Origin of the sequence: Halorubrum sp. GN12_10-3_MGM, from assembly GCF_005435235.1 — an archaeon.
Lineage (GTDB): Archaea > Halobacteriota > Halobacteria > Halobacteriales > Haloferacaceae > Halorubrum > Halorubrum ezzemoulense.
In genome coordinates this window covers 1-56,717 of record NZ_SGUB01000008.1, presented here as the reverse complement: position 1 = coordinate 56,717, position 56,717 = coordinate 1, and the positions used below count along the sequence as shown (strand labels likewise).

The following is a 56,717-nucleotide window of genomic DNA, read 5'->3' as shown; positions in this document are numbered from 1 at the left end:
TGAACCCCTTGCCCTGGACCATCGTCTCGCCGGAGCCGACGAACTGCCCGATGGACAGCGCCAGCGCCGAGCCGCCCACTCCGGAGAGGACGCCCGAGAGCAGCACCCCGGCGTAGCGCACCTTCGAGACGGAGACGCCGACCGTGTCGAGCGCCTTCGGGTTCTCGCCCGCCGCGCGGAGGTGTTTGCCGAACGCGGTCTTGTTCAACAGCCACCACGAGCCGGCGGTCGCGAAAACCACCATCGTCGCCGAGTACTGCCAGCCGACGCTCACGCCGAGGTTCGGCGTGTTGACGCCGCCGAAGAACACGGTCGACAGGAACGGCGCGAGCCCCAACGCGATGAGCCAGACGGCCAGCCCGGCGATGATCTGGTCGGCCTTGAACTCGATACAGACCACCGCGAACACCGCCGACAGGAACGTCGACGCCGCGATGCCGGCGAGGAACGCGATCGCGAGCGCCGGGACGCCGAGGACGGCGTTGCCCACGCCGACGACCGACGCGGCGTACACCGACACGAACGCCGAGATGATGAGGAGCCCCTCTAGGCCAATGTTGATGACGCCGGACTTCTCGGCGAAGATGCCGCCGAGTCCGGCGAGCACGATGGGCGCCGCGAGCCGCGCCGTCGACGTGGCGGTACTCGTCGAGAAGACGATGCCCGCGAGGTCGCCCGCCACGGAGTCGGGGAACGCGAGCCCGGACACGCCGAGCAGCGCGAGCACTCCGACGGTGCCGGCCATAAGCGAACGGACGTACCCCGACTCGCTCGCGCCTTCGAGGAGCGACGCCGGCGAGAGCGGGTTACGCATCGGCTTCACCCCCGTCGCCGCCGGCGGAGGCATCTGACTCCGCCGACGCCGCGCCGCCCGGGCCGCCGGCAGTCCCCCCGACGCCGGTGTATCGACCGATCATCCGGAAGAACTCCGGCATCGCGACGAACAGGATGATGAGCCCGCGCAGCACGGCGACGAGCTCCGTGGGAACGTCGGTCCGGAAGCCGATCTCCAAGGCGCCGCCCTTCAGGACCCCGAAGAGGAACGCCGCCGGCAGCACGCCGATCGGGTTGTTCCCGGCCAGGATCGAGACGGTGATCCCGTCGAAGCCGAGGTCCGGGATCGAGGCCATCCACCGCCCCTCGGACATCAGCACCCACACCGCGCCGCCGATACCGCCGAGCGCGCCGGACAACGTCATCGCCCGCACGGTCGTGAGCTTCGCGTTCACACCGCCGTACTCGGCCGCGGCCGCCTGGACGCCACTCGTCCGGAGGTCGTACCCGAGCGACGTGTGCTCGACGAAGTAGTAGAGCGCGCCGATGAAGGCGATGCCCCCTGCCAGCGCGAGCAGCGCGAAGTCGGTGGACGGGGGGAATAGCACCGACGGGAACTGCGCGTATTCTGGGACGTAGCGGGTGGCGACCACCGAGGAGCCCTCGGCGCGGAACACCTCCAACACGAGCACGTACGCGACGTTCGCGGCGACGAAGTTGAGCATGATCGTCGTGATCACCTCGTTGGCGTCGGCGTACGCCTTGAGCGCGCCGGGTATCGCGCCCCAGAGTCCGCCGCCGACCGCGCCCGCCGCGGTCCCGACGACGATCAGCACGGCACCGGCGACCGGGCCGGCCGGGAGCAGGGGCGCGAGCGCGAGGACCGAGAGGGCGGTCGAGAGCGCCCCGACGACGAGCTGCCCCTGCGTGCCGATGTTGAACAGGCCGGCGCGGAAGGCGACGGCGACGGAGAGCCCGGTGAAGATCAGGAGCGTCGTCTCCGAGAGCGTCAGACCGAACGAGAGGTTGAACGGCGTCCACGCGGGGTTGAACAGCCCGGGGTCGCCGACGGCGAACGGGTACCCGAGCGCGCCGTTGAACAGCACGACGTACACCTCGATCGGGTCGTAACAGAAGCCGATCCCGGTGAGCGGCATCGTCCACGCCGCGGTCGAACACTGCGCGATCCGGCCGGAGACGAGCACGAGCGCGAAGCCGACGACGATCGAGAGGAGGATCGCGGCGACGCTGATGACGAGCCGCTCGGCGACGCTCCGGTCGACGAACGGGGCGACCACGCGGGCGAGGAGGGACTCCGTACGGTCCCCGTCGGGCGCCGAATCGCTCACGCGTCCACCCCCTCGTCGTCGGCCGCCCCGCCGTCGACCTCGTCCGGCGCGCCGCCGGCGTCGTGGATCGCCGCCCGTTCGACCGAGTCGTCGTCGAGCGACTCGCCCGCCATCAGCAGCCCGATCTCCTCTTCGGTCACGCTCGCGGGGTCGACGACTCCGGTGAACTCTCCTTCGTGAATCACCGCGAGCCGGTCGGAGAGCCCCTGTACCTCGTCGAGCTTCGAGGAGACGAGCAGGACCGCCTTCCCCTCGGCGCGCAGTTCGAGCAGCCGGTCGTGGAGGAACTCCGTGGAGCCGATGTCGACGCCGCGGGTGGGGTGGGCGGCGACGACCAGCTCAGGGTCGCGCTCGAACTCCCGCCCGACGATGAACTTCTGCTGGTTCCCTCCCGACAGCGACTCGGCCTCCGCGTCGGCGTCCGGCGGCCGGACGTCGTACTGCTCGATGACGGACTCGGCGTGGTCCTGCGCCGCGCCCCAGTCGAGCCGTCCGCCGCGCGCGAACGGCGGGTCGTGTTGGCTCCCCAGGACCCCGTTTTCGGTGAGGTCGTATGACATCACCAGGCCGCGCTCCTGTCGGTCTTCGGGGATGAACGCCATCCCGCGGTCGATCCGGTCGCGGCGGGTCTGCCCGACCATCGACTCGCCGCGGTAGCGGATCTCCCCGGACGCCGTCTCGCGCAGACCCGTGATCGCCTCGGCGAGCTGTGACTGTCCGTTGCCGTCGACGCCCGCGATCCCCAGGATCTCCCCGCCCCGGAGCTCGAAGGACAGGTCCGAGACCGCCTCGACGCCCCGATCGTCCTCGACGCACAGGTCGGTCACCTCCAGCACGCGCTCGCCCGTCTCTCGGGGCGACGTGGCGGGGTCCATCAGCACCTCCCGGCCGACCATCATCTCCGCGAGCTCCTCGCGCGTCACGTCGGCCGCGGCGACGGTGCCCACGTTGACCCCGTCGCGGAGGACGGTGATGTCGTCGGCCGCCGACAGCGCCTCGCCGAGCTTGTGCGAGATGAAGATGATCGTCTTCCCCTGTTCGGTGAGCTCTTCGAAGACGCCGTACAGCTCCTCGACCTCCTGCGGCGTCAGCACCGCGGTCGGCTCGTCCATGATGAGCACCTCGGCGCCGCGGTACAGCGCCTTCAGGATCTCGACGCGCTGCTGCTCTCCGACCGAGATGTCCGCGATCGTCGCGTCCGGGTCCACGTCGAAGCCGTACCGCTCGCTCAGTTCGACGACGGCCTCCCGCGCCGCCTCCCTGTCGACGCGGAGTCCGCCCCAAGTCGTCGGCTCGTTGCCTAAGACGACGTTCTCCCACACCGTCATCGGGTCGACGAGCATGAAGTGTTGGTGGATCATGCCGACGCCCGCGTCGATCGCGTCCCGCGGCGAGTCGAACGACCGCGGCTCGCCGTCGAGCCGGACGGTCCCCTCGGTCGGCCGGTAGAGACCGTACAGGACGTTCATCAGCGTGGTCTTGCCGGCCCCGTTCTCGCCGAGGAGGGCGTGGACGCTCCCGCGCTCCACCGCGAGATCGACGTCGTCGTTCGCGACGACCCCGGGGAATCGCTTCGTGATACCGTCCAAGTGGACCGCCGGGTTCATTCACCCGTAACTCCGCGCCGGAGCCTAAAAGCGCCCGGATTCCGAGCTACTGCGCCCGGTCCTGTTCGTCGTCCGACCGGAACGAGGGACACTCCGTCGCCCGACCGGAGCAAAAAAATTCCGCCAGCGGGGTTCGGCTTCGAGTCGGCGGCGCCGCGTTCAGTTGCTCGTCGTCTCCGGGACCTCGATGTTCCCGGCGATGATCTCGTCGCGCGCGTCGGCCACGGCGGTCGCGATCTCGTCTGGGACCTGGTCGCCGATCTCCTGCCCGTAGACGCACTCGACGCCGTTGGACTCCAAGCCGAGCGCGGTGGTCGACCCGCCCTGGTGATTGTCGTCGATGACGTTCGAGATCGACTCGTACACCGCGGTGTCGACGCGTTTCACCATCGACGCCAGGATGACGTCCGAGAACGACTCGTTGGAGACCGACTGGTCCTGGTCGACGCCGAAGGCGAACCGCCCCTCCTCCTGTGCGGCTTGGAACACGCCGACGCCCGTCGCGCCCGAGGCGTGGTAGACGACGTCCGCGCCGCTCTGGTACATCGACAGCGCCGCCTCCTGCCCGCCGGTGGGGTCGGCGTAGCTGCCGACGTAGCTCGTGGTGACGTCGACGTCGTCGGTCGCGTAGTCGACGCCGGCCTCGAACCCGGCCTGGAACCGGCGGATGACGGGGCTGTCGACGCCGCCGACGAACCCGACGGTCGTCGAGTCCGGGTCCGTCTCGCCGGCGCCGGCCGAGAACTCGGTCTCGGTCAGGCGGCCGGCGAGCACGCCCATCAGGAACGAGCCCTCGTGCTCGCGGAACAGGTAGTTCGCGACGTTCGGTTCGTCGACGACGGTGTCGACGATCATGAAGTCCTGGTCGGGGTACTCGGGCGCGGTCTGCGAGAGCGAGTCGCCCTGATTGAACCCGATCGTACAGACCAGGTCGTAGGCCGGGTCGGTCGAGCCGGCGTACTGCTGCTGGAACTGCTCGAACTCGCCGGCGCCGTCGGGCTCCGACTCGTCGTACGCGATGCCGAACTCCTCTTCCGCCTGGAAGATCCCCTGCTGGGCCGCGTCGTTGAACGAGTTGTCCCCCAGTCCGCCGTCGGAATAGACGATGCCGATCCGCGCCGGCACGTCGCCGTCGCCCCCGTCGCCCCCGTCACCGCTCGGGCCGCCGCTACACCCGGCGAGGCCGACGAGGCCCGCTGCGCTTGCCGCCTTGATGAACCGCCGCCGATCGAAGTCGGATGCCATCTCACTCGTACCCCCGTCGGAACGCGGCATAAATTCGTCGTTCTCGCGGTGTCGAGGTGGCACGTTCGTGGAGAGAAGCGGCCCGATTCCGGGGTATCAGTCGCCCGATCGCCGCCGTCTGATCCACGAACCCGAATCTCTCACGGTTCCGAACGGGGTGACGCGGGGTCGCCGACGCGTCCGCGACGGGGCGTCGGCGGTCGGACCGGCCGGCCCTACGCGTCCGCGACGGGGCGTCGGCGGTCGGACCGGCCGGCCCTACGCGTCCGCGACCGCGTCCTCGACCACGGCTTCGACCTCGGCGACGAGGGCGTCGACATCGTCGCTCTCGGCGTACACGCGGACGTACGGCTCGGTGCCGGAGGGCCGAACCAGCGTCCACGAGGCGTCGTCGAACTCCAGGCGGACGCCGTGGTCGGTGTCCACCGCGGCGTCGGGGAATGCGTCCGGCAACGCCGTCGCCAACCGGTCCATCGCCGGCTCCTTCGCGTCGTCGGGACAGGCCACGCTCACCTTTCGGTACGGGCGCTCGGTCACCGGGCCGCGGAGCGCGTCGAGCCCCTCGTCGGCGACGAGGCGCGCGAGCACCGCCGCGGAGGTCACGCCGTCGATCCAGCCGCCGAACGCGACGTGGATGTGCTTCCACGGTTCGGCCGCGAAGACGACGCGCGTGTCAGCGCCCACCTCTCCCGCGGCGCCCGCCTCGCCGACCGTGCCGGCCTCGCCGAGGGCGCCGGCCGCGCTGGCGTCCTCCCGGACCGCGGCGATCCCCTCGTGGAGCGCGCCGAGCCGGACGCGCTCGACGCGCCCGCCGGCGTCGCGGACGCGTTCGTCGATCCGACCGGAGGCGTTCGGCGTCGTCACGACGACGGGGTCAGCGGCGTCGCTCGCGCGGGTGTACCGCTCCGCGAGCACCGCGAGCACCGTGTCCTCGTGGACGACCTCGCCGTCCGCGTCGACGATCACGATCCGGTCGGCGTCGCCGTCGTGACCGATACCGAAGGCGAACCCCTCGGTCTCGTCCGCGTCGCCGTCGCCTCCCGCTCCCCTCCCGTCGTCGGCCGGCCGTCCGGGGTCCTCGACGCCCTCGTTGGCGTCGGCGACGAACGCGCGCAGGTCGGCGAGCGTCTCCGGGGTCGGCTTGCTCCCGCGGCCGGGGAAGTGCCCGTCGACGTTCCCGTTGAGCGTGACCACGTCGGCGCCGAGTTCGCGGAGGACGGTCGGCGTCGCGGGCGCGCTCATCCCGTTTCCGCAGTCGACCGCGACCCGGAGCCCGTCGAGGGGCGCGCCGAACCCCGCAGCGTACTCGCGGACGGCGGCGAGGTAGTCGCCGAGCGGGTCGGTTCGAGTCGGCTCGGTCCACTCGTCCCACGGAGCGACCGGCTCCTCGTCGGCGACCCGCGACTCGACGGCGCGCTCAGCGTCGCGGTCGAACTCCGTCCCGTCGCGGAACAGCTTGATCCCGTTGTCCGTCGGCGGATTGTGGGACGCGGTGAGCATCACGCCGTAGCGCCCCCGCGAGGCGTACGCGAGCGCCGGGGTCGGGAGCTGCCCGGCGCGGCGGACGGCGACGCCGCCGGCGGAGAGACCGGCCTCCATCGCGGCCGCGAGCGCCGGGCCGGTCACCCGCCCGTCGCGGGCGAGGACGACCGTCGGCTCGGGCGTCGACGCGGCGGTCGAATCGTCGGTACGCGATCGGATCTCGGCGCCCACGGCCCGCCCGACGGCGAGCGCGAGCGACGGGGTGACGCGGTCCTCGACGCCGCCGCGGATCCCGGCGGTTCCGAACAGGTCCATGTCGCCCACGTCGGCGCGCGGGAGTTAGTAGGCGTCGGTTGCGGGCGCGGGTCGGTCGGCGGCCGGTCGGTCGCGGGCGGGTCGTTTAACAGGCAGCGCGCCGCACCACCGACCGATGACCGACCGCGTTCGAGCGCACGTGTTCGTCTCGGGCCGCGTCCAAGGCGTCTACTACCGGGCGAGCACCCGCGACGCCGCCCGCGAGAAGGGCGTCGACGGCTGGGTGCGGAACCTCGACGACGGCCGGGTCGAGGCCGTCTTCGAGGGTCCGGAGGGAGCCGTTCGCGACATGGTGGCGTGGTGTGAGACCGGGAGCCGGGCCGCCGAGGTCGACGACGTGGACGCCGAGTACGGCGCGCCGGAGGGGGAAGACGGGTTCGAGGTCAGGCGGTGAGCGGGCGTCGGCGCCGCCCGACCGTCTCAGTCGTCGCGCGCCAGCGCGGCGGCGTCGCCGGGGGGCTCCCGGACGCCGAGCTCCTCTAACGCGCGCAACACCACGATCGCCTCGACCACGTCGCGCTCCTCTGTGTAGGGATCGTCGACCGCGTCGAGCGTCGCCTCGGCCTCGGATGCCAGTCGCGTCTCCAGTTCCGTCTGGTCCGTCTCGGCCTTCGTCGCCGACAGCAGCGCCTCGTGGTCCTCGCGGAGGTCGAGGGAGACGTGCGCCGCGTTACACCGCGAGAGCGGGTGCGCGTCCATCTCGACGGCGAGGTCGCTCACGAGGTCCCAGTCGTCGGCGCAGAAGCGGAGCGTCACGGTCCCGACCACGTCGCGCCACGCGATCGGCTCGCCGTTCTCCATGAGCCGGAGCGCCCGCGGCGGCACGGCGATCCGGGTGTGGGTGTCGTCCCGGCCGCACAGGCAACAGGGAGTGTTCTTCAGTCCGGCGTACACGGCGTCACGTACGCGCCGGAGTATGGTGTGCGTTTCGGCGGGCAAGCACCTTTCGCCCGCGCCGGGAGCGCCGTCGCCGAATCGAGGTCACACAAAACACATACGCCGTCGGAGGATCGGAACAGGTGATGAATCGCCCGTCACCCGAACTCCTCGCGGCCCTCTGCCTGTTCGTCGTCGGAGTCGGGGTCGTCACCGGCGCTGTCGCGGGCGCGACGGACCCGGCCCCGGTTACGTACTCGGTGGATCGAACGGACAGCGAAGTCCACCGCTACGCGGACCTCTCCGGGGCGGCGCGGGACGTCGTCGACGCCGGCTCTGATCGCGGTGAAGCCTCCGTCAAGGCTGCCGGCGATCGCGACGAGGTCGCTGTCGACGACCTCCCGTCCGAGTTCCGGTCGGGGGCTTGGAACTTCGTCAGGGACGGCGGCGAACTGGCGTGTTTCTTCCCGACGGACGACGCCGACTCCGGAGACGTCAGCGTCGCGTTCGCCGACTGCGAGGGGTTCGCCTTCGAATACGAGGACCTCTCCGAACGGGGACAGCGCTTCTTCACGGTGGCGGCGGACTCCGACGACGGCAGCGTCTCGATCTCGAAACCGGTTCCCTCGGGATTGGACGTCGCTCCGGGAGACACCGGGATCGACATCGAGGAGGCTCCCGAGGAGGGAGGCCTGTACTACGTGTTCGCGGACGAGCGCGTCTACGAGTTCACGCTCTACGGACCGGGTCCGCTCGGCGGGTTCGGCGCGCTCATCTACGCCGCCTTCGTGATCGCTCTCGGCCTCGCCCTCATCGCCGGCAGCGCCTACGGCTACCGGGTCTCGGCGGTCCACGCGCCGGCGGCCGCGGCGGTCGGTGCGAGCGTGTACCTCGTGCCGCCGCTCGTGGAGGCCGCCGGGCTGCTCAGGTGGTCGATACGACTCGACGGGTACACCCCATGGGGGGTCCCGCTCGTGATCGCTCTCGCGGTGGGCGGGGTAGCGTACATCATCCCGGACCTGTACGCGTTCGCGCGAAAGTACGTGTGAGAGCGACGCAGCGGCTGCGCGACGCGGCGGCACGATTTACAGACCGATGTGCCTGCCAGCGCCGCTCATCGATTTGTGAGGCGGTGGCGCGTGCCTCCGAGCGTCCAACGGACGCGAGGAGCACGCGCGAGGGAGTCGGCGGGCCGGAGCGAAGCGGAGGCCGGCCGACGAGGCTGGGGAGGTGTGAGGCTGCGGTGCTGTACGGGGCGGGACTCAAAGGGGCAGTCGCGAGGGCGGCGCACGCTCGCTGCGCTCCTCGGTCGCTCGCGCTGCTCGCTCCCTGCGGTGCTTGCGTCGCCTGCGCCGCCCTCGCGGCTGGGGCTTTGGAGGCCTTCATCGACGATTCGCTGTTGGTAGTTTATAAACAAACAGCCTGGGAACGGATGTCTGTTTATAAACGAAATCCACTCCTGCTAACGCACGCTTACGCGTCGCACTCGGCGAGCCACTCCTGGGCCCACTCGTCGATCTCCTCGAAGACGGGGGCGAGCGACTCGCCTTTCGCGGTCAGGCTGTAGTACGTCGCCACCGGCGCGTCCTCCTCTAACCGGCGGTCGACGAAGCCCGTCTCTTGGAGGTCGTCGAGCACGCGCGAGAGCGTCCGGGCGTTCGCGTCGGTCTCGCGCTTGAGCTCGTTGAACCGCGCCTCGCCGTTCAACAGCTCGTGGAGGACGACGAGCCGCCACTGCGAGCCGATCTGTTCGATGGAGTCGATGACGGGGCATGGGGTCTCGGGCGCCGTCGCCTCGCCAGCCGCTTCAGCCCCCGAATCCGCCGTCTCCGCCGACTCCGCCGCGGAAAGGTCCTGTGATGACATCGGTGTTACCTACTAACTCTATTGTCCGGGAAGCGATAAATAGGTTACGTCCGTATAGCAGGTTACACGATGTTAGCTGAAACCGCGACGTTACCGCTCCAGTTCGACACACCCCTCGCGGGCGAACTCTTCCTGCTCGGCCGGATCCTGTTCGGCGCGACGCTCGCGTTCATGGGGCTCAACCACTTCATGGACCTCGAGACGATGGCCGGCTACGCCGAGTTCAAGGGCCTCCCCGCGCCGCAGTTCTCGGTGATCGCCTCGGGCGCCGTCCTCGTCCTCGGCGGACTCGCCGTCGCCGCGGGCGCGTTCCCGGTCCTCGCCGGGGGCTCGCTCGCGTTCTTCCTCCTCGTCTCCGCCGTGACGATGCACGACTTCTGGTCGGTGGACGACCCCGAAGAGCGGCAGAACGAGATGACGAGCTTCCTGAAGAACGTCTACGGCGCCGGCGCCGCGCTGGCGTTGCTCGCCGTCGGCGGGGCCGCGTGGCCGTACGCGGTCGGCGTCGGGCTGTTCTGAGCGCCGTTCGAACCGACTGACCGAGCCGACCCCCAACCGAATCGTCCGGCGACTGGCGTATCCGCGTTTCGAACCCCCAGTACGACTAACTACTCTCCCGACGACCGATCACGCGGACCATGACCGACGCGCCGCCGACGACGGGACTCCACCACGTCACGAACATCTGTACCGACATCGAGGAGACCGCGGCGTTCTACGAGGACGTGCTCGGCTGGCACACGGTCAAGCGGACGCAGAACTACGACGACCCCGGGACGCCGCACTACTACTTCTCGTCGACTCCGGAGGGCGAGCCGGGCACCAACGTCACCTACTTCGAGTACCCGAACTCGCAGGGGACGCCCGGCCCGGGCGCAAGCCACCACTTCGCGTTCGGCGTCGAGGACGAGGCGACGCTCCGCGAGTGGAGGGAACACCTCGAGGCCCACGATGTCCGCGTCTCCGAGGTGAAAGACCGGACCTACTTCAAGAGCGTCTACTTCACCGACCCCGACGGGCTCGTCTTCGAACTCGCGACGCGAGGGCCGGGAGTCACCCGCGACGAGGACGAGCCCGGCGGCGAGGTCATCGACCCCTTCGAAGCGGGTTACGAGAACTGAGGCACGGGCGCCGCCCGGATCACCCTCCCTCGACGAGCGCCGCGAACTTGTCGAGCGCGCGTCGGCAGACGGGGACGTACGGGGCCGCGACGAGCGGGACTTCGATCACCGCTCGACACCGACCCGGATCCTCCGGATAGCGGTCGACCCGGTGGCCCGTGGCCGGAACCCCGGCGACCCGCCAGTCCCAGCGGAGGCGCGTCGCGGCCGTCACCCGGAACGGAACCCAAGCGTCCGCGACCCGGACCCGTCCGGTCGTCCCGCTCTCGACGTACCGATCGGTGCTCTCCACGCCCCCCACGGACGGGCTCCAGTCGGGCCACCGTCGCGTGTCGCGGAGCGCCGTCGCGGTCCGCTCAGGCGGGGCGTCGATGTCGCGGCCGACCGCGAGCGTCGTCCCCTCTCGGACCACCGCGGTTTCGCTGTCGCGATCGGAATCTCCCAACACGTCGCGTCCTCCGGCGGCGGCGTCCCTCATCGCTGTGATCCTCCGCTCAGATCCGAACGCACATCCGATACCTGGGGCATAAAACAGAGGCAATACGCAATTCGTCCACTTTTTGCGCTATCGTGGCACAGAGCCATATTAATACCTTATATGGTATGAGGACTCATTATCTCTTTCCACGAAGGGTTAATACAGAGGTCCGGGGTATTGGGAGTCAATATGGCAAGCGATCGCGACACCATGAAAGACGTCTCGCACACAGCACCGAACGACACCTCCGCGGACGCGGTCTGGGAACGAGGGCGAGGACCGGTCGAGGAAGAGGAAGAAGAGTAGCGCGAGTCGACCGTTTTCTCTCGTCGGGCCGGCCCGCCCCGGCCTTCGTCGCCGATCCGACTCGTCGAGCGCGTCCTCTCGCCGCTCAGTACGCTGTTCGACGGGATCACCCGTCGGATGAACGCGTACATCAGCGGCGACGGGAACGTCGAGAAACCTTACACGGAGTGACGGACTACCGGACGGAGCGATCGGCTACCGAACGGAGTCGGGGGCTCGGCCGACCGTCGTTCGTCGCGCTCGCTCGCCCTCCGGTGTCCTCGCCGTCGCCGCGTTCTCGGGGCCGATAACCGCGGGCGTGGCTTTAACCCACGCGCCGGCGGAGGCGCAGGCATGATCGAGGTGTCGGGGCTGCGGAAGACCTACGGTGACTTCGCGGCCGTCGTCGACAGCGACTTCTCCGTCGACGACGGCGAGGTGTTCGGGATCGTCGGCCCGAACGGGGCCGGCAAGACGACGACGCTGAAGGTGATCGCCGGTCTCGTCGAACCGACCGACGGCGAGGTGACCGTCGCCGGGTTCGACGCCTCGGACCCCGAGATGCGTCGCCACCTCGGGTTCCTGCCCGAGGATTCGCCGCTGTACGAGGAGATGACCGCGCGGTCGTACCTCCGCTTCTTCGCCGACCTCTACGACGTGCCCCGAGAGGTCGCCGACGAGCGGATCGAGGCCGCGCTCGACCGGCTGGAACTCGACCACCGGGAGCGTCGCCTCGGCGACGTCTCGAAGGGAATGAAACGCAAGGTCGCAATCGCGCGCTCGCTGGTCAACGACCCGGACGTGCTGGTGTACGACGAGCCCGCGTCCGGGCTCGACCCGGTGACGACCAACTCCGTGCTGGCGTTCACCCGCGAACTCCGCGAGACGGGGAAGACCGTCGTCTTCTCCGCGCACAACCTCTACCACGTCGAGTCGGTCTGCGACCGCGTCGTGGTGATGAACGAGGGGCGGATCGTCGCCCGCGGGAGCGTCGACGGGATCCGCGAGCGACACGGCGAGACGACCTACCGCGTGTTCACTGACGTCGAGCCGACCGCGACGCCGCCCCTCGACGACCTCGACGCGACGCCCGAGGAGGTCGGCGACCGGTACCGCACGGCGGTCCCGAGCATGGACGCGGTCGCGGCCGTCCGCGAGGCCGCCGCCGACGCCGGCGGCGAGGTCGTCGACATCCGGAGCCGCGAGCCGAGCTTGGAGGACGTGTTCCTCGACATCGTCGGCCGGCCGATGCCCGGCCGCTACACCGGCGACGGGCTCGACGACGGCGAGGTCGACGGGCAAGAGCCTGACGGGCCGGAAAACGACCGATCGACCGACGGAACAGAGCGGGAGACGGCGGCGACCGCGACGGAGGCCACCGAGTGACCGACCGGCTGCGTCGCCTCGGTCGACGGCTCGCCGTCGCCGGCCGCCGAGTGCTTCGCGTCGCCAAGTGGGAGTCGGCGCGGGCGTCCGGCGGCGTCGACCGCCGGACGCTCGCCGCGGGCGTCGCCCTGCTTCTCGTCGCCGGCGGCGTCGTCGGGGTCGGCGTGGCCACCGGCGTCGCCGGCCTCGACGTCGACCAAGACGTGTACCGGGTCGGCGTCGACGCCGGCTCGCCGTACGCGGAGGCGATCGAGGAGGAAGCGTCGCTGCGACCGGTCCCGGCCGAGACCGCGTCGCTCGGCGACTCCGCCGACGCGGTGGTGGTGACCGTGGTGCGGCCCGGTTCCGTCGACGACGGGGCGATCGATCCGGCGGACGTCGACTCGGTCGTCGTCCGCGCGACCGACACGCGGAAGGGCGAGGCGGCCGCCGCGTCGGTTCGCGAGGCGGTCGAGGCGCACAACGAGCGGCTGCTGCGCGCCGAGCCGAACCGGACCGCGGCGTTCCCGGTCACCGTTACGCTCCGGTACGTCGGCAGGACGACCGGGTTCGACGACGGCGCGACGCTCGGCGGGAGCGACGGCAGTCGGACGGGCGATCCGGGCGGCGGCAGCGCGAGCGACGGGGACGACGGCGGCACCGCGGCCGACGGCGGAACGGAGGGCGACGGCACGGAGACGAGCGGTTCCGGGTCGGACGCGGACTCCGCCGGCGACTCCGGTGGGGCCGACTCGGGCGACGGTTCCTCCGGAGACGCGTCGACCGACGGGGAGTCCGGCGGCGGGTCCGCTCCCGACTCGGGAGCGGGCGGAACCGCCGACCCGGGCTCTGATGGCGGCGAGACGGGATCGGACGGGGAGGGCGGCTTCGCGATCCCGTCGATCGGCGGCGGGGCGTTCGGCGCGGACACGACCGGTTCGCCCGCCTCGATCACGCCGCCGTTCCCGTTCACCTCGCTGCTCTTGGCGTTCGCCTTCCTCGTACCGATGAACTTCCTGATACAGGCGTACGGCTCCTCTATCCTCGACGAGCGGACGAACCGTCGCGGAGAACCACTGCTCGTCACGCCGCTCGCGCCGGCGGAGATCGTCGCGGGCAAGACGCTTCCGTACGCGGCGGCCGCCGCGGTCGTCACGACCCTCATCGCGCTCGTGATCGGCGGCGGACCGCTCTCCGTGGTGGCGGTGGCGCCCGTCGCGGCGACGTTCCTCGGGGCCACCTTCGTCGGCGCGATGTTCGCGCGGTCGTTCAAGGAACTCACCTTCGTCACGGTTGGCGTGAGCGTCCTCCTGACGACCTACGCGTTCGTCCCGGCCATCTTCACGAACGTGACGCCCGTCGCGCTCGTCTCGCCACTGACCCTCGTTGTCTTCGACCTTCAGGGCGAGGCGGTGTCGGCGGGCCAAGTTCTCTTTTCGACCGCGCCGATGGCGGTCGGGGCGACTCTGCTTTTCGGCCTCGGGCTCGGCGTCTACCGCGAGGAGGACATGTTCTCCCAGAAGCCCGTGACGCGGAAGTTCCTCGACGCGCTCGCGGTCCGGCTCTCGGCGGTGCGGACCGGCGGCGGACCCGGCGGCGTCGGGGGCGCGCTCTTCGACCGCGAGCGGCTCCGCGCGCTCGGTTCGGTCGCGTTCCTCACCGCCTGTACGATTCCCTTCGTGTTCGTCGCGGAGCTTCTGGCCGTCGCGGTGCTGTTCGCGCTGCCGGTCACCGTGTCGATCCCGGTGTTGCTCGTGACGATCGCGTTCATCGAGGAGGTCGCGAAGAGCGTCGCCCTGTACGCCGGGTTCGAGCGCGGCGTCTTCGAGCGGAGCGACCGCGTCGCGCTCGCGGTCGGCGTCGCGTCCGGGACCGGCTTCTTCCTCGCGGAGAAGGCCACGGCGGTCGTCCAAGCGGTCGGGCTCACCGAGCTCTTCCTCGGCCGCGCCGCGTTCGCCGACGTGGCCGGGCTCTCCGGGCTGCCGCCGCTCGCGCTCGTGGCGCTGTTCTTCGCCCCGCTCGTCCTCCACGTGACCGCGACGAGTGCGGCCAGCCTCGGCGCGAGGAGGGGCCGGACCGCCTACGCCCTGGCGCTGACGCTGGCCACGCTGGGGCACGCCGCGTACAACGTCGGGGTGGTGAGCCTTGGATAGCCGCCTGACGATCGCCGGCCAGGAGCTCGCGGGGCTCCGCGCCGAGAAGACGATCCTGTTGGCGATCGGGATCCAGCTGTTCATCGCCGCGTTCTCGTCGTTCCTCGTCGTCGGGCTCGTCTCGATGTACGACCCGGGCGCGCTCGACGGCGCGCAGATCGAAGTCGCGGCCGCGGGCGACGCGGTCGACGACCTAGAGCGCGCCGCGAGCGAGGTCCCCGGCGCCTCGGTCACGCCCTACGACGACGCTGACGCCGCGCGAAGCGCCTTCGAGCGGAACGCGGCCGACGCGGTGGTCGCGACTCGCACGGAGTCGGGACGGGTGTCCGCCGCCGTCACCGCCCCGGACGCCACCGTTGAGACGACCGTGATCGTGGTACAGCTGCGCGAGCTGCTGCGAACCTACGAGCTGAACGAGCGTGAGCGCCGCGCCTCGTACCTAGAGGAGTCGCCGCTGCCCCTGCCCGACCGGAGCGACACTAGCCCGTACTTCACATTCACTTACACCGTGTTGATCCCGCTCTTAGTCTTCCTCCCGGTGTTCATCTCGGGCTCGCTCGTCGTCGACTCGATCACCGAGGAGTTGGATCAAGGGACCATGGAGCTGCTCCGGGTCGCGCCCGTGACGCTCGCCGAGATCGTCGACGGGAAGGCGGCCGCGGCGATCGGGATCGCCCCCGCGCAGGCGCTGCTGTGGCTCCTGCTGTTGGAGGCGAACGGCACCGCGGTCGCGAACGTCGGCCCGATCTTGGCGCTGATGACCGCGCTGACGACGCTGGTCGTCGCCGTCGCGGTGGGCATCGCGGCGGTCGCGCCCGACCGGCGGGCGGCGCAGCTGCTCTACTCGGTCGCGGTCCTCGTGCTGTTCGGCGGCGCGACGGCGATGGCGGGCGGCCCCGCGAACGCGGTCGCCAGATTGGCGATCGACAGCGCGGGCGCGACGACGGGCGTCCTCGTGGTTGCGTACGCCGCCATCGCCGCGGCGGCGTACCTCGGCGTCCGCCGCGTCGTCTCGGTCGACGGGCTCGGACGCTGAGGGGGCGGATCGCTTCGGGCTCGGCCCGTTGTGCGGCCCGCCCCCCGAATCGATCAGTCGGCGAAGCGATCGCCGAACCGCTTCGCTGTCGGGAGCCGCCAGCCGCGGGCGACGGCGACGAGTCGGAGGCCGACCGTCACCGCCGCGCACGCCGCAGCGGCCAGTCCCGCGGGCCCGCCGAGCGTGCCGACGGCCCAGTACGTCGCGCCGCCCAACACGGCGCAGCTCGCGTAGAAGTCTTCGAAGAGGATGAACGGCGAGCGGTCGAGGAGGATGTCGGCGAGCGCGCCGCCGCCGACGGCGTTTATCGTCGCGACGGCGACGACGCCGAACGCGGACACCCCGGCGTCCGTCGCGACGATGGCGCCGGCGGTGGCGAACGCGGCGAGCCCGACCGCGTCCGCGACGACCGTCACCGGGTGCTCGTCGGGCGAGGCGAGCCACGCGCTCAGCCCGACGGCGAGGGCGACGCCGATCAGCCCTAGGAGTATCTCCGTCGGCGAGCGCAGCGCGAGGGGGACGCGCGCGACGAGGAGGTCGCGGGTGACGCCGCCGGCGAACGCCATCGCCAGCCCGACGACGGCGACGCCGAAGAGGTCGAACTCCTCGCGGACCGCCTTGCTCGCGCCGACCAGCGCGAACGCGACGAGCCCGACCGTGTTCATCACCGCGAACGGGTCGCCGAAGAGGACCGCGAGAGCGCCGCCCGTCATCCGCCGAACGCCCCGAGGCTGGACTGGAGTTCGCGCTCCGGGACGGCGTCGGTCAGCTCGTAGCCGACGAGGTCGCGCGCGTCGACGGCGTACGTGGAGCCGCCGCGGTCGAGTACGATCACCCGCCCCTTCCAGCCGCGGACGGTCCCCGCCGCCATCGTCTCGGCGACGGGCCGGTCGTCGAGGCCGAGCCCGTAGTCGAAGTCGAACCGCGCGATCGGATCGAACCGGTCGAGGAGCGCCTCCCACGCCGCCTCGTCGACCGCGCGCCCGAACCCGTCGAGCTTCGTCGGGACGCGGACGCGGTCGACGAGGTTGTCCCCGGCGGCCAGTTCCGCCTCGACCTCGCGCGCGATCCGGCCGTTCGGGAACGTCCGGATGTGGGCCGCGCGGTCCGCGCCCTGCTCCCGGAGGCGGGTCCCGAGCCGCCACTCGCGGGTGACGCCGACCTTCAGTACGTCCGGCGCGAACGCCGCGAGGTACATCGCGTGCGTCTCGTGGCAGTCCATCTCGTCTTTCAGACACGTCCCGGTACACCGGGCACACACCCAGACCCCCGAGTGGTCGTCGCAGTACGGCACGTCCGCGGCGTCGCAGGCGACGTGGTCGCCATCGTGGACCGTTCCCGCGCAGCGGCGCTCGCCGAGCCCGAACGCGAGTTCGGTGCCCGGGCTCGCGTCCACGTACTCGACGCTCCCGCCGCTCGCGACGTAGAGTCCGCCGCCGATCGGGCCGCTCGTCTCGACCGTCTGAGCGCCGTCCGCCCCCGACTCGGCCGAGTCGCGCGCGACGTCCGTCTCGTAGCCGACGACCTGCACGCCGAGCGGTACGCGAAGCCGAGGCTTATGAGCTTCGTCGGGCCCGATACCCCCTCGAATCGGATTTTATAAGTGAACTCGGCGTCGCCTCTCGGGCATGCGCACGGCAGCCCTCCCCCCCGTCGTCGCCGCGGTCGTCGCGCTCGCGGTCAGCGGCATCAGGCGCCTCGCGCCGATACTGCTCGAGTCGTCGGTCTCGCTGCCGTCGACCGAGGCGCTCTCGACGTACCTCCTGAGCGCCCGGTTCACGGCGTTTTTGCTGGTGTACGGGCTCCTGTTCGGCGTCGCTTTCCTCGCGGGACTGCGCGACGCGGACGCCTCCGCGGCGTCGACCGCGCTGGCGACGGGCGCGAGCGCGACCGCCGCGTTCCTGCTCGGCTCGGCCGCCGTCCTCTGGTACCTCGGTCCGGAGCGCGGCCCGGTCGCCACCGCCGTCTTCGCCCTCGGCGCGAGCCTCGGCGTCGGGATCCAGTTCGCGGTCGTCGCGTACGCCGGGGTCGCGCTCGGCGAGAGCCGCGGCGACGGGCCGATCTCGACGCGCCCCTGACCCTACTCGTCCGCCTCGCCGCCGTGGACCGCGGCGTCGACCGCGGCCGCCAAGCGCTCGCGCGTCCGGTGGCTGGCCTCCGCGTCCGTGTCGACCTCGATCAGGTGCGAGCCCGTCGCCTCGTGGGCCCGGCTGACGGCGGCGGCGAGGTCCTCACCGACGACATCCGCGCGCTCCGCAGGGGTGTCGCCGCGGTCGGCGTGCGCGTCGGGCCGGGCATCGATCCGGACGTGTTCGAGGCCGTGGAGCTCCGCAAGCGACCCGAAGTCGAGCCCGTGCGGCGTCTTGAACGACTCGGTGAACGGCGGCTCGAACTCCTCGATCGGGAGCTTGTGGAAGATGCCGCCGCCGTCGTTGTTGACCGCGACGACCGTGACGTCGACGTCGCACCGGTCGACCGCGAGCAGCCCGTTCGAGTCGTGGTAGAGGGCGAGGTCGCCGACGACGAGCGTGAGGTCGTCGGTCGTCCCGCTCCCCGCGCCGAGCGCGCTGGAGACGATCCCGTCGATGCCGGAGACGCCGCGGTTACCGAGCGCGGTGACGTTCGCGGTCGTCGGCCCGACGAACCGGTCAAGGTCGCGGACGGGCATCGAGTTGGAGACGAACAGCGTCGCCGGATCGGGGAGCGCCCCGGCGACCGCGCGGAGCGCGTCCCCTTCGTGGAACCCGGCGTCACCCTCGTCGGCAGCGGGCTCCGCGTCTTCCTCGCCGCCCCCCTCGCCGTCAAGCGCGTCGGCCTCGCGGGCGTGAACCGCTTCCGCGACCCGGTCGGCCTCCTCCCACTGCGCGCGCCAGCCTTGGTCTCCGCTCCCGCCGCCGACGAGCCGCGAGAGTCGGGCGCAGAGCCGGCTCGGCTCGGCGACGACGAGGTCGGTCGCGGCGAACTCGGCCTCGCGCCAGCGGCCGGCGGGGTCGACCTGGTACTGGTCGGCGCCGGTCGCGGCGAGGTACTTCCGGAGCCGCTTGGAGGTCGGCGAGGCACCCAACCGAAGGACGAGGTCGGGGTCGGCCCACGCGTCGCCCGCCGCGGCGGCGTCGCCCGCGTCGCTTCCGCCGTCCGCGAGGTCGGCCGAGAGGTACGCGTCGTAGGCGCCGATCACGGGCGCGACGCGCGTGTGACCGCCGTACCGGAGTCCGGAAAGTGGGTCGGCCAGCACGGGGAACCCGGTGGCGTGCGCGAGCGCCGTGACCGACTCCGGGTCGATCCCCGGCGGGTCGGCGGGGCCGGCGACGATCAGGCCGCGGTCCGCCTCCCCGAGCGCGGTCGCGAGCGCCCGGAGTTTGTCGTCGCCCGGTTCGGGGGCCCCGTGAGTCACGTCGACGTAGGGGCCGTCGCGCCCGCGCTCGGCCGCCTCCGGCAGGTCGTCGGGCACGTCGCCCGGGACCGGCGTCGGCTCCAGCGGCTTCTTAAACGGGACGTTGAGGTGGACCGGGCCCGGGTCGGCCCTTTCGGCCGTCGCGACGGCGCGGGCGACCGTCGTGCGCAGCGACCGGAGGGCCCGGTCGTTTGCGGCCGGCTCCGGGAGGTCTTTATAAAATCGAACCGCGTCGCCGTACAGCTTCTCTTGATCTGCGGTCTGGTTCGCGCCGGAGTCGCGCAGTTCGGGCGGCCGGTCGGCGGTGAGCGCGAGCAGCGGGACGCGGGCCTCGCTCGCCTCCATCACAGCCGGGTGGTAGTTGGCGGCGGCGGTGCCGGAGGTACAGATCAGCGGCGTCACGCGGCCGGTCCGACGGGCGCGCCCGAGCGCGAAGTACGCGGCGGAGCGCTCGTCGAGCTGCGAGAACACGCGGAGATCCTCGTGGCCCGCGGCGGCGACGGTCAGCGGCGTCGAGCGGCTGCCCGGCGAGGCGACGACGGCGTCGACGCCCGCGGCGACGAGCTCGTCGACGAGCGCGTTCGCCCACAGGGCGTTCCGGTTCGGCGCGGTCATTACCGTCGCTTCGGGCGCGGACGTAAATACTCCGGCGAGTTCGGTCGACGCTCGGGCGGCGGGAGAGCGCGGTGGACGCTCGACCGGCCGGAGGCCGCTCTCGGCGCCGCCCTCACGCCGCGTCCGACGCCGACTCCGACTCTCGGCCCGTAACCTTGCGGACGCACGAGGAGCCGAACGGGCCGAGTTCGCCCGCGTCAAGTTCGACGAAGTGGCCCGTCGAGACCGAGGCGCCGCAGCGCCGACACTCGAAGTCGCCCTCGCGCGCGACGACCTGGCGCTCGTACTCGACGTAGGCGCCGCCGGTGTTGACCCGGAGCCGAGCGCCCTCGCGGTCGATGACGCCGCGCTTCTCCGCGGCGTCGAGGATGTCGCGGGTGAGCGCCGGGCTCGTCGTGATCGTCTCGATCCGGTCGACCGCCGCGGCGAGGTCGAGCTCCTCGCGTTCGAGGTGCGCCAGCAGCTCGACGCCGAGCTCCAGCTTCTCGTCGCGGGTCGACGGCCCCGTCACGGCCGCCGAGACGGCGCGATCCCTATTAAGTCGGCCGGACGCCGGTCGGTCTCCGTCCGCAAAGCGCGCGCCGGCCCCAGCGGATCGGCACATTCACGTTCGCCGCCCGACAGTTTCGCCCGTGGTTCGATCCCGCGATCGGTCTCGGCGTCGCCTCGCCTACCGCCGGCGCCCCAACGAGTTCTACTGGCTGTGGATCGCGGCGACGGCGACGTACGGCGTCGGCGACATCGTGTCGACCGTCGCCTTCCTCCGGTACGTCCCGACGATCGAGGAGGCGAACCCGGTCGTGCGGTTCGCCCTGGAGTCGTTCGGGCTCTCCGGGCTCGTCGCCCTGAAGATCGCCGTCTACCTCGTGATGCTCTGGATCAGCGTCGAGGGCGCGCGCGAGGGCGACGGGCTCCTCTACTACTTCCCGCCGGTGCTGCTCACGCTCACGGGGACGTACCTCACCGCGAGCAACGTGCGCCTGCTGTGGCTCGCCTGAGGGGCTGACCGCTCGCGTCCGGAGGCCGAATCCGGTCTCGGCGCGGCGCTGCTGGTGCGGGTCTGGTTCGTGCTGGTCCACGACCTGCTCGCGCTCGGAACCGTCGCAGCGACCGAGCCGCCGGGCGCAGCGCTGTCGGCGCTGGTGCTGTCGAATCCGGTGAGTCCTTCCGGGTGTTCGTGTTGAGCGGGCTCGGGGCGACCGACGGCGGCGGGTTCACCGCCGCCCTCGCCGGGAGCGGGCTCTCGACGGTCACACTGGCGGCGTCGCTCGTCGCGTGGTGCGTGGTCCAAGCCGCCGTCGCGGCGCAGTTGGTCCGTCGCCGTCGGCTCTGGCGCGAGGCGAGACCGGGCACGGCGACCGGTCGGACTTTTTCGATCGCCGCTACTGGATCCGCTCGATACCGTCCTCCTCCGGCGATTCGAAGTCGAGGGGGCGGCGCGGGAGGTCGTCGACGAACTCCCGGACGATCGTGCGCTCGACGCGCTGGAGCACCTCGCTACACGTGGACTTCGCGATGCCGACATGGTCAGCCACCTCGGTGAGCGTCGTCTCTCGGGGCACGTCGTAGTAGCCGCGGTCGACCGCCTCGAAGAGGACCTCGCGCTGGCGCTCCGTGAGCGACCCGCCGGGGTTGATCCGCTGTTGGACGTACTCGACCTCGAACGCCGCGCCCATGTCGCGGAGGGCGTCGCCGAACTCCGCGACGCGCTCGTGATTACCCGTCACGTCGACGCGCGCGACGCCGTCGCGGATCTCGACCGGCATCTCGATGGGGACGCCCGCCCGGCGGGCGACCGTCTGTAGCAGGGGGACGAGCGCCTCGACCTGAACGGTGACCATCCCGTCGTCCGCGGCCATCACCGACGAGTGGGTGATCGTCTCGTGGTCGTCGATCGCGTCGAGGATCGGGTCCGTTTCGTCCGCGGTGATCCGGACCAGCGCGAACCCCGCGCCGTCGTCCGGCGTCGCGGTCAACACCTGGAACCGCGCCTCGGGGAACTCACGCGAGACGTCGCCGACCCACGGACCGTCCGGGATCGTCACGCGGAGACGTGCCTGTGCCATGCCGGAGGCTTCGACGCCGGCGTGGAAGTAGCTTCGGCTCCGCGGTCGGCGTCGGAACATGTTCGGCGGAACGGACCCAGAGATCGGGTCCGTTCCACCGGATATGAGTTCCAGGCCCGACGAATCGGCGGCGGTGGAGGGCTCGACGCGCGGGACCTCGCGCCGCCGCAACCTTGCGCGAGACGCTCGAACGCGCCGAGCCGCTCGGCGGTCATGACGTGTTGGTCCAGTACAACGACCGAACGCCGCAGTCCCTCTTCCCGCGGCTCGACGACCGCGGGTACCCCTACGCCGCGGTCGGGACCGACGCGCCCACCGCGGTCGTCACGGCGATCTGGTCGGGCGAGGGCGAGTGGACCGTTTCGGACGAGCGAGCGGGGGAGGGCGATCAGACCGACGCGAGGGAGCGGTCCGGCGAAGGCGACGCGACCTGAGTTACTTCGAATCCGCCAGTACGCGTGAGAGTGACATAACCGTCCAAATCGCGGCACAGGCGATCCAGACCCCGGGGCTCGTGAGCAGGGTTATCGCTCGCTCAGTCGAGTACAGTACGAACAACCATGGCGGTATTCCAACGACGAATGACACAAATCCCGACCGCGACGGCTCGCATGGCTCGCTGCGCTCTTCGCTCGTTCGCTCCACTCACTGCGGTGCGTGCGTCGTCAGGCTTCGCCCTCGCGGCAGCGTGGCGCGACGCGCCACTGGCAGCAGGCGGCGAAGCCGCCGGCGACTGCCCCTTTGAGTCCCACCCGACCGCACAGCGCCGCAGCCTCACGCCTCCCCAGCCTCGTCGCCCTCCCTTCGGTCGGCCGACTCCCTCGCGCGTGCTCCTCGCGGCCGCCTGCGGCGGCCGCGCGCAGGCACGCGCCGACCACTCTGTCATCTATAATCGATTGTCGGGGTCGCTCACGTGTATTTAAATCCCGCATCGCAGTTGTCGATCCGACGCGTCCCTCCCGCCGTCGCTCGCCGTTACGTCCGGTGAACACGTTCGGGAACGACCCCAAACGGGTCCGGGTCGTAGCCGGACGTGAGCGATGTTCGACGACCTCGACACGGACCGGCGGCCGCTGGTCCTCGTTTGGGAGGTCACGCAGGCCTGCGGGCTCGCGTGCCGCCACTGCCGGGCTAACGCGCGGCCGCAGCGACACCCCGACGAGCTGACGACCGCTGAGGGGAAGCGACTGCTGGCGGACGCCGCCGCGTTCGGCGACGGACAGCTGGTCGTCCTCTCCGGGGGCGACCCGATCGCGCGCGACGACCTCACGGAGCTGGTCGCGCACGGCGACGACCTCGGCCTCCGGATGACGATCACGCCGAGCGGAACCCGGTCGCTCACGCCCGAGCGCGTCAGCGACCTCGGCGACGGGGGGATCGCCCGCATGGCGCTCAGCCTCGACGGGTCGACCCGCGAGCGCCACGACGCGTTCCGCGGCGAGGAGAGCTTCGCGGACACCGTCGCGGCCGCGCGCGCCGCCCGCGACGCCGGGATCCCGCTCCAAATCAACACTACCGTCTGCGCGGACACGGTCGAGGACCTCCCCGCGATCCGCGACCGCGTCCGCGACCTCGGCGCCGTCCTCTGGAGCGTCTTCTTCCTCGTTCCGGTGGGTCGCGGCCGCGTCCTCGACCCGGTCTCCCCCGAGCGCGCCGAGGCGGCGATGGCGTGGCTCCACGAGGTGTCGGAGGAGGAGCGGTTCGGCGTCAAGACCACTGAGGCCCCGTTCTACCGACGTGTCGGGATCCAGCGCGCCGAGGCCGGCAGCGCCGACGCGGGGGCCGACCGACGGGGCGGGATCACGGCCGGGCGCGGCTTCGCGTTCGTCGGCCACACCGGTGAGGTGTACCCGTCCGGGTTCCTGCCCGAGTCGGCGGGGAACGTCCGCGAGCGGTCGGCCGTCGACGTCTACCGGAACGCCGACCTCTTCGAGTCGCTCCGCGACCCGGACGGCTTCTCGGGGAAGTGCGGCGCCTGCGAGTTCCGCCACGTCTGCGGCGGGAGTCGGTCGCGAGCCTACGCCGTCACGGGCGATCCGACCGACAGCGACCCGCTCTGCCCGTACGTCCCGGACGGCTACGACGGACCGCTGCCCGAGCGCCAGCGAGGGGCCGACGGGGAGCGGTCCGAATCCGCCGACTGATCCCGGCGTCGCCGGCGACTCACTCCGGCCGTTCGCCGACGAGGAGGTCGAGGTCGGCGACGCTGCCGGCCGGGTCGAAGTCGAACGCCGCGCCGTAGAACGCGAGTTCGGCGGCGTGCGCCCGGGCGACGTTGTCGGCGTCGCGGAACCCGTGGCGCTCCTCCGGGAACTCCACGTACGCGTACGGCGTCTCGTTCGCGACGAGGGCGTCGATCATCGCCTCGGCCTGCGCGGGCGGGACCACCTCGTCCTCGCCGCCCTGTAACAGCAGCAGCGGCGCGGTGATCCCCTCGGCGTGCGCGACCGGCGACCGCGCCTCGTAGACGTCGTCGGCCTCGGGGAGCGGGCCGACGAGCCCGTCGAGGTAGCGCGACTCGAACTTGTGGGTCTCCGCCGCCAGCGCGCGGAGGTCGGCGACGCCGTAGTAGCTCGCGCCCGCGTCGAACGTGTCGTGGAACGCGAGCGCGGCGAGTACCGCGAACCCGCCCGCGCTCCCGCCCGAGATCGCCAGCCGGTCCGGGTCGGCGAACCCCTCGTCGGCGGCGTACCGGGCGGCGTTGACGCAGTCGAGGACGTCGCGGACGCCCCACTCCCCCTTCAGCGACTCGCGGAAGGCGCGGCCGTACCCCGTCGACCCCCGGTAGTTCACTGTGAGCACCCCGACGCCGCGGGTCGTCCAGAACTGGACCGTCGACGACAGCGACGCCTCGGACCGACTCGTCGGCCCGCCGTGGACCCTGACGAGGAGCGGCGGCGCCGCGTCGGCCGGCGCTTCGACGTCGGGGTTGTGGGGCGGGTAGTAGTGGCCGTACGCGGTCGCGTCGTCGGCGCCGACCGCGTCGCCGGTCGGGAAGGCGATCGACTCCGGCTCCGAGACGTACGCGGCGTCGAGCGCGTCCTCCGTCGACTCGCGGAGCCGAGTTGCTCCGGTCCCCGCCGACCCCGGTCGCCACGCGACGACCGCGCTCGGCGCGTCCGTCCGGTGACCGGCGAAGACGACACGGTCGCCGTCGGACCGGACCGAGGCCGGACGGAAGGAGCTGTACGGGAGGCCCGGGTCGACGAGGTCGCCCGTCTCCGGATCGAGCAGGCGCAGGCTCGGGTCGCCTCCCTCGGTGACCAGCGTGGCGATCCGCCCGTCACCGAGGAACGCGAACGTCGACACGCCGAGGGTCCACATCGGCACGCCGAACGCCGCCGGCATCTCGCGGAGGACCTCCGCGTCCGATGTCGTCGGGAGCGCGACGCCGGCTCCGCGCTCCCCCTCCTCGGTCCCGGACGCGACCGGGAACCGATAGAGGTTCCACCAGCCGGTGGGGTCGGCCGCCGCGTGGAGGACGCCGTCGGGCGACCACTTCGGCGAGACGACCGACTCGTCGGCGCCGCCCGCGACGACGCGCTCGTCGCGGATGTCGCCCGTCTCGTTGACCGCGCCGACGACGAGTTCGGTCCCATCCCACGGCATGTTCGGGTGATCCCACCGCAGGTACGCGATCCGGTCCCCGCCCGGGGCCGGCCGCGGCGCCGCGTAGAAGTCGTGCCCGTCCGCGACGACGACCGGGTCCGAGATGCCGGTCTCCGGAGCCGGGTCGGGTGACAGCGGGAAGCGGACCAGCTCGTTCCGGGGCTCCTCGTCGGTGCCGGGTCCGACGTGACGCTCGCGGACGGCATAGACCGTCTCCCCGTCCGGAGCGAGCCGCATGTCGGCGTAACGGTGGGCCATCGGCTCCGGCGGCTCCGGCGTGACCGGGGTCGGTTCCGCGTCGCCCCCGGCAGCGCTCCCGTCCGCGGGCAGTCGGTAGAGCCGCTGGTCGTCCATGCTCGCCGCGAGCACCGTCCCGTCCGCGACGAGCACGTCGCCGCCCCCGTACTGGTGGACGAGCGTGCGCACGTCGAGTTCCTCCGACGTCACTTCTGTCGGATCGGCGCCGCGGTCGTCGACCGGGGCGCGACAGACGACGCCGCGACCGCCCTCGGACGGGCGGCGTTCGATCCAGTAGACGTGGTCTCCGTCGGTCTCGACGGACGCGAACGACCTGACGTCGGCGGCGACGTCCTCCGGGGCGACCGGCGACGGCCACTCGCCGTACGGTGTCGGCATGGGATCGACGAGCGTCGCCGCTCCAATAAACCTACGCGAGCCGGCCACCCGAGCCACCGGGCGGGGTCCGGCGCCGGGGTCTGTGGTCGCCCGCACCGGGGTCGATGGCCGCCCGCGCCCGGTTCCCGATCCGGGGCGTCTCGCTTCACGCGTACGCCTCGAACTCCTTGCCGAACGCGAGGAAGTAGCCGGTGCCAACGAGCCCGACGACGGCCGCGACGGTGAACGCGACCTGGGGGCTGACGAAGTCCCACAGGTACCCCCCGACCGCCGCGCTCGGGATCACGACCGTGTTCCGGAGGAGGTAGTACGTCCCGGTGACGCGGCCGCCGGCCCCCTGCTCCGCCGGGCCGACGATGAGCGCCTTGTGCGACGGCAGGCCCGCGAACCGCAGCCCCGAGAACGCGAAGACGGCGATCATCACGGCCGACAGTGGCAGCGCCGACCCCGCGAGGGCCGGCGCGTAGATCAGTACGACCGGGAAGAGGGCGTACACCGCGAACCCGACCGCGACGACCGGCTTGAGGCCGATGCGCTCCGCGAGCCGCGAAGCGGGGACCATGATCAACAGCGCGACGAGCATCTCGACGCCGAGGAGGTAGCCGAAGAACGCCTGCGGCGAGAGGTCCACGTCGTACGCGAACCCGCCCAGCGCGACGGTCGCGTCGAGGCCGACTTGGAAGAACTGCGTGACGACGAGGACGAAGAACACGTACACCATCCCGTTCGCGAACCGGACGAGCGTGTCGCCGACGAGCAGCGGCCGGAGCGGCGCCGGCATCTCCCGCAGGTCGCGCCGGACCCGGTCGAGCCCCGCGAACGAGTCGCCGAAGGAGTCGCCGCTCGCGTCGTAGAGGACGTGCTGGACGAGCGTGCCGAGGACGCCGAAGGCGACCGCGACCGCGAGGACGAACTGGAAGCTGACGGTGAACTCCGCGCGGAGTCCGATGAGGACGGCGGCCAGCACGGGTCCGACGAGGAACGCCGTCCGCCGGAACGTCTCCGTGCTGGCGAACCCGGCGGCCAGTCGCGAGGGGACGGTCGCCTGCTTCACGACGGCGAACGTCGCGCCGAGCCCGAACGACTTCCACGCCTGCGCGAGGACCAGTCCGACGAAGATCCAGACCCACGGCTCCACGATGAGTCCGCCCACCGCGATCGGGCCGACCCCGGGCGCGACCAGCCAGACGAGGAAGCCGAGCGTCGACAGCAGCCCGAAGAGGGTGAGCGCGTACCGCGAGCCGATACGGTCCGAGACGGCGCCGCCCGGGTACGGGTAGATCGCCGAGATAACGTTGCCGAACGTGCCGAAGAGCCCGACGACGAACCCGGACGCCCCGAGCGCGACCATGTACTCCGGGAGGTACCGGTTCGTCATCTGGAACCCCAAGCTGAACGCGAACATCGCGATCGACAGCACGAACACGTCGCGCTCCAGCGCGAAGAGTCGCCGAAACCCGTCCAGCGCCCCGGAATCCGCCTCTGCGTCCGCGTCGTCGCCGCCGGCGCTCACGGGGGCGCCCCCGGTGTTCCGGAGCGGTCACGGTCGTCGACGCCGGCGCGGGTCGGTCCTGCCTCGGGGAGCGCCATACGCGTCGTCCGGTTCGCGTCGACAAAAATTCCACCCCGTCACGGAGCCGGCGCGAGACGGTCACTCACCTCGGGTGGCGCCGGCGAGGGAGCAAGTCGGGGGCGCCAATCGGACCGGTCGGGGCCTCACCCGGACGGCGACTCGGTCGCTCGAACGAGCGCGCGCAGCTCCTCGACGGCGAGTGGCTCGACCCGCTCGCGCGTCCCATCGCTCGTGTAGAACAGGCTCGTTTCGACCGCTTTCTCGGCGAACCACTCGTCGAGGACGTGGTAGTAGACGCTGAGCTGCTTCCGGTACTCCGCCCGCGCGCGCCGCGTCGAGTCCGTCTTGTAATCGACGACCGCGACCCGGTCGTCGGTCACGTGAACGAGGTCCGCGATCCCCGAGACCGTGACGCGGCGGCCGTCGACCTCGAGCGGGAGCGTCACCGGCTCCTCGACGTACCGCTCGCCCGACAGCCCGTCGAGTAGGTCGACGACTCGCCGCTCGTGGTCGTTCGACGGCGTCACGTCGTCGCCGAGCGCGTACGCCTCCGCAAAGTCGTGGACCCGAGAGCCGAAGTCCATGCCGCGAGTCTCGGGCGCCGCCTCGGCGCCCGCCTCCGACCGCTCGTCCGCCGCCTCGAACACGGTCTCGTCCATCAGCGAGTGCGGGCTGTGACCGATCGGGCCGTCAGGCGCCGTCACCGAGAACGGCAGTTCCGCGTCGGCGGGCTCCTCGCGGTCGAGCGACTCGACCGCTGGTTCGATCTCTTCGACGGCGACGGGAAGCTCCTCAAGGAACGTGTTCGGGTCCTCGCCGGCCGCGAACACGACGTGGCTCTCCGCGCGCGTGACCGCGACGTAGAGCAGCCGGCGTTCCTCGTCGTACGCCCGCGGTAGGCAGCGCCGGATCACGTCGTGCCGCCAGTTGTCGTACACGTGCGGGTGGGCCCGCTCCGCCGAGTACACCTTCTGCTGTCGGAGCCCCACCGGGTCCCGGTACTCGATGACGCTCGATCCGCCGGCTCGAGGTGGGAAGCGCCCCGCGTTCATGTTCGCCATGACGACGATCGGATACTCCAACCCCTTCGCGGCGTGAATCGTCTGGACGGTCACCGCGTCGTCGCCCGCGGACGCGGCGACGTCGACCGTGCTGCCGGTCTCGACGCCGCGCTCCATGAACCGGATCAGCTCGCCGCGAGTCGCCGTCGTCGCGTCGTGGACCGACTGGACCGTGTGGAGGAGCACGTCCGCCGCGTCGCCCGCGAAGCCGTAGCGGTCGAGGACGCGGCGGGCGACCGCGCCGACCGACTCCAGATCGTGGAGCCCGTCGCGGAACGCCGCCGGGTCGTCAGGGTACGACCCCGTCTCCAGGAAGCGACCGATCTCGTCGAACGCGTACCCGGCCCGTTCGAGGACCACCGCCCAGCCGCGGTCGGCGTCGGTTTCGAGGATCCGAAGCCACGCGAGCAGCAGTTTCGCCGGATCCGTCCGGAACAGTTCGATCCCGCCGTCGTAGGCCATCGGGAAGTCGTACTCGTCGGCGGCGGCGAGGAGTTCCCGCCCGTAGTCTCGGGTCCGGGTGAACACCGCGATATCCCCGTACTCCGGCGGTCGCGGTTCGCCGTCCGCCCCCTCGACGGCGTAGTCGTCGTTGCCGACGATCGCCTGAACCTTCGAGAGGACCGCCTCGTGTTCGTCCTCGTGGCGGATTCCCTCGACGACCGTGTTGTCGAAGGGAGTATTCGAGGAGAGCCCGACGACGTCGTCGGGGTCGACCGCGACGGTATCTCCGCTCGCAGCCGGCGCCGCGATCGCCCGCTCCGAGAGGTCGATGACCGACGCCGTCGACCGGTAGTTCTCCCGCAGTTCGATCCGGGTCGGGTCGGTCGCGTCGAACGGGACCCGGTCGGCGTCGTCGTTGAGTTCGGCGGCGAACCGCTCCAGCCGCGCTTCGAACTCGGTGACGTTGCGCACGTCCGCGTACTGGAACGAGTAGATGCTCTGCTTCCAGTCGCCGACGGCGCAGAAGTTCTCGGTCCCGGACAGAAGCAGCGCGAGCTTGAACTGGAGCTCACTCGTGTCCTGAAACTCGTCGACCATGACGTACTCGAACTGCGCCGCCTCGCGGGCGCGCTCGTCCTCGCAGAGGAGGACGAACGCGAACAGCTGGAGGAAGCTGAAGGATAGGTAGTTGCGGCGCAGCGCAAATCGCAGGTACTCGAAGTACACGTCGCGGACGAACGTCTTGAGCCCGTCGCGGTCCTCGTCGAAGACCGCGCGCGCCACGTCGTCGTCGAGGCGCTTCGTCCCGCGGCCGCCGCGCAGCTCCGACTTCGACGGGGCGTCCGAGCGGTACGTCTTGTGGCGGCCGAAGTCGCTCAGGTCCTCGCGCAGCGCCGACTGTTTCCGGCCGTCGTTCCGGGGTCGGTTCGCCGCGTCGAACCGCGCTCTGAACGCCTCGAAGTCGCCGTCGAGGTATGATTCGCCGCCCCGATACCACCCGTCGGCAGTGGGGAAGATCCCCTTCGACGCGAGCTCTCCGATCAGGTCGAGCAGCTCGCCCGGTTCGGCGAGCGCGCGGTAAAACGCCGCGTGTTCCGGGTGGTCGTCGCGGAAGCCGCCGAAGAACTCGCGGAACCGCTCGGCCTCGATCAGCTCGTCTTCGAGGATCCGCGTCGACCCCGTGATCCGCTCGTCGAGGCCGAGGTGTGTCGGCGCGGCGTACCCGTGCTCCTGAAGCAGTTCGTGGCAGTGCGAGTGGAACGTCCGGATCGGGGCGTCGGCCAGCTCCCGCAGGCCGTACGCGCTGTGGTCGACGATCCGCTCTCGCATCTCGGTCGCGGCGCTCCGCGTGAACGTCGCCAGCAGCACGTCGTCCGGTTCCACGTCCGGCCGGTCGACGATCCGTCCGTAGCGCCGGGTGACGGCGAACGTCTTCCCCGTCCCGGGACCGGCGTCGACCAGGTGCGTCCCCGCCGTGCTCTCGATGAGCTCCCGCTGGGCCTCGTTCGGCGTCGGCTCGCTCATCGGTCCCCCTCCAACAGCAGGTCGCGGTTGTCCACGCGCCGGTAGTTCGGCTCGCCGGCGAGCCCGTCGACCGGGAACCGCTCCTCGCCGGCGCGCCGGGCGTTGAGTTCGTCGAGGCGCTCGTCGACGAACGCCTCGAAGGCGTCGAGGTCCTCGCGGAAGAAGGCCCGCCTGCGGGCGCCGTTGAGCTCTCGGATCGCCTGGTCCGCGCCCTTCTCGGCGTCGACGGCCGCGGACGTTTCCGCGTCGACCGCGGCGGTGAACCGCTCGGCGAACTCGGAGTCGCGGAGTTCGCCCTTGTCGGTCGTCTCGGGGAACGTCAGCGGGGCCACAACCTGCTCGTAGGCCGAGTAGCCGAGGTCCTCGAACGTCTCCCGACAGTCGGTGTAGCCGTCGAGGAGCCGCTCGTACGCATCCCGGGAGCCGACGTACTCGTCGAAGGCGACCGGGTGGTAGGTGACCGTCGTGAGCGCGTCGCCGAGGTCGGCGTCGCCCGCGATCACGTCGGCCATCGGCTCGAGGAAGTGGAAGAACGTGAACTCCAGCCGCTCATTCGGACGGACCGACCGGTAGTACGTCAGGTACAGCGCCGCCTGAAAGTTCGGCGCGTCCGCCGGCGGGTCGACCGCCGCGCCGCCGACGACCTGTGCGGTGCGCTTCTTGCGTCCGCTCTTGTAATCGAGCAGCGCGGTCGGCGCCCGCACGAGGTCGATCTTCCCCTTCACGCCGAGGGCATCGTCCTCGAACCAGCGCTCGGTGAGCGGCGAGTCGACCGGCTCGTCGAAGTGTTCCGCGAAGAAATTGGTTCCCCACCCCGACGCCGCCGTGAGGAAGTCGTCCGACTCCGGCCCCTCCTCGTCGAGATACTCCGCGATCAGCTCCAGTCCGATGCGGTACTTCCGGCGGCGGAGGGGCTCGTCGGCGGCCGAGGAGAACGCCTCGGTCTCCGCGAGCATGGCGTCGACGAGGGCGTCGGTGTCGGCCGCGGCGACCGCCTCGGGGTGGTTCACGTAGAACTCCGCGAAGTCGTGGAAGAGGGTCCCCTCGACGAACCGTTCCCGATCCGGAGTGTCGAGGAGCCGCCCGAAGAGGTAGTCCCGGGGGCTGTTGACGTAGCTATTCAGGGTCGACTGGCTGACCGTCCCGACCGTCTCGGGGTCCACTCCGGTCGGTTCACGGTCGAAGCCCGCGCCCGTCGACCGCGGTCGCGGCCGGTGTTCGACCGAGTCGAGGTCGCTGAACCGCTCGAACTCCTCGTCGAGGAGGTCGCCGAGGTACAGGCACGGAGTGACCGGCTCCCCGCCGGCCACGTCCTGAACGAGGTAGTACCGTCGGTCGCCGCTCTGGAGCAGGCGCTGGAAGTCGCCAACGTAGCGCGCGAACTGGGTCTCGGTGTCCACCCACGGCCGCTGGGGCGCCGAGTGCGTCCACTCCTCTCCCATTCCGAGGTGGAAGACGACCGGGCGGTCGACGTACGCGGAGGACTTCGCGTCGGCGAGGAGGACGCCCTCGTTCTCCCTGTCGACAGGGACCTCGTAGGTCTGGAGGTAGTAGGCGAGCCGGTCGACCGCGCCGGCGGTCACTTGCGCGTCGGCGAGCCCCAGGCTCCGCAGCTCCTCGTCGAGCCGGTCCAGTTCGACGCCGGCCTCGGTCGCGTAGGCGTCGAGCGCCGCCGCGAACGTCCGGTCGCCGACGCCGTCGCGGAACGTCCGCAGCCACTCCGTGGCGGGGTGGTCGACGGCCGCCAACCGCCGCTCCCGGTCCGCGGTCGGGACGTCCATCCCCAGTTGCGCGAGGATCGGGGCGGCGTCGCCGACGGTCGCGTCGCTCCCCCGGAAACAGAGCCGGAGGAGCCGGACGAACGTCCGGTGGTGCGGGTCGTCCGCGAACCCCGGCCCGCCGTAGAAGGGGATGCCCGCGGCCTCGAACGCGGACTCGACGAGCGAGGAGTACTTCCCGCCGCCGTCGAGGACGACGGCGACGCGGTCCGCATTGTGCGCCGTGATCGTATCGCGGAGCGCGGCGACGATGTCGGTCGCCGACTCGAAGACGTGGAAGGGCGGGGGGTCGAACGCCTCCCCGCTGAAGAGGTCGACGCGATCGAACGCCTCCGGGAGGACGCCGCGCTCCAGTTCGGTCAGCTGGTCGTACCCGACGACGGCGACGGACCCACCGTCGTCGATCGCGTACTCCGTGAGCCGCTTCGAGGTCGTCCGCAGCGTCCGCATGACTTCGACGACCTCGCGGGTCGCGTCGTCGACGTAGGCGTCGTACTCTAAGACCGCGCCGAGCCGGCCGGTGTGTTCCCAACACTGGAGGACGTTCCCGACGGCGTACGCGACCGCCTTCCAGTCGTGGTCGGTCTGTCGGACGATCTCGAGGAACGCCCGGCGGTCCTCCGCCTGCTCGCGGCGACCGGCCGCGAGGCGGCGCGGCGTGGTCGCGAACGTTCCGAAGTGCGGGCGGTCGAGGCGGCGGTTGATCGCGCTCGCGAGCGGGGCGTCGGGCGTCACGACGAGGTCGTAGTCCCGGACCTCCGCGTAGAGCGACGCCGCGTCTTTCGCGCTCCGAATAGGCACGACTATCGGGAGCCGGACGAGTCACAAAAAGATAGCGGGGGCGCCGATCGGTTCGCCGAGTCCGGAAGCATCCGGAGGCGCCGTTGTGCGACGTATTCGACTCCGATCAGACGATCGATCGACGGCTTCCGAAGCTTGAGGACGCGGGGCTCGTGGACCGCTACGACCCGCAGGGGGACAGTCGTATCACGATCGCGGTCGAGTCTCCCTCATTGGCGAACGCGACGAGAGCACCTCGAAGCCGACTGAGTCCGGTTCCCGTCGCTACTCGACACCGAGCTCGCGAGCGGCGGCCGAAATTGTGAGTCTCGTGTGCGCTCCGCACCGTCTCTAGTAACCGGCAACCGATCGGAACGGTAAGCGAGTGACGCCAGTGTTATAAGACGCAAGGAGAATACCCGCGCCTTTAGGCGCGGGATGAATCCGGCAAGCTCTCTACACCCACCATTCGATCCGAGACTCTACAGTAGAATTAGGACTAGTTCGGCAACGGACCGCGAGTGAGTGGGCGCTACAGGATTTGAACCCGTGGCAACTTGGTCCGAAGCCAAGCACTCTGTCCAAACTGAGCTAAGCGCCCTCACGTCGGCTTACTTCCGAGAGCGTGTTAAGTCCCGCGATTCGAAACCGGCGCCGCGCAGTCCGTCGGTTCCGGCCCGGCGTCGCCGATCGGTCGATTCGCCTGCGTGATAGATTTCCACGGTCCGGCGGCGTTCGGCCCCCACTGGCGGCCGAATTCGCCGTCCGATCGGGTCCACGGCCCGATCGAGACGCGCCGTCGCGTCGCAGGGGCCGATCAAAAAGAATATTATTCGGAGCGGGCATGTTCAGGTAGTAGATGTGTCTTGGTCGCACGGCCTCGCGGCCGAACGAGTGGATCGCGCCGACGTCGCCGCCCCCGAGGTGCGTCCATGTATGAGCTGACGCCGCATTTCGACGCCGAGGTCGATCCCGGGACCAACATTCTGTTGACCGGCCCGCCGCTCAGCGGGAAGCGGTCGATCATGATGGACGTCCTCGCCGCTGGGACCGATCGCGACGAGGGCGCCATCGTCGTCACCACCAAGGACGGCGCCGATCGGGTGCTCCGCGACTACGAGGAGCGGACGCCCTACGAGGGGAAGCCCGTCGCGGTCGTCGACTGCGTCACCCGCCAGCAGGGGGGCGAGACCCGCGAGTCCGACCGTATCAAGTACGCCTCCTCGCCGGTAGACATGACCGGGATCGGGATCAAGCTCTCCGAGTTCCTCCAGGCGTTCGGCGACCGCGGTATCGATCAGAACCGCGTGATGGTCCACTCGCTGTCGACGCTGCTGATGTACTCGGACCTCCAGACGGTGTTCCGGTTCCTCCACGTGTTCACGGGCCGCGTCCAGAGCGTCGACGGACTGGGACTGTACAGCATCGACTCGACCGCCCACGACGACCAGGCGATGAACACGCTCAAACAGCTGTTCGACGGCATCGTCACCGTCCCCGAGGACGGCGACCCCGAGATCCGACTCCCCTGACCGGGAGCCGACGACCACGCTTCTCTTCACAGCGGCTAGGGATCCGTTTAATCGCATGGCGATCGAATCGTCGACCATGCCCGTCACGGACGACGCCGGACTCGACCGCCTGCTCGACGCAGAGACGATCGCCGTCGTCGGCTGTTCGACGACGCCCGGGAAGGCCGCGCACGACGTGCCCGCGTATCTTCAGGACCGGGGGTACCGCGTGATCCCGGTGAATCCGTTCGCGGACGAGGTGCTCGGCGAACCGGCGTACGACGCGGTCGGCGACGTGGAAGAAGAGATCGACATCGTTGACGTGTTCCGGCCGAGCGAGGAGGTCCCGGAGATCGCCGAGGCCGTCCGCGAGCGACACGCGTCGCGCGGCGACGCCGGGACGCTGTGGCTCCAACTCGGGATCAGCCACGACGAGGCGGCCGCGGCCGCGGAGGAGGACGGGATCGACGTCGTTCAGGACCGCTGTCTCAAGGTCGAACACGGTCGATTGCGCGGATAACGGACCGGGCGGCGGCCGCGGTACCGGCCGGTGTCTGGGCGGCGTCGCGCCGCTCCGCCACCTACCCCTCCCACTCCTCGAAGGACCGGTAGACGCCCTTCGAGAGGTAGCGCTCGGAGGAGTCGGGGAAGACGGTGACGACCGCGTCGTGCGGGGCGTCTATCTTGCCGTCGCGGATCTCCCGCGCGACCCGCTTCGCCGCGATCGCGTTCGCGGCCGACGAGGAGGCGACGAGGTGGCCCTCCTCGCTCGCGAGCCGGCCCATCTCCTCGTGGACGTCGCGGTCGTCGATCGCTTGGATCTCGTCGACGAGGTCCGGGTCGAACAGCTCGTTGCGTCCGGTGTCGTGGGTGCCGATCCCCTCGGTCTTGTACGCCTCGTGGTCGACGTCTTCGCCGAGGAACTCGCGGTACGCGGAGCCGGCCGGCTCGACCGCGACGACGTGGGTGTCCGGGTCGGCCTCGCGGAAGTAGCGGGCGATCCCCATCAGCGTCCCGCCCGTGCCGCAGCCGGCGACGACCGCGCCGACCTCGCCGTCGAGGGCCTCGTCGATCTCGGGGGCGGTCGTCTCGTAGTGTGCCTCGGCGTTGAGCGGGTTCGAGAACTGTTGGGGGACGACCGCGTCGTCGAGCTCCGCCGCGATCTCGTGGGCGCGGTCGATCGCGAGCCCCATCCCGTCCTCGCTCGGCGTGTTCACCACCTCGGCGCCGAGCGCGCGCATGAGCTGCTGTTTCTCCACCGAGAAGCGCTCGGGAACGACGAAGACGGCGTTTAACCCCAGCTGCTTGGCGGCGACCGCGAGCCCGATCCCGGTGTTGCCGGCGGTCGGCTCGACCACGGTGCCGCCCTCGCCGAGGTCGCCCCGCTCCAGCATGCGTTCGAGCATGTACCTCCCGATGCGGTCCTTGATGCTCGCTCCCGGGTTGAACGACTCCAGCTTGGCGTACACCGGCACCGCGGTCGGCGCGTCGTGGACCTCGACGAGCGGCGTCTCCCCGATCGCCTCCAACACCGACGACAGGGGCTCCCGATGACTGGTCATAGGGCGGCAAACGTTGCCGGGTGATTTGTGTGTTGCCATCGCTCGCTCCCGATCCGGGGCTCCAGAGCGGCGGCGTGACTTGCCGGGATCTGGCGGCGAGCGGCGAACGATGTCCGGTCGACCGTGACGCTCGGCGCCGCGGATCGAACACACTTATGCCGGTCGTCCGGTTCCGACACTGTATGAGCGAGACCGATGCGGAGGCCGAGGTGACGGTCGTCCTGCCGGACGGATCAGAACTCACCGTTCCGGCGGGCTCGACAGTCGAGGACGTCGCCTTCGAGATCGGCCCCGGGCTCGGTCGCGACACCGTCGCGGGGAAGATCGACGGCGAACTCGTCGAGAAGCACGCGGCGGTCCACGACGGCGCGCGGATCGAGATCGTCACCGACCAGTCCGACGAGTACCTCACGGTGTTGCGCCATTCCGCGGCCCACGTGTTCGCGCAGGCGCTCCAGCGGCTCCACCCGGAGGCGACGCTGACGATCGGCCCGCCGACCGACGACGGCTTCTACTACGACGTGACCGACGTGGACGTCGACGAGGACGACCTGGCCGCCGTCGAGGCGGAGATGGACGAGATAATCGCCGCCGACTACGACATCGAGCGCGAGGTCCGCTCGCGCGAGGAGGCGAAAGAGATCTACGCCGACAACGAGTACAAACGCCAGATACTCGACGAGGAGGCCGACGGCGAGGAGGTCACCTTCTACGTCCAGGACGACTGGCAGGACCTCTGTCAGGGCCCCCACGTCGAGTCGACCGGCGAGATCGGCGCGGCGACGCTGCTCGAGGTGTCGGCCGCCTACTGGCGCGGCGACGAGGAGAACGACACGCTGACGCGCGTGTACGGCACCGCGTTCGCGAGCGAGTCCGACCTCGAAGAGTACCTCGAACTCCGCGAGGAGGCCCAAGAGCGCGACCACCGAAAGATCGGGCAGGAGATGAACCTCTTCTCGATCCCGACGGTGACCGGCCCCGGCCTGCCGCTGTACCACCCGCCGGGGAAGACGGTGCTGCGCGAGCTGTCCGACTTCGCGAACGAGCTCAACCGCGAGAAGGGGTACGAGGAGGTCGAGACGCCGCACGTGTTCCGGACGGAGCTGTGGAAGCAGTCCGGCCACTACGAGAACTACAAGGACGACATGTTCCTCCTCGACGTGAACGACGAGGAGTACGGCCTGAAGCCGATGAACTGCCCGGGCCACGCGACGATCTTCGACCAGCAGAACTGGTCGTACCGCGACCTCCCCCAGCGCTACTTCGAGAACGGGAAGGTGTACCGGAAAGAGCAGCGCGGCGAGCTGTCGGGCCTCTCGCGCGTCTGGTCGTTCACCATCGACGACGGCCACCTGTTCGTCCGCCCCGACCAGATCCGGCAGGAGATCGAGTCGGTGATCGAGATGATCTTCGAGGTCGTGGAGACGCTCGATCTGGAGGTCGAGGTCGCCTTAGCGACCCGCCCCGACAAGTCCGTCGGCGGCGACGAGATCTGGGAGTCCGCCGAGGAGCAGCTCCGCGACGTGCTCGAATCGGGCGGCTACGACTACGACATCGAGCCCGGCGACGGCGCGTTCTACGGCCCGAAGATCGACTTCGGCTTCGAGGACGCCCTCGGCCGCGTCTGGGACGGTCCGACCGTCCAGCTCGACTTCAACATGCCCGACCGGTTCGACCTGACCTACACGGGCGAGGACAACGAGGAGCACCAGCCGGTGATGATCCACCGGGCGCTGTACGGGAGCTACGAGCGGTTCTTCATGGTGCTGATCGAGCACTTCGACGGGAACTTCCCGCTGTGGCTCGCGCCGGAGCAGGTTCGGATCCTCCCCGTCTCCGACGAGACGCTGGGCTACGCCCACCGCGTGAAGAACGAGCTGGAAGACGCGGGCTTCCGCGTCGAGGTCGAGGACCGCGACTGGACCGTCGGCCGCAAGATCCGCGCGGGCCACGACGACCGCCTCCCGTACATGGTCATCGTCGGCGACGACGAGCAGGAGGCGGGCACGGTCTCGGTGCGCGACCGCTTCGAGAACCAGCGCGGCGACGTCGACCTCGACACGTTCGTCGACCACCTCGTCGACGAGCGCGCGGAGAAGCGGACGGAGCCGGACTTCGTCGACGCCGAGTGACCAAACGGCTCAGGCGGCCTCGACGCCGGTGATCTCGAACCGGGCGCCGTCCGCCTCGGACGCCGTCACTCGCACCGCCCAGCCGTGCGCGTCGGCGATCTCGGCGACGATGTTCAGCCCGAACCCCGTCCCGTCCGTCGTCGTCGTGTAGCCGGTCTCGAACACCTGGTCCCGCTCCGCTTCGGGGATCCCTTCTCCGTCGTCGGCCACGTAGAACCCGGCGCCGTCCGCGAGCGGTCCGACGGTGACCGTCACGTCCTCGCCGCCGTGTTCCACGGCGTTCCGGAACAGGTTCTCGAACAGCTGTCGCAGCCGCGCCTCGTCGGCGAGGACTTCAGAGTCGTCGAGCGCGACGCGAAGCGTCCCGCCCCGACTGTCGCTCGTCTTCCACGCGTCGGTCGCGAGCGCCGCGAGGTCGACCGGGTCCGGGTCCTCGACGTCGCTCCCCTCGCGCGCGAGCGCCAGCAGGTCGTCGATGAGCGTCTCCATCCGTGAGAGCGACCGCTCGATCGGGGCGATGTGGTCGCTGTCGGACTCCTCCGCGAGGAGGTCCAGCCGACCCCGGGCGGCCGTGAGCGGGTTCCGGAGGTCGTGGCTCACGACGCTGGCGAACTCGTCGAGCCGGTCGCGTTCGCGTTCGAGCTGCTCCGCCGCGTGCTGTCGCTCCAGCTCGTAGCTCACCCACCGCGTCAGCAGTTCGACGAACGTCCGCTGCGTGTCCGTGAACGGCTCGCCGCGCGGCGTGGTCGCGGCGAAGCAGAGCGTCCCGTACTGCTCGCCGTCGATCTCGACCTGTCCGCCGATGTACGTCTCGAGGCCGAACGTCTCGTAGGCCGAGTCGTCGTTCCACCCGTTCTCGGAGGCGTCGACGACTGTCAACAGCCGGTCGCGCTCGATGGTCCGCTTACAGTACGCCTCGTCGAGGGGGCAGGTCTCGCCGGCCTGTAGCAGCGGGTGTTCCGCGTGCGATATCTCGACGTGCTGGGTGCCGTCCTCGATCCGGGTGAGGAAGCCGTTCGGCACGTCGAGGTACTCGCAGCCGAGCGTCAGTATCGCCTCGACCTTCTCCTCGAAGGTGCGGTCCTGGTCCGAGGAGACCGCGTAGAGGCGCTGGATGGCCCGGAGGCTCTCCCGCTGGCGCCGCTCTAGGTCGCGTCGCTCGGTGATGTCCCGGAGGTACACCGAGAGCCCCTCGTCGGAGGGGAACACGCGCACGTCGAACCAGACGCCCAGCGGTTCGTAGTACGAGTCGAACGAGACGGACTCTTGGACGTCCATGGCGTGGTGGTACCGCTCGTAGAACTCCGTCCCGGTCGAATTCGGGATCGAGTCCCACAGGTGACACCCCACAACCGTCTCGCTCGGATCGACCGCGTCGTCGCGCATCGCGGCCCGCAGGATCCGCCGTCCCTCCTCGTTGGCGTACGTGACCCTCCAGTCCGCGTCGAGGGCGAAGAACCCGTCGGCCATCCGGTCGATGACGGTCTGGAGGTCCTGGTCTGCGCTCGATTCGCCCGCGCGGTCGCTCATGTCGCGTCATACGCGTCACGGGGATTTAGGTACCGGTGGTCACCGCCCCGGACCACCGAGCGTCTGCGCGGGTCGACGGAGTTCGATCGGCCGGGCGCCCGCTCGCGGTGCGGCGACTTCGATCGGCCGGGCACCCGCTCGCGGCGCAGCGATAGCGGCCGGCCGTCGTCGTCGGCCGTCACTGCGTCGGCGAGCCCGCGCGTTCCGTCGGGTTTTTGTCACCGCTGGCTGGACTCAAGCGCATGTCAGAGCGATACGCCGAACGCGGCGTCGACGAGAAAGCGCCCGACGTGGGGGAGCTGACGCCGCCGGACCGCACGCTGATGGGCCCCGGTCCGAGCGACGTCCACCCGCACGTCCTCAAGGCGATGAGCACGCCGCTCGTCGGCCATCTCGACCCGTCGTTCGTCGAGATCATGGACGAGGTCCAGGAGCTGTTGCGCTACACGTTCCGGACCGACAACCAGTGGACGATCCCGGTCTCCGGGACCGGGTCGGCGTCGATGGAGGCCGCCATCGGCAACCTCGTCGAGCCGGGCGACACGATGCTGGTACCGACGAACGGCTACTTCGGCGGCCGGATGAAGTCGATGGCCGAGCGCGCGGGCGGCGAGGTCGTCGAGGTGGACGCTCCGTGGGGCGAGCCCCTCGACCCCGTCGACGTCGAGCGCGCCTTCAACGAACACCAGCCGGACGTGTTCGGGTTCGTCCACGCGGAGACGTCGACGGGCGTCCGCCAGCCGAACGTCTCCGAATTGACCGACATCGCGCACGCTCACGACGCGTTCGTGATCGCGGACTGCGTCACCTCGCTCGGCGGCGTCGAGATGCGCGTCGACGAGTGGGGCGTCGACGCCGCCTACTCCGGCCCGCAGAAGTGCCTCTCGTGTCCGCCGGGGGCGAGCCCACTCACGCTCAACGACCGCGCGATGAACAAGGTGCTCGACCGCGAGGAGCCGGCCCGCTCGTGGTACCTCGACCTCTCGCTGTTGGAGGGGTACTGGGGCGACGAGCGCGCGTACCACCACACCGCGCCGATCACGAACGTGTACGCGCTCCGCGAGGCGCTCCGCCTCGTCGCCGAGGAGGGGATCGAAGAGCGGTGGACGCGTCACCGCGAGGTCGCCGGCGACCTGAAGGTAGGGCTCCGCGATCTGGGCCTCGAAATGAACGCTCCCGACGAGTACTGGCTCCCAAGTCTGAACGCGGTCCGGGTGCCCGACGGGGTCGACGACGCCGCCGTCATCGACCGCCTGCTCGACGAGTACGACCTGGAGATCGCCTCCGGGCTCGGGGACCTGGAGGGCGACATCTGGCGCATCGGCTGTATGGGGCACTCTGCCCGCCCGAAGAACGTCGAGTACGTCCTCGCGGCGCTCGAGGGCGCCCTGGCCGAGCAGGGGTACTGACGCGTCGCGGCAGCGCGACCGCGCCCGCTCCGGCTATCGAGAGGTTTTTCACCGTCCGTCTCCCGTCCCGCTAAGGGTATGAACGATCTACGAACCGGGCTGAGCTACGGGGACGTGCTGCTCGTCCCGCAGCGGTCGCCCGTCGACAGCCGGAGCGACGTGGACCTGTCGACGCGGTTCACGCCGAACGTCGAACTGGAGACCCCGCTGGTCTCGGCGGCGATGGACACCGTCACGGAGGCCGAACTGGCGATCGAGCTCTCGCGGGCCGGCGGGCTCGGCGTCCTCCACCGCTTCCTCACCGTCGACGAGCAGTCGGCGCAGGTCGAGCGGGTGGCCGCGGCCGGCGAGCGGGTCGCGGCCGCGGTCGGCATCAACGAGGACCACCTCGCTCGCAGCGCCGCGCTGGTCGACGCCGGCGTGGACGCGATCGTCGTCGACGTCGCGCACGGCCACCTCGACCGGACGATCGCGGCCGTCGAGGAGATCGCGGCGGAGTTCCCGGAGACGGACCTCGTCGCCGGCAACGTCGCCACGCCGGCGGGCGTCGAGGACCTCGCGGCGGCCGGGGCCGACTGCGTGAAGGTCGGCATCGGGCCGGGTTCGCACTGTACGACGCGGAAGGTCGCCGGGGCCGGCGTCCCACAGCTCACCGCGGTCGACGACTGCGCGACCGCGGCCGCGGACCTCGACGTGACGATCTGCGCCGACGGCGGCATTCGGACCTCCGGCGACGCGGCGAAGGCGCTGATGGCGGGGGCCGACACGGTGATGCTCGGGAGCCTCTTCGCCGGGACGGCGGAGGCCCCGGGGGCGGTCGTCGAGGTCGACGGGACACGGTACAAGCGGTCGCGCGGGATGGCGACGACCGCCGCCGCCGAGGACCGGGACGACAAAGGCGCGAACGTGGGCGCCGACGAGGGCGTCGAGGCGCTGACGCCCTTCAAGGGCCCGGTGGGGACGGTCGCCGAGGAGTTCTGCCAGGGGATTCGTTCGGGCCTCTCGTACTGCGGCGGGCACACGCTCGAAGGCGCCCGGGAGCGCGCCGAGTTCATGCGCGTCGCCCCCGGCGCGAAGGAGCGCGAGGGGTTCCACACCGACGACGACTGGGAGGGGATCAGCGTGGACAGCGAGACGAAGCGGGTCGCCGACTCGACCGGCGGGTCGGCCGCCGAGGGCGACGACTGAACGGTCAACTGCGTCCGGTCCCGTCGCCGGCGGACACGAGGTGCGACCCGATGCGTCACTGCGTGACGATATCACGGACCGCTTTTCACCGTGAGCGGACAGTCCGGCGTATGGCCGACGCCTTCGGACGCGCGCTCCGCGACCACAACCGTGGCGACCGGACGGAGCCGCTCTACCAGGGAGACGGCGAGGCGGTCCGCGAACATCCGATCGTGGCGTTCTATTTCACCGAGTTCGACCCCGACGACGAGGCGGGGTCGTGGCTAGCGTCCCGGCTGGAGTGCCCGCTGGTCGACCTCGGCGCCGGCGCTGGCCGCCACGCGCTGCGGTTTCAGGAGCGGTTCGAGACGGTGGCCGTCGAAGCCAGCCCGGCGCTCGTCGAGACAATGCGGGACCGCGGCGTCGCCGACGCGAGGGAGGGCGACATGTTCGCTCTCCGCGAGTCGTTCGAGCGCGACCGATTCGCGTCGGCGCTCGCGATCGGGACGCAGATCGGGCTGGCGGGGTCGATGCGCGGGCTCTCGGCGTTCCTCAGCGACCTCGCGTTCGTGACGACGCCCGACGCGACCGCGGTGGTCGACTGCTACGATCCCGAGCACTCCGAGGCGGCAGACCTGTTCGGCTACCGCGCGGACCCGACGCCGGGGCTCGCGCACCGCCTCATGTGGTTCCGGTACGACGGGGAGACGGACCCGACGCTCCACTTCCGGCTGTTCTCGCCGGACCGACTCCGCGAGGCCGCCGTTGGGACCGACTGGGTCGTGGACGCGGTCGACCGCGAGGGCTCCGGCGACGGCCCGCACTACCGCGCCGCGCTGCGGAAGCGGTAAGCGGACGTGGCCGCTCGGTGTGCGGGCCGCACGCGGTCCTACCACGTCGTCAGCGCCGCGCGACCGTGGTCCCGCGCGAGGATCGCGAGGAACGCGAGGACGCCGGTGACCGCGAACGCGCCGCCGACGTAGAAGACGGACGCCATGCTCACCTCGACCATGAGCCAGCCGGCGATGAGAGGGCCGGCCACCGACCCCGGCCGCCACACCAGCTCTCGGATGCCGAAACTGGAGGCGACGCCGCCGTCGTCGGTCCCCTCGTCGGCGAACAGCGCCATGCTGGCCGGCTCCCGGAACGAGTCGGCGACGCCGAGGAGTCCCGAGAGGCAGACGAGCGGAAGGTACGCCGGCGGGAGCGCGCCCAGTACGGGGACCGTGACGCCGCTACCGAGGGCGGCACCGATCGGCGCCGAGAACGGGATCGCCATCGCGATCACCCCGTAGGCTCCGCCGCCGCCGAACACGAACAGCGACCGCCCGTAGGCGTCTGAGAGCCGACCCGTGAACAGTTGCCCGACCATGTTGGTCGCCTTCTCGGCGGTGACCGTCACCGCCACCGCGGTCGCCCCGACCGCGAGCCCCCCGCCGCCGACCGCCGTCCCCGCGTAGATGGGAACCCACGTCCGGACCATCGTCACCGCGAAGGCGTACTGCGCCCGGAACGTCGATATCGTCAGGAGCTTGCGGTTGACCGCGAGGTCGGTGAAGGGGAACCCCTCGATCCGCGTCGGGTCGTCGTCGAGCACGCCCCACGTGACGAGCCACGCGGCCACCATCAGCGCCGTGATGACCCCGAAGACGGGCCCGAAGCCGACGGCGTCGTAGATGGCGCCCGCGCCGAGCGAGCCGAGTATCGAGGCGGCGAACGAGGCGGCGTTCGCCTTCCCGATCTTGTCTGCCCGGGTGCCCGCTTCGGCGATCTGGCCGACGAGCGAGAGCGTCATCAGCCCCGCGCCGGTGACGACGAACCCCTGAAGCGCGCGCACGGCGACGAACGTGGCCGAGGAGTCGACCAGCGGGAACAGCGCGTACACGCCCGCACCGGCCACGAGAACGGCAAGGAGGACGCGCCGCTTGTCGAACCGGTCGCCGGCCCACGCGAGCGGGACTACCGCGGCCGTCTGCGCGAGCGTGAACCCGGTGGTGTACATCCCGATGACGAAGCCGGCCGAGACCGTGACGCCCAGCACGGTGACCGCCTGCGGGTCCAAGGCGTTGATGTACGTCGGCAGAAGCGTCAGCAACGTGATGAAGCCGAACCCCTCCGCGAACCGAGTGAGGTACAGCGCCCAGAACTGCGATCGCTTCGGTCCGTCCGTCGCGTTGCTCACACGCGTCCGCCGTCCGGTGATTCAAAAGGGGTTACGGTTCGAAGGCCGGGGCCCGACGCTCGACGGCTCGTCCGCCCGGACCGGGGCGGCTACAGCGTGTCGGCGAACTTGTCGCGCCGGAAGAGGTCGATCTCCTGGGCCGTCGAGCCGGGCCGCGACGCGGCGAAGGCGATCGCCTCAGCCACCTCCTCGGGCTCGGTGACGCTCCCGGGCTCGAACCGCTCCTCGAACGGTTCGCCGTCCTCGCTCCCGAACTCCGTCCGGACCTCCGAGGGGTTGACCACGGAGACGGCCACGCCCTCGTCGCCGACCTGCGCCGCGACGCTGTGCGCGAACCCGCGGACCCACCACTTCGTCGCGGCGTACACGGGGTTGAACGACCGCGGGTACTCCCCGGCGAAGCTGCCGACCGCGATCAGGCTCCCCTCGCTCTCCGTGAGGTGCGGGAGCGCCGCGCGCGTGAGGAAGAACGCGCCGTCGACGTTCGTCTCCTGCATCACCGAGTACTCCTCGTCGGTCATCGTCGCCACGTCGCTCCCGCGGGCGACGCCCGCGTTGACGACGGCCACGTCGAGGTCGCCGAACTCGTCGACCGCGGCCTCGACCGCCGCTTGCGAGGTCGCCGGGTCGCGCACGTCGCCGTCCGCGACCACGGCCTCGACGCCGTGCTCGGACCGCACGTCGTCCGCGACCGATTCGAGCGCCTCGCGCCGCCGCGCCACGAGGACGACGTTCGCCCCGCGCTCGGCGAGCGCGTGCGCCGTCGCCTCACCGATTCCCGAACTCGCTCCCGTTATCACCGCCGCCGCGTCGTCGAGACTCGACATGTACGCAGCGTCGTCGTCGGCGAAGCACATAAATCACCCACGCCGCGGCGAGCGGCGCAGGGGCGGTTGAGCGAACTGCTCGCCGACCGCCTCAGCGGTTGGAGGAGGTGACGCGTCGGTGGTTCGCGCCCGCCCGCATGTCCACGTGGCCGCAGCGCTCGCACCGCCACACGTACGCGTCGATCTTCACCGCCGCCCGTTCGCCGTCGACCCGTTCGGTCCGGTCGCTCCCGCGCCGGGCGCACTCGTCGGGGCGGTACTTGCTCTCGACGGACTCCTGCTCGGCGACGCCGTCGCCGTCGCCGACCGCGATCCCCTCGGCGACGGCGCGAACGTCCTCGCCGCTCATCCGTCGTCGCAGCCGAGTCAGCTACTTCCGGAAGCGCTCGGTCCGGCCGACGAGTCGGTCGTACCGGCCGTCGTCCGTCGGATCGCCGCCGTCCCGCCACTCGTACGCCGAGATAAGCACGGTGGTCCGGTAGTGCTGGTCCAAGAGCAGGTGGTAGTCGGCCCGGTGGAACAGCGTCTCGACGGTGTCGACGAGGTCCGCCTCGAACACCGGGCGTTCGATGTCGCGGCCGTACGGCGCCTCCGCGTCCGGGGCCGACCGCTCCCTGACGCAGAGCACGCGACAGAGCGACGCCTCCGACCGCGACCGTTCCAGTATCTCCTCGGCCGCCCCGTCGCCGAGCGACTCGTCCGGCACGAGGACCGCGACCCCGCCGTCGAACGCCTCGGCGAACTGGGCGGTCGTCAGCCCTCGGCGGGGGCGTACTCGTCGAGCCAGAGCCCGGAGAGGTCGGCCCGGGTCTTGTTCGCCTCGCAGACGACGACCGACGAGGCGAGAAGCGCCACGGGAATCACCCACCGCGGGCCGCTCGGCGCGACCGCCCGACCGGCCGCGGCGTGGCGTCACTCATCGCGCTCCGTCGGCGCGGCGCTCGACTCGCGCATCGACTCGGAGAGCCGCCTCGGCTCGACGGAGAACGGGTGGACGGTCATGAGGTCCTCGACGAGCGAGACGGCCGTCTCGACCGATCGCTCCGCGCGCCGGAGGTCAGCCTCGATGAAATGACGTTATATTGATTATTTCTGGGTGTTTCGTCGAACACAGCGCGGGTAGCCGGGATAATCTGTTCGGTCGCTGCCGTGCTGAATGCCCGGATAAGTGCGCCACATGGGCTCGTTTCGACCCTCGATCACGGCCTCGACCGGCGCTCGGAGCGCCGAGGGCTCTCGTACATATCGAAATTATTTAAATATCGGATACTGGAATACATCCGAAAATGGCTCCCGACACTCAGATGAATCCCGTCGTTATCGTGGGGGCGGCGATCATCGTCGTAACAGGGGTGATGAGTGTGCTCGTGGACGTCGACTTTGGGATACTCGCACTCCAGGCCGCGGTTCCGATGCTCATCGGAGTCGGATTGGTGTCGTACGGGCGGCTCCGATCGGACGGGGTCGCCGCGACGAGCCAGCGGACGGTGTTGAAATGGACTGTCACCGGATTTCTCGCGTTCGTGATTCTCGGAGCCTGGTTCGGGGAGATGGCCTCCCGAGCGGACTCGTCGATCCTGCTCTCGATGACCGGATCGCTGAGCGTCGGCGCGGCGCTCGGCACGGTCATCGGCGTGTACGCGGCGCGGCTTCGTCGTACGAACGAGGAGCTCGCGGAGACGGTCTCCGAACTCGAACGGGCGAACGAGCGCCTGACGATGCGGAACGAGCAGCTGGATCAGTTCGTCGACGTCGCCAGTCACGACCTCCGAAACCCGGTGAACGTCGCGAAAGGGCGGATCGAACTCGCCCGCAGGGAGTCCGACAGCGAACACCTCGAAACGGCGGACGCCGCCCTCACTCGCATGGAGGCCCTGATCACCGACCTCGTTTCGTTGACGAAGGCGGGCGACCGGATCGACGAAGTCGCCCCCGCGAATCTCGAAGCGGTCAGCCGGTCGGCGTGGGGGAGCGTCGACACGGGCGACGCGTCGCTGCGCGTCGAGACAGAGATAGCCATTTCCGCCGACGAGAGCCGATTGCGACAGATCTTGGAAAACCTGTTCCGCAACTCGGTCGAACACGGCGGCGAGGACGTGACCGTGCGGGTCGGAGCCATTCCGAACGGGTTCTACGTCGAAGACACCGGCGCGGGGATTCGAGACGACCTTCGCGACCGACTGTTCGAAGACGGAGTCACCACGGGCGAAGGGGGCGCGGGCCTCGGACTGACCATCGTCAAGCAGATCGCCACCGCTCACGGGTGGGAGATAGGCGTCGAGCAGAGCGCCGAGGGCGGCGCTCGCTTCGCGTTCACGGGCGTTGAGTTCCCAGACGGGTGAGGAGTGTCACACGCAGTCTGACTCCGGCCACCCCGCGGGCCGGAATCGAGTGTCGGTCCTGTGGCGCTCGATCCCTCGTCCGTTTGTCCGTGCGGTCCGCCAGGAGTCCCGTCGACGGGCAGAGCCGTCCGTTCAACGTTCGTATCAACCGTCTCGGCACGACTCTTCCCCCTCGGCTAGTTCTCCGAGCCGTCGGCCACCTCGATGGCGCCGATCTGGCGTTCTACCCCGTTCGTGATTCCGCCTTTCGAGACGGCGGCACAACGCGGGAACTCGTCAGTAGACGGTGAACCGTTATGAGAAGCGGGCCGGGCGCGATTGTGAACCACGAGAAGACGGTCGCTCGCTTCGCTCGCGCTGCGACTTCTCTACTTCAAATCGCTTCCGTCCGGTTCCCTCACCGCATCGCTGTCGCTCTGCGGTTCAGTGTACGGGCCGGGCGCGATTTGAACACGCGACCGACGGATTAAGAGTCCGTCGCTCTCCCTAACTGAGCTACCGGCCCTCACAAGTTCGTACCCGGGTCACGGTAAAAGGCCTTTTCATTCGACCCCGTCGGCGCTCGGCGGACGCCGGTACAATCGCACGAAAGCGACGGTATCGCGTTCGGACCCGAACGCGTCTCTCGGGAGCGAAGCCGCCGGACTCGGCGACCTCGTGGCCGGGGGACGACGCCGAGAGCGCACTCGTTAAGTGTCGTGCCGCGGAAATCCCTCCAATGAGTAGTGGGGCATCCGGATCCGCGCGGACCCGGTACGCCATCCTCGGCTGTGGAAGCGTCGGTCACGCCGTCGCGGAGGAACTGACCGAGCGCGGGAAGGACGTCCTCATCCTCGACCGCGACGAGAGCCGCGTCGAGGCGCTCCGCGACCAGGACCTCAACGCGCGCGTCCAAGACATCGCCGAGCCGGACGTCGTCGACGAGCTCGCCGACCGCGACATCGTGTTGATCCTCGCCAGCGACGTGGAAGCGAACAAGGCCGCCGTCTCGGCGGTCAGAGAGACCGGCGGCGACCACTACCTCGTGGCCCGGGCCTCCGACCCCGTCAGCGAGGACGAGCTGCGCGAGCGCGGCGCGGACGTGGTGATTAACCCCTCGACGGTGATCGCCGACAGTGCCCTCCAGTCGCTGGAGACCGGCGAGCTGGAGTACATGGCCCGCCAGCTGGCGGAGATCATCGAAGACGGCGGCGACCGGATGGCCATCCTCACGCACGACAACCCCGAGCCGGACTCGATCGCGTCCGCGACCGCGCTCCAGGCGATCGCGGAGGCGTTCGGCGTCGACGCCGACATCATCTACTCCGGCGACGTGGGCCACCAAGAGAACCGGGCGTTCGTCAACCTCCTCGGGATCGACCTGCTCGCCCGCGGCGAGGCCTCGCCGCTCTCCGAGTACGAGACGATCGCGGCCGTCGACCTCGCGAAGGCCGCCGCCGAGGACCTCGATCTCGACGTGTCGGTCGACATCTACCTCGACCACTTGGAGGCCGAGGTGCCGTTCGACGCCCGTTTCGTCGACGTGCGGACCAACGTCTCTTCAACGTCGACGATCCTCACGAAGTACCTCCAAGAGTTCGACCAGTCGCCCTCGGAGGCGGTCGCGACCGCGCTCCTCTACGGGATCCGCGCCGAGACGCTGGATTTCAAGCGGGACACGACGCCCGCCGACCTGACCGCGGCGGCGTACCTCCACCCGTTCGCGAACCACGACACGCTCGAACAGGTGGAGTCGCCGTCGATGAGTCCGGAGACGCTGGACGTGCTCGCGGAGGCGATCCAGAACCGCGAGGTCCAGGGGAGCCACCTCTTCTCGACGGCCGGGTTCATCCGTGACCGCGAGGCGCTCGCGCAGGCCGCGCAACACCTCCTCAACCTAGAAGGGATCACGACGACGGCCGTGTTGGGCATCGCGGACGAGAAGATCTACCTCGCGGCGCGTTCGAAGGACATCCGGCTGAACATCGGCAACGTGCTCGACGAGGCGTTCTCGGAGATGGGCGACGCCGCCGGCCACTCCACGCAGGGGTCGCTCGAGATCCCGCTCGGGATCTTCACCGGCATCGAGGCGAGCGGCGACAAGCGCGACACGCTCCTCCACCTCACCGAGGAGGCGGTCCGGCGGAAGCTGTTCGACGCGCTCGGCGTCGAGGGCGGGAGCGGCGACTCCTCGAACGGGTCCTGAGCCGCTCCGACCGCCGCCGCTCGGCGCGGTCGTTTTCCGGCTCGGGGACGTACTTCCGACCACCGCGCCGCATGTACGTTCCCGAGGATCCGCCGGCGAACTGTCCCGCCTGCGGCGACCCGTACGACTCGGTCTCCCGACACACCGGCGGGTTCGTGGCGAACCTGCTCGACAACGAGCGCTACCAACGGGTCTGTTTCTACCCCGCGACCGACGGCAGCGACCCCGCGTTCGACTGCTATCACCACACGCACGCGCAGGCCGGCGTCGACGACTGAGACGGCGGTCGCTCCGAGGCGGTCAGAACTCGTCGCCCTCGGTGATGGAGGTGTGCGAGCCGATCAGCGCGCCAGAGAGGTCGACTCCCTCCAGGGTGGCGCCCGTGTCGATCACGGAGTTGCGGACCTCGGAGTCGGTGATCGTCGCGTCCCCGAAGACGACGGCGCGGTCGAGCGTCGAGTCGGTCACCGTCGCGCCGCCCATCACGTGGACCACGTCGCCCAGGTCGCTCCCCTCGACGGTCGCGTCGTCGTCGACGAGCGTCCCGCCGTCGAGCGCGTACTCGACCGCGTCGAGGTAGCTGTCGGCGGTACCGATGTCGAACCATGCGCCGTCGAAGGTGTACGCGTTGACCGCCCCGCGCTCTTGGAGCCACTGGAGGAACCAGCCGGGCTCGTCGGGGTTCTCGCCGTCTTCGAGGTAGGTGGTGAGCTTCGGGAGCGTCTCGGCGGGGAATGCGTAGCAGGCGATGGAGACGAGCGTCGACTCCGGGTCGTCGGGCTTTTCCTGGAAGTCGACCACCTCGTCGCCGTCCAGCTGGACGAGGCCGTACGACTTCGCGCGCTCGCGGTTGCCCACGTCGTAGGCCGCCAGCGTCGGCGTTCCCTTGTCCTCGAAGAAGTCGGCGAAGTCGCCCAGATCGAAGCTGATCATGTTGTCGCCGGCGACGACGATCAGATCGTCGTCGACCGACTCCCGCTCGACGAGCTGTTCGAGCGCTCCCACGACGCCGAACTTCTCGTCTTCCTCGACCGTCTCCTCGACCGAGAGCGTCGGCTTCTCGAAGGGGCTGTCGTCGAGGTACTCCGCGAAGGTGTCGGCGAAGCGCTCGTTCGTCGAGACGAACACCTCGTCGACCCGGTCGTCGGCCTCCAAGTCCTCGAATATCTCGTCGATGACGGTGTTTTCCCCAACCGGGAGGAACATTTTCGGCCGGTGTTCGGTGATCGGCCAGAGCCTGGTCGCGTAGCCACCCGCGAGTACGACGGCTTTCATACTCTCCCGCTCTCACTCCGGTGACATACCTCTTGTGCCCGTGTCGGCGTCGGACGCCGACCGGGCGGTTTTACTCGCCCGTGTCGAACGTTGGGTATGGAGACGACTCGCCAGCGGATCGCCGACGCCCTCCGCGAGGAACCGCGGACCGCGAGCGACCTCGCGGCGACGCTGTCGCTGCCGACGCCGACGGTATACGAACACCTCGAACACGTCTCGCGGTCCGTTACCGACGAGAGCGGATCCGAAGAAAGGGACGGCGGGGCCGACGAGGAGTTTCTCGTCGCGCCGCCGACCTGTCGCGAGTGCGGGTTCGACGGCTTCGACGATCCGGTCAACGAGCCGTCACGGTGCCCCGAGTGTAAGAGCGAACGGATCGAAGAGCCTGCGTTCGTGATCCGCTGAGCGGTCGCCCGACGACTCACCGCTCCGCGACGACTGCGTCGCAGCGAACGCCACCCGGGATCCGCCGCATGAAGAGGTCGATCCCGTACATCGCGTCGCCGGCGAGGCCGACGTCGAACGGTAGTTCGGCGACGCAGCACTCCTCGGCGGACTCGGACCGCGGGTCGCGGACGAGCACTCGGAAGCCGTCGGCCGTCGTTCGCGCGTCGACTGCGACCGCGTCGACCGCCTCGTCGAGCGCGGCTTGGAGGATGTTCCGGACGGCGAGGACGACGGTCCCGCGGTCGCGGTCGATGGACCCGTCCGGGTCCACCGTCACGGTCGCCGTCGCCGAGAGGCCGGCCTGTGACACCGCTTCGCCGACGGCGTCGGAGAGCTGTACGGGGCGGGTCGGATCGGGGGTAGTCGGCGACGAGTCGCCGGTGTCGAGCGCTCCGAGGACCTCGGCGAGGTGCGTGTTCGCGGTCGACAGGAGCGGCGCGTCCAGTTCCGACGGCGGGCGCGAGAGGATCCGGCTCGCGGCCTCGATGCGGCCGCGGACCGCCTGCGAGGCCGCCGCCTCGTCCGCGCCGGTCGGTTGGATGAGCCCGAGGATCGCGGGCTCGCCCCGGTAGGTGACGCGGCTCCCGACCACCGTCGCCTGAAACGTGGAGCCGTCCGCCGCTAGGAGGTCGATCGTGTATCTGACGCGGTCGTCGTCGCCGGACTCTCGCCGTCGGATCGCCCGGACCACTCGGTCCCGATCGTGCGGGGCGACGATCGACGACACCGGCTCGCCCACGAGTTCGTCGCGCCGCATCCCGAGCATCTCGGCGAGGCGGCGGTTCGCCAGCTCGAAGCTCCGGTCCTGTGACAGCCCCGCGCCGATCAGCCGCTGTTCGAACAGCTGCGAGTACCAGTCCTCGACGCGCTCGCGGTCCCGTCGTTCCCTGAGCCGCGTGACGCACGTTCGGATCCGGTTCGCCAAGAGCTCGTACTGCTCTTGGCCGCCGCTCTTCTGGAGGTAGTCGGAGACGCCGGACGAGATCGCCTCGCTCGCGATGGCCTCGCTGCCGCGCCCGGTGAACAGGATGAACGGCTTCGACGGGTAGCGCTCGCGCACGGCATCGAGCAGTTCGAGGCCGTCGACGTCGGGCATGTCGTAGTCGCTGACCACGCAGTCGAACGTCGACTCGTCGAGCCGGTCCAGCGCCGCCTCGGCGGAGGTGACGCCGACGGCCCTAATGTCATCGTGCTGTTGGTCCAAGATGTCCGCGGTGAGCGTCGCGAACCCCGGCTCGTCGTCCACGCAGAGGACGCGTATCGGCGGCCGGTCGGCCATAGACATGCGTTCACACGAGACGCGATCGCATAATAACTGTTGTATATAATATCGGATGCTTTTGCCGCGAAACTGAGGACATCGCTTATTCGTTCGCTCGGGCAGGTTGGTAGCGTGATCGGTTCCTCGGAGGCGCACAGCGAGGCCGACGCGTCGAACGCCGAGTCGTTCTACGCGGCCGACCGCCGGATCGGGGGCGTGTTCGGTGCAATGTCGTTGACCGCGACGCAGGTCAGCGCGGGGACGCTCATCGGCACGATCGGGATCCACTACGCCGTGGGCGTGAGCTTCGGCCTGGTGTGGCTCGGCATCTGGGCCGGCTGGGTCGCGTCGCTGCTGTTCGTGGGGCCGCACCTGCGCGCCCGCGGCGGGATCACCGTCTCGGAGTTCCTCTCGGCGCGCTTCGACGGCGACAACGAGGTGGTCGGCGGGACGACCGCGGCCCTCGTCAGCGTCATCTACCTCGTGTACACGACCGCCCAGTACGTCGCCGGGGCGGTCATCCTCGACGCCGTCTTCGGAGTGCCGCGGGTCCTCGGCATCGCGGTGTTCGCCGCAGTCGCGCTCTCGTACACGCTCGTCGGTGGGATGCGGCTGAGCATCTATTCGGACGCGGTTCAGGTCACGGCCCTCCTCCTCGGCGTCGCGGCGGCGGCCGTCGTCGGAGTCGCCGAGACTGGGGGCGCGAGGGCGCTCATCGACGCGGCTGCGGCTATCGACCCGGCGTTGCTGTCGGGCACCTCGGCGCCAGCGCTCACGACCGGGCTGGCGCTGTCGTTCGGGTTCGGTATCGCGGTGGCCCCGTACGAACTCTCGCGGGTCTACGCCATGCGAGACCCGGAGACGGTCAAGCGGGCGATCCCGATCTCCATCGCGATCCAGGCCGTCATCGCCGTGTGTATCCTGACGCTGGGGCTGCTCGCGCGCGTCCGGTTCCCCGGGCTGGCCGACCCGGACGCGTCCGTCGTCCGGCTCGCGCTCGACCTGTTCGGTCCCGCGGTGGGGCTGCTGCTGCTCGGTGCGGTCGTCGCGGCGGTGCTCAGTACCGTCGACTCGGTGCTGCTGGTCACGTCGGCGGCCGTGGCCCACGACATCTACGAGCGGACGCTGCCGGCCCTGGGCCTCGTCCCGGAGCCGACGCCGGCGCGCGTGCGGCGAGTCAGCCGGATCGCGACCGTCGGCGCGGCGGTCGTCCCCGCCGCTCTCGCCGTCAACCCCGGTCCGTTAGGCGGGGTGGTCCAGCTCATCGTCGCGCTCTACACGTCCGTGCTCGGGTCGACCCTGTTCGTTCCCGTCCTCGGCGGGCTTCACTGGGACGCGGCCACGGGCGACGGGGCCTTCGCCGGCGTCGTGGTCGGGTTCGTCACCGCAACGGCGTGGCAGGTCCTCACCGAAGTGTGGACGGTCGACAGGCTCGGATCGCTGACCGCGGTCGACCCGGTCGTCCCCGGCGTCATCGCGAGCGCCGCCGCGTTCGTCGCGGTGTCGCTGGCCGACACCGACCGGCTCGGCTCGGCGTGATCGCATCGGGCACGCTCAGAGCTCGCCGAGCAGCGTCTCCGCCGCCTCGGCCGACGAGCCCGGGCCGCGGGCCGTGATCAGGTCGCCGTCGACGGTGACGCTGGTGTCGGCGTCGAGTTCGGCGTCCCACTCCGCGCCCGCCAGCCGGACCTCGTCTTCGACCCAGTACGGGAGCTTCCGGCCGTCCGGCATCACGTCGTGGTCGTCGACGATCCCGTCCTCCCAGTCGTTCGGGAAGCCAGTGACGGCGCGCCCCTCGACGAGCGGCGTCCCGTCGGCCTCGCGCGTGAACGCGAGGATGCCGACGGCGTGACAGACGACGAGGGCGACGCCGTCGTCGCCAGCGACCGCGTCGAGCAGCAACTGCCGGGCGTGCCGGTCTTGGTTCACGTCCCAGACGGTGCCGTGGCCGCCGGGGAAGACGACCGCCTCGTAGCCGTCGGCGTCGACGGTCGCGACCGGTTCCGGATCGTTCAGTTCGGGGTGCTCCTCGTCGACCTCGCGGAGCTCCGCGACTCGCTCCTCGCCGCCCGCGGCCTCGGGGTCGAGCGAGCGCTCGTCGACGACCGGGGGCGACCCCGACGGCGTCGCGACGGTCACGTCGACGCCCTCCGATTCGAGCGTCGTCAGCGGCTCGATACACTCCTCGGCCCAGTACCCCTCCTCGCTCACGACGAACAACGCGTCAGTCATGTGTAGTCCGCCATTGAGGACCTCGATATAAAAGACGCCCGCGCCCGGCAGCGCCAAAGGGCGGCGTCGGGTTTATAAGCAAACGTCACGGTCGCGGCCGGCGCGCGCCGTCGAGCGGCCGCCCTCGGCGGCCGCGAGAAGCGCGTGCGAGGGAGTCGCTGGCGCGACGAGGACGACCGAAGGGAGTCCGACAGACGCGCCCGACGGGGCTGGGGAGGCGTGAGGCGCGGTGCGGTGGCGGGCGGGGCTTTGGAGGTGTTAACCGCCGGTCCGCCGTCGACTACTAATAAACCTGCGAGTAGAAACTTCGAGGTGGTCCCCCCGGGTCGACAGTTACCGACCTATTCGTCGCCCTGCGCGTCGACGACGACGACCTCGCCGTCCTCGACGGTGACGTTGATCAGCGTCTTCACGTTGTAGTCGGTCTCGTCGAGCTCGTTCTCGCCCGCCTTCTTGATCACGGCGACGACGTCGACGACGTCCGCGCCGACCTCGTCGGTGAGCGCGTCGAGGATGGCCTTCATCGTGCCGCCGGTCGAGAGCACGTCGTCGAGGACGAGGACGCGGTCGCCCTCCTCCACGTCGTTGATGTACATCTCCGACTCGGAGTAGCCGGTCTCCTGGAACAGCGGGACCTCGCCGTCGAGGCCGTACTGGCGCTTCCGGATGACGACGAGCGGGATGTCGGTCATCAGCGAGAGCGCGGTGGAGATGTGGATCCCCATCGCCGCGGGGGTGACGATCTTGTCGACGTTCTCCAGCTCCGCCTTCCGGATGATCCGGATGACGATCTCCCGGAGCAGCTCCGGTTCGAGCATGGGGACGCCGTCACTGATCGGGTGGACGAAGTACTGGTACTCGCCTTTCTCGATGATCGGCGCGTCGAGGAGCGACTGCCGCAACTGGTCCATGTCGCGGGTACTCGGCCGGATTAATAAAGCGTGGCGGTTGCGGGATCGCGGTGTGAGTCGATCGCACGACGACTCTCCGCGAGCGAGACGCGGTCGAGACCCAACGCCGGATCGGCTCGAAACCCCGGCTCCGAGGCCGTACGACAACATCATTTATTAGCAGCTGATCGACACGATCACCACCGAACCCCCGGCCGCGAGGCGGGCGCACGCTCGCTGCGGTCCTCGGTCAGTCGCTCGTTTCACTCGCTCCCGCCCTGCGGTCCTTCTGTCGCCTGCGCCCGCCTCGCGGCCGGGGGTTCGGTGGTGATC

Annotated in this window: 50 protein-coding genes and 2 tRNA genes (1 of these 52 running past the window's edge); 23 read left to right on the top strand and 29 right to left on the bottom strand. The window is 70.4% G+C overall.

The window, feature by feature from the left end; genetic code table 11:
- From EXE47_RS07995 to EXE47_RS07975, 5 genes are all read right to left on the bottom strand, one after another.
- Nucleotides 1-814, bottom strand: the 5' portion of a protein-coding gene (locus tag EXE47_RS07995; RefSeq protein ID WP_089307689.1) for an ABC transporter permease. It extends 233 nt beyond the left edge of the window; 814 of the gene's 1,047 nt are visible here — the first part of the coding sequence; it begins with the start codon at nt 812-814; its stop codon lies beyond the left edge, outside the window.
- A complete protein-coding gene (locus EXE47_RS07990; RefSeq protein ID WP_049929645.1) occupies nt 807-2,123 on the bottom strand; it encodes an ABC transporter permease in 1,317 nt (438 codons plus the stop codon). Before EXE47_RS07990 ends, EXE47_RS07995 begins: the two co-directional genes overlap by 8 nt.
- Entirely contained in the window at nt 2,120-3,730 is a 1,611-nt protein-coding gene (locus EXE47_RS07985; RefSeq protein ID WP_086220001.1) for an ABC transporter ATP-binding protein, read from the bottom strand. Before EXE47_RS07985 ends, EXE47_RS07990 begins: the two co-directional genes overlap by 4 nt.
- Nucleotides 3,731-3,889: 159 nt before the next feature.
- Nucleotides 3,890-4,975 carry a BMP family protein gene (locus EXE47_RS07980; RefSeq protein ID WP_086215894.1) on the bottom strand — a complete coding sequence of 362 codons (1,086 nt, stop codon included), beginning with the start codon at nt 4,973-4,975 and terminating at the stop codon, nt 3,890-3,892.
- A gap of 258 nt (nt 4,976-5,233) precedes the next feature.
- On the bottom strand, nt 5,234-6,772 hold the full coding sequence (locus tag EXE47_RS07975; protein ID WP_089307690.1) for a phosphomannomutase: 1,539 nt from the start codon (nt 6,770-6,772) through the stop codon (nt 5,234-5,236).
- A 115-nt stretch (nt 6,773-6,887) separates the two neighbouring features.
- On the opposite strand from EXE47_RS07975, the gene EXE47_RS07970 reads away from it, so the two are divergent.
- Nucleotides 6,888-7,166, top strand: a complete 279-nt coding sequence (locus tag EXE47_RS07970; protein ID WP_086220003.1) for an acylphosphatase — start codon at nt 6,888-6,890, stop codon at nt 7,164-7,166.
- Between the two features lie 26 nt (nt 7,167-7,192).
- On the opposite strand, the gene EXE47_RS07965 is transcribed toward EXE47_RS07970, so the two are convergent.
- A complete protein-coding gene (locus tag EXE47_RS07965) occupies nt 7,193-7,666 on the bottom strand; it encodes a hypothetical protein (RefSeq protein WP_086215896.1) in 474 nt (157 codons plus the stop codon).
- A 128-nt stretch (nt 7,667-7,794) separates the two neighbouring features.
- Between EXE47_RS07965 and EXE47_RS07960 the strand changes: the two genes are divergently transcribed.
- Nucleotides 7,795-8,697, top strand: a complete 903-nt coding sequence (locus EXE47_RS07960; protein WP_049929651.1) for a hypothetical protein — start codon at nt 7,795-7,797, stop codon at nt 8,695-8,697.
- A gap of 424 nt (nt 8,698-9,121) precedes the next feature.
- Here the strand turns inward: EXE47_RS07960 and EXE47_RS07955 are convergent, their stop codons facing one another.
- On the bottom strand, nt 9,122-9,514 hold the full coding sequence (locus EXE47_RS07955; protein WP_089307691.1) for a helix-turn-helix domain-containing protein: 393 nt from the start codon (nt 9,512-9,514) through the stop codon (nt 9,122-9,124).
- 69 nt (nt 9,515-9,583) lie between these two features.
- Between EXE47_RS07955 and EXE47_RS07950 the strand changes: the two genes are divergently transcribed.
- Nucleotides 9,584-10,033 carry a DoxX family protein gene (locus EXE47_RS07950; RefSeq protein WP_086220006.1) on the top strand — a complete coding sequence of 150 codons (450 nt, stop codon included), beginning with the start codon at nt 9,584-9,586 and terminating at the stop codon, nt 10,031-10,033.
- 119 nt (nt 10,034-10,152) lie between these two features.
- Nucleotides 10,153-10,635, top strand: coding sequence for a VOC family protein (locus EXE47_RS07945; protein ID WP_086216626.1), 483 nt, complete (start codon nt 10,153-10,155; stop codon nt 10,633-10,635).
- Nucleotides 10,636-10,654: 19 nt separating this feature from the next.
- Here the strand turns inward: EXE47_RS07945 and EXE47_RS07940 are convergent, their stop codons facing one another.
- Nucleotides 10,655-11,113, bottom strand: a complete 459-nt coding sequence (locus EXE47_RS07940; RefSeq protein ID WP_049929655.1) for an SRPBCC family protein — start codon at nt 11,111-11,113, stop codon at nt 10,655-10,657.
- A 639-nt stretch (nt 11,114-11,752) separates the two neighbouring features.
- On the opposite strand from EXE47_RS07940, the gene EXE47_RS07935 reads away from it, so the two are divergent.
- From EXE47_RS07935 to EXE47_RS07925, 3 genes are read left to right on the top strand one after another with little or no spacing between them, the layout of a single operon-like run.
- Complete coding sequence (locus EXE47_RS07935) at nt 11,753-12,784, top strand: ABC transporter ATP-binding protein (protein WP_089307692.1); 1,032 nt, start codon at nt 11,753-11,755, stop codon at nt 12,782-12,784.
- A complete protein-coding gene (locus EXE47_RS07930; RefSeq protein WP_089307693.1) occupies nt 12,781-14,916 on the top strand; it encodes a PrsW family intramembrane metalloprotease in 2,136 nt (711 codons plus the stop codon). Before EXE47_RS07935 ends, EXE47_RS07930 begins: the two co-directional genes overlap by 4 nt.
- A complete protein-coding gene (locus EXE47_RS07925) occupies nt 14,909-15,952 on the top strand; it encodes an ABC transporter permease (RefSeq protein ID WP_089307694.1) in 1,044 nt (347 codons plus the stop codon). Before EXE47_RS07930 ends, EXE47_RS07925 begins: the two co-directional genes overlap by 8 nt.
- A gap of 53 nt (nt 15,953-16,005) precedes the next feature.
- Here EXE47_RS07925 and EXE47_RS07920 read toward each other — a convergent pair whose 3' ends face one another.
- Together EXE47_RS07920 and EXE47_RS07915 are read right to left on the bottom strand one after the other, a co-directional pair.
- The gene (locus EXE47_RS07920; protein ID WP_049929659.1) at nt 16,006-16,665 is read right to left on the bottom strand and encodes a trimeric intracellular cation channel family protein; all 660 of its coding nucleotides are present in this window, start codon (nt 16,663-16,665) and stop codon (nt 16,006-16,008) included.
- The gene (locus tag EXE47_RS07915) at nt 16,662-17,483 is read right to left on the bottom strand and encodes a DUF2797 domain-containing protein (protein WP_199237866.1); all 822 of its coding nucleotides are present in this window, start codon (nt 17,481-17,483) and stop codon (nt 16,662-16,664) included. Before EXE47_RS07915 ends, EXE47_RS07920 begins: the two co-directional genes overlap by 4 nt.
- Before the next feature lie 97 nt (nt 17,484-17,580).
- Between EXE47_RS07915 and EXE47_RS07910 the strand changes: the two genes are divergently transcribed.
- Nucleotides 17,581-18,030, top strand: a complete 450-nt coding sequence (locus tag EXE47_RS07910; RefSeq protein ID WP_049929660.1) for a hypothetical protein — start codon at nt 17,581-17,583, stop codon at nt 18,028-18,030.
- Between the two features lie 2 nt (nt 18,031-18,032).
- On the opposite strand, the gene menD is transcribed toward EXE47_RS07910, so the two are convergent.
- Both menD and EXE47_RS07900 read right to left on the bottom strand, forming a co-directional pair.
- Nucleotides 18,033-19,961, bottom strand: a complete 1,929-nt coding sequence (menD, locus tag EXE47_RS07905) for a 2-succinyl-5-enolpyruvyl-6-hydroxy-3-cyclohexene-1-carboxylic-acid synthase (RefSeq protein WP_089307695.1) — start codon at nt 19,959-19,961, stop codon at nt 18,033-18,035.
- Between the two features lie 112 nt (nt 19,962-20,073).
- Nucleotides 20,074-20,472 carry a DUF5830 family protein gene (locus EXE47_RS07900; RefSeq protein ID WP_049929662.1) on the bottom strand — a complete coding sequence of 133 codons (399 nt, stop codon included), beginning with the start codon at nt 20,470-20,472 and terminating at the stop codon, nt 20,074-20,076.
- Between the two features lie 121 nt (nt 20,473-20,593).
- On the opposite strand from EXE47_RS07900, the gene EXE47_RS07895 reads away from it, so the two are divergent.
- Nucleotides 20,594-20,959: a hypothetical protein gene (locus EXE47_RS07895; protein WP_049929663.1), complete on the top strand. Its 366-nt coding sequence runs from the start codon at nt 20,594-20,596 to the stop codon at nt 20,957-20,959.
- Between the two features lie 54 nt (nt 20,960-21,013).
- A complete protein-coding gene (locus tag EXE47_RS19190) occupies nt 21,014-21,145 on the top strand; it encodes a hypothetical protein (RefSeq protein ID WP_255510317.1) in 132 nt (43 codons plus the stop codon).
- Nucleotides 21,146-21,343: 198 nt separating this feature from the next.
- Here EXE47_RS19190 and EXE47_RS07885 read toward each other — a convergent pair whose 3' ends face one another.
- Nucleotides 21,344-22,027, bottom strand: a complete 684-nt coding sequence (locus tag EXE47_RS07885) for a helix-turn-helix domain-containing protein (protein ID WP_394338093.1) — start codon at nt 22,025-22,027, stop codon at nt 21,344-21,346.
- A gap of 173 nt (nt 22,028-22,200) precedes the next feature.
- Here EXE47_RS07885 and EXE47_RS07880 point away from each other — a divergent pair, with 173 nt between their 5' ends.
- Together EXE47_RS07880 and EXE47_RS07875 are read left to right on the top strand one after the other, a co-directional pair.
- The gene (locus EXE47_RS07880; RefSeq protein WP_241988239.1) at nt 22,201-22,461 is read left to right on the top strand and encodes a hypothetical protein; all 261 of its coding nucleotides are present in this window, start codon (nt 22,201-22,203) and stop codon (nt 22,459-22,461) included.
- Between the two features lie 606 nt (nt 22,462-23,067).
- A complete protein-coding gene (locus tag EXE47_RS07875) occupies nt 23,068-24,171 on the top strand; it encodes a TIGR04053 family radical SAM/SPASM domain-containing protein (protein ID WP_089307697.1) in 1,104 nt (367 codons plus the stop codon).
- Nucleotides 24,172-24,190: 19 nt separating this feature from the next.
- On the opposite strand, the gene EXE47_RS07870 is transcribed toward EXE47_RS07875, so the two are convergent.
- The 5 genes from EXE47_RS07870 to EXE47_RS07845 all read right to left on the bottom strand — a co-directional run bounded on the left by EXE47_RS07870 (nt 24,191) and on the right by EXE47_RS07845 (nt 34,033).
- Nucleotides 24,191-26,272, bottom strand: a complete 2,082-nt coding sequence (locus EXE47_RS07870; protein WP_089307698.1) for a prolyl oligopeptidase family serine peptidase — start codon at nt 26,270-26,272, stop codon at nt 24,191-24,193.
- Between the two features lie 145 nt (nt 26,273-26,417).
- Nucleotides 26,418-27,785 (bottom strand): MFS transporter, encoded by a 1,368-nt coding sequence (locus EXE47_RS07865; protein ID WP_089307699.1) that lies wholly within the window; start codon nt 27,783-27,785, stop codon nt 26,418-26,420.
- 203 nt (nt 27,786-27,988) lie between these two features.
- Nucleotides 27,989-30,874, bottom strand: a complete 2,886-nt coding sequence (locus EXE47_RS07860; protein ID WP_089307700.1) for an exodeoxyribonuclease V subunit beta — start codon at nt 30,872-30,874, stop codon at nt 27,989-27,991.
- Nucleotides 30,871-33,453 carry a PD-(D/E)XK nuclease family protein gene (locus EXE47_RS07855; RefSeq protein ID WP_089307701.1) on the bottom strand — a complete coding sequence of 861 codons (2,583 nt, stop codon included), beginning with the start codon at nt 33,451-33,453 and terminating at the stop codon, nt 30,871-30,873. The genes EXE47_RS07860 and EXE47_RS07855 overlap by 4 nt, the downstream gene beginning before the upstream one ends.
- A gap of 505 nt (nt 33,454-33,958) precedes the next feature.
- Nucleotides 33,959-34,033 (bottom strand) — tRNA-Arg (locus EXE47_RS07845).
- A gap of 331 nt (nt 34,034-34,364) precedes the next feature.
- On the opposite strand from EXE47_RS07845, the gene EXE47_RS07840 reads away from it, so the two are divergent.
- Complete coding sequence (locus tag EXE47_RS07840; protein ID WP_086219755.1) at nt 34,365-34,964, top strand: recombinase RecA; 600 nt, start codon at nt 34,365-34,367, stop codon at nt 34,962-34,964.
- A 76-nt stretch (nt 34,965-35,040) separates the two neighbouring features.
- The gene (locus EXE47_RS07835) at nt 35,041-35,463 is read left to right on the top strand and encodes a CoA-binding protein (RefSeq protein ID WP_049930089.1); all 423 of its coding nucleotides are present in this window, start codon (nt 35,041-35,043) and stop codon (nt 35,461-35,463) included.
- Nucleotides 35,464-35,524: 61 nt separating this feature from the next.
- Here EXE47_RS07835 and EXE47_RS07830 read toward each other — a convergent pair whose 3' ends face one another.
- Nucleotides 35,525-36,505 carry a PLP-dependent cysteine synthase family protein gene (locus tag EXE47_RS07830; protein WP_086219756.1) on the bottom strand — a complete coding sequence of 327 codons (981 nt, stop codon included), beginning with the start codon at nt 36,503-36,505 and terminating at the stop codon, nt 35,525-35,527.
- A 155-nt stretch (nt 36,506-36,660) separates the two neighbouring features.
- Between EXE47_RS07830 and thrS the strand changes: the two genes are divergently transcribed.
- Nucleotides 36,661-38,637, top strand: a complete 1,977-nt coding sequence (gene thrS, locus EXE47_RS07825; RefSeq protein ID WP_176454974.1) for a threonine--tRNA ligase — start codon at nt 36,661-36,663, stop codon at nt 38,635-38,637.
- A gap of 9 nt (nt 38,638-38,646) precedes the next feature.
- On the opposite strand, the gene EXE47_RS07820 is transcribed toward thrS, so the two are convergent.
- The gene (locus EXE47_RS07820) at nt 38,647-40,167 is read right to left on the bottom strand and encodes an ATP-binding protein (protein WP_049929673.1); all 1,521 of its coding nucleotides are present in this window, start codon (nt 40,165-40,167) and stop codon (nt 38,647-38,649) included.
- A 242-nt stretch (nt 40,168-40,409) separates the two neighbouring features.
- On the opposite strand from EXE47_RS07820, the gene EXE47_RS07815 reads away from it, so the two are divergent.
- The 3 genes from EXE47_RS07815 (at nt 40,410) to EXE47_RS07805 (ending at nt 43,594) form a co-directional block, all read left to right on the top strand.
- Nucleotides 40,410-41,576 (top strand): alanine--glyoxylate aminotransferase family protein, encoded by a 1,167-nt coding sequence (locus EXE47_RS07815; protein ID WP_089307702.1) that lies wholly within the window; start codon nt 40,410-40,412, stop codon nt 41,574-41,576.
- A 78-nt stretch (nt 41,577-41,654) separates the two neighbouring features.
- Nucleotides 41,655-42,764, top strand: a complete 1,110-nt coding sequence (locus EXE47_RS07810; protein ID WP_049929675.1) for a guanosine monophosphate reductase — start codon at nt 41,655-41,657, stop codon at nt 42,762-42,764.
- Nucleotides 42,765-42,874: 110 nt separating this feature from the next.
- Nucleotides 42,875-43,594 (top strand): class I SAM-dependent methyltransferase, encoded by a 720-nt coding sequence (locus EXE47_RS07805; RefSeq protein ID WP_089307703.1) that lies wholly within the window; start codon nt 42,875-42,877, stop codon nt 43,592-43,594.
- A gap of 38 nt (nt 43,595-43,632) precedes the next feature.
- On the opposite strand, the gene EXE47_RS07800 is transcribed toward EXE47_RS07805, so the two are convergent.
- The 4 genes from EXE47_RS07800 to EXE47_RS18915 all read right to left on the bottom strand — a co-directional run bounded on the left by EXE47_RS07800 (nt 43,633) and on the right by EXE47_RS18915 (nt 46,458).
- Nucleotides 43,633-44,925, bottom strand: coding sequence for an MFS transporter (locus tag EXE47_RS07800; RefSeq protein WP_086216275.1), 1,293 nt, complete (start codon nt 44,923-44,925; stop codon nt 43,633-43,635).
- Between the two features lie 89 nt (nt 44,926-45,014).
- Entirely contained in the window at nt 45,015-45,752 is a 738-nt protein-coding gene (locus tag EXE47_RS07795; protein WP_089307704.1) for an SDR family oxidoreductase, read from the bottom strand.
- A gap of 91 nt (nt 45,753-45,843) precedes the next feature.
- Nucleotides 45,844-46,101: a hypothetical protein gene (locus EXE47_RS18920; RefSeq protein ID WP_241988238.1), complete on the bottom strand. Its 258-nt coding sequence runs from the start codon at nt 46,099-46,101 to the stop codon at nt 45,844-45,846.
- A 21-nt stretch (nt 46,102-46,122) separates the two neighbouring features.
- Entirely contained in the window at nt 46,123-46,458 is a 336-nt protein-coding gene (locus EXE47_RS18915) for a hypothetical protein (RefSeq protein WP_241988237.1), read from the bottom strand.
- Nucleotides 46,459-47,038: 580 nt separating this feature from the next.
- On the opposite strand from EXE47_RS18915, the gene EXE47_RS07785 reads away from it, so the two are divergent.
- Complete coding sequence (locus EXE47_RS07785) at nt 47,039-48,094, top strand: sensor histidine kinase KdpD (RefSeq protein ID WP_241988236.1); 1,056 nt, start codon at nt 47,039-47,041, stop codon at nt 48,092-48,094.
- A gap of 431 nt (nt 48,095-48,525) precedes the next feature.
- Here EXE47_RS07785 and EXE47_RS07780 read toward each other — a convergent pair.
- Nucleotides 48,526-48,599 (bottom strand) — tRNA-Lys (locus tag EXE47_RS07780).
- A gap of 213 nt (nt 48,600-48,812) precedes the next feature.
- Between EXE47_RS07780 and EXE47_RS07775 the strand changes: the two genes are divergently transcribed.
- The gene (locus tag EXE47_RS07775; RefSeq protein WP_086220460.1) at nt 48,813-50,279 is read left to right on the top strand and encodes a DHH family phosphoesterase; all 1,467 of its coding nucleotides are present in this window, start codon (nt 48,813-48,815) and stop codon (nt 50,277-50,279) included.
- Nucleotides 50,280-50,350: 71 nt separating this feature from the next.
- Nucleotides 50,351-50,557, top strand: a complete 207-nt coding sequence (locus EXE47_RS07770; protein ID WP_049929680.1) for a hypothetical protein — start codon at nt 50,351-50,353, stop codon at nt 50,555-50,557.
- A 22-nt stretch (nt 50,558-50,579) separates the two neighbouring features.
- Here the strand turns inward: EXE47_RS07770 and EXE47_RS07765 are convergent, their stop codons facing one another.
- Nucleotides 50,580-51,554: a sugar phosphate nucleotidyltransferase gene (locus EXE47_RS07765; protein ID WP_089307705.1), complete on the bottom strand. Its 975-nt coding sequence runs from the start codon at nt 51,552-51,554 to the stop codon at nt 50,580-50,582.
- Between the two features lie 96 nt (nt 51,555-51,650).
- On the opposite strand from EXE47_RS07765, the gene EXE47_RS07760 reads away from it, so the two are divergent.
- On the top strand, nt 51,651-51,959 hold the full coding sequence (locus EXE47_RS07760) for a transcriptional regulator (protein WP_049929682.1): 309 nt from the start codon (nt 51,651-51,653) through the stop codon (nt 51,957-51,959).
- A 16-nt stretch (nt 51,960-51,975) separates the two neighbouring features.
- On the opposite strand, the gene EXE47_RS07755 is transcribed toward EXE47_RS07760, so the two are convergent.
- Nucleotides 51,976-53,286 (bottom strand): response regulator, encoded by a 1,311-nt coding sequence (locus tag EXE47_RS07755; protein WP_089307706.1) that lies wholly within the window; start codon nt 53,284-53,286, stop codon nt 51,976-51,978.
- Between the two features lie 108 nt (nt 53,287-53,394).
- On the opposite strand from EXE47_RS07755, the gene EXE47_RS07750 reads away from it, so the two are divergent.
- Complete coding sequence (locus EXE47_RS07750) at nt 53,395-54,801, top strand: sodium:solute symporter (RefSeq protein WP_089307707.1); 1,407 nt, start codon at nt 53,395-53,397, stop codon at nt 54,799-54,801.
- 15 nt (nt 54,802-54,816) lie between these two features.
- Here the strand turns inward: EXE47_RS07750 and EXE47_RS07745 are convergent, their stop codons facing one another.
- Nucleotides 54,817-55,494 carry a type 1 glutamine amidotransferase domain-containing protein gene (locus tag EXE47_RS07745; protein ID WP_089307708.1) on the bottom strand — a complete coding sequence of 226 codons (678 nt, stop codon included), beginning with the start codon at nt 55,492-55,494 and terminating at the stop codon, nt 54,817-54,819.
- A 341-nt stretch (nt 55,495-55,835) separates the two neighbouring features.
- The gene (gene hpt / locus EXE47_RS07740) at nt 55,836-56,405 is read right to left on the bottom strand and encodes a hypoxanthine/guanine phosphoribosyltransferase (RefSeq protein ID WP_008446308.1); all 570 of its coding nucleotides are present in this window, start codon (nt 56,403-56,405) and stop codon (nt 55,836-55,838) included.
- Nucleotides 56,406-56,717 lie beyond the last annotated feature (312 nt).

Excerpts from the sequence above, each read along its gene's own strand:
- EXE47_RS07875 (WP_089307697.1), top strand. The coding sequence starts at position 23,068 with ATGTTCGACGACCTCGACACGGACCGGCGGCCGCTGGTCCTCGTTTGG.
- EXE47_RS07935 (WP_089307692.1), top strand. The coding sequence starts at position 11,753 with ATGATCGAGGTGTCGGGGCTGCGGAAGACCTACGGTGACTTCGCGGCC.
- menD (WP_089307695.1), bottom strand. The coding sequence starts at position 19,961 with ATGACCGCGCCGAACCGGAACGCCCTGTGGGCGAACGCGCTCGTCGAC.
- EXE47_RS07920 (WP_049929659.1), bottom strand. The coding sequence starts at position 16,665 with ATGACGGGCGGCGCTCTCGCGGTCCTCTTCGGCGACCCGTTCGCGGTG.
- hpt (WP_008446308.1), bottom strand. The coding sequence starts at position 56,405 with ATGGACCAGTTGCGGCAGTCGCTCCTCGACGCGCCGATCATCGAGAAA.
- EXE47_RS07840 (WP_086219755.1), top strand. The coding sequence starts at position 34,365 with ATGTATGAGCTGACGCCGCATTTCGACGCCGAGGTCGATCCCGGGACC.
- EXE47_RS07820 (WP_049929673.1), bottom strand. The coding sequence starts at position 40,167 with ATGAGCGACCGCGCGGGCGAATCGAGCGCAGACCAGGACCTCCAGACC.
- EXE47_RS07885 (WP_394338093.1), bottom strand. The coding sequence starts at position 22,027 with ATGGCACAGGCACGTCTCCGCGTGACGATCCCGGACGGTCCGTGGGTC.
- EXE47_RS07830 (WP_086219756.1), bottom strand. The coding sequence starts at position 36,505 with ATGACCAGTCATCGGGAGCCCCTGTCGTCGGTGTTGGAGGCGATCGGG.
- EXE47_RS07955 (WP_089307691.1), bottom strand. The coding sequence starts at position 9,514 with ATGTCATCACAGGACCTTTCCGCGGCGGAGTCGGCGGAGACGGCGGAT.
- EXE47_RS07950 (WP_086220006.1), top strand. The coding sequence starts at position 9,584 with ATGTTAGCTGAAACCGCGACGTTACCGCTCCAGTTCGACACACCCCTC.
- EXE47_RS07910 (WP_049929660.1), top strand. The coding sequence starts at position 17,581 with ATGCGCACGGCAGCCCTCCCCCCCGTCGTCGCCGCGGTCGTCGCGCTC.
- EXE47_RS07815 (WP_089307702.1), top strand. The coding sequence starts at position 40,410 with ATGTCAGAGCGATACGCCGAACGCGGCGTCGACGAGAAAGCGCCCGAC.
- EXE47_RS07760 (WP_049929682.1), top strand. The coding sequence starts at position 51,651 with ATGGAGACGACTCGCCAGCGGATCGCCGACGCCCTCCGCGAGGAACCG.
- EXE47_RS07975 (WP_089307690.1), bottom strand. The coding sequence starts at position 6,772 with ATGGACCTGTTCGGAACCGCCGGGATCCGCGGCGGCGTCGAGGACCGC.
- EXE47_RS07945 (WP_086216626.1), top strand. The coding sequence starts at position 10,153 with ATGACCGACGCGCCGCCGACGACGGGACTCCACCACGTCACGAACATC.
- EXE47_RS18920 (WP_241988238.1), bottom strand. The coding sequence starts at position 46,101 with ATGAGCGGCGAGGACGTTCGCGCCGTCGCCGAGGGGATCGCGGTCGGC.
- EXE47_RS07785 (WP_241988236.1), top strand. The coding sequence starts at position 47,039 with ATGGCTCCCGACACTCAGATGAATCCCGTCGTTATCGTGGGGGCGGCG.
- EXE47_RS07765 (WP_089307705.1), bottom strand. The coding sequence starts at position 51,554 with ATGAAAGCCGTCGTACTCGCGGGTGGCTACGCGACCAGGCTCTGGCCG.
- EXE47_RS07810 (WP_049929675.1), top strand. The coding sequence starts at position 41,655 with ATGAACGATCTACGAACCGGGCTGAGCTACGGGGACGTGCTGCTCGTC.
- EXE47_RS07985 (WP_086220001.1), bottom strand. The coding sequence starts at position 3,730 with ATGAACCCGGCGGTCCACTTGGACGGTATCACGAAGCGATTCCCCGGG.
- thrS (WP_176454974.1), top strand. The coding sequence starts at position 36,661 with ATGCCGGTCGTCCGGTTCCGACACTGTATGAGCGAGACCGATGCGGAG.
- EXE47_RS07940 (WP_049929655.1), bottom strand. The coding sequence starts at position 11,113 with ATGAGGGACGCCGCCGCCGGAGGACGCGACGTGTTGGGAGATTCCGAT.
- EXE47_RS07860 (WP_089307700.1), bottom strand. The coding sequence starts at position 30,874 with ATGAGCGAGCCGACGCCGAACGAGGCCCAGCGGGAGCTCATCGAGAGC.
- EXE47_RS07775 (WP_086220460.1), top strand. The coding sequence starts at position 48,813 with ATGAGTAGTGGGGCATCCGGATCCGCGCGGACCCGGTACGCCATCCTC.
- EXE47_RS07805 (WP_089307703.1), top strand. The coding sequence starts at position 42,875 with ATGGCCGACGCCTTCGGACGCGCGCTCCGCGACCACAACCGTGGCGAC.
- EXE47_RS07960 (WP_049929651.1), top strand. The coding sequence starts at position 7,795 with ATGAATCGCCCGTCACCCGAACTCCTCGCGGCCCTCTGCCTGTTCGTC.
- EXE47_RS07770 (WP_049929680.1), top strand. The coding sequence starts at position 50,351 with ATGTACGTTCCCGAGGATCCGCCGGCGAACTGTCCCGCCTGCGGCGAC.
- EXE47_RS07835 (WP_049930089.1), top strand. The coding sequence starts at position 35,041 with ATGCCCGTCACGGACGACGCCGGACTCGACCGCCTGCTCGACGCAGAG.
- EXE47_RS07870 (WP_089307698.1), bottom strand. The coding sequence starts at position 26,272 with ATGCCGACACCGTACGGCGAGTGGCCGTCGCCGGTCGCCCCGGAGGAC.
- EXE47_RS07980 (WP_086215894.1), bottom strand. The coding sequence starts at position 4,975 with ATGGCATCCGACTTCGATCGGCGGCGGTTCATCAAGGCGGCAAGCGCA.
- EXE47_RS07795 (WP_089307704.1), bottom strand. The coding sequence starts at position 45,752 with ATGTCGAGTCTCGACGACGCGGCGGCGGTGATAACGGGAGCGAGTTCG.
- EXE47_RS07970 (WP_086220003.1), top strand. The coding sequence starts at position 6,888 with ATGACCGACCGCGTTCGAGCGCACGTGTTCGTCTCGGGCCGCGTCCAA.
- EXE47_RS07755 (WP_089307706.1), bottom strand. The coding sequence starts at position 53,286 with ATGTCTATGGCCGACCGGCCGCCGATACGCGTCCTCTGCGTGGACGAC.
- EXE47_RS07745 (WP_089307708.1), bottom strand. The coding sequence starts at position 55,494 with ATGACTGACGCGTTGTTCGTCGTGAGCGAGGAGGGGTACTGGGCCGAG.